The organism is Mesorhizobium sp. B1-1-7 (genome assembly GCF_006442705.1).
GTDB classification, from domain to species: domain Bacteria; phylum Pseudomonadota; class Alphaproteobacteria; order Rhizobiales; family Rhizobiaceae; genus Mesorhizobium; species Mesorhizobium opportunistum.
The window spans coordinates 278311-334922 of record NZ_VFWQ01000007.1 but is presented as its reverse complement, the minus strand read 5'-3'; the positions used below and the strand labels follow the sequence as shown (position 1 = coordinate 334922).

The 56612-nt window shown below is 61.6% G+C and carries 52 protein-coding genes and 1 pseudogene (2 of these 53 only partly in view); 26 read left to right on the top strand and 27 right to left on the bottom strand.

Annotated features, from left to right (window positions below):
- The 3 genes from FJ978_RS14665 to FJ978_RS14655 all read left to right on the top strand — a co-directional run.
- On the top strand, window positions 1-1172 hold the 3' portion of the coding sequence (locus FJ978_RS14665; RefSeq protein ID WP_140572672.1) for a DHA2 family efflux MFS transporter permease subunit. Its footprint begins 415 nt before the window's first position; only the last 1172 of its 1587 coding nucleotides appear in the window; its start codon lies off the left edge, out of view; it ends in the stop codon at window positions 1170-1172.
- 128 nt (window positions 1173-1300) lie between these two features.
- Complete coding sequence (locus tag FJ978_RS14660; protein ID WP_140572671.1) at window positions 1301-1696, top strand: hypothetical protein; 396 nt, start codon at window positions 1301-1303, stop codon at window positions 1694-1696.
- Window positions 1697-1767: 71 nt separating this feature from the next.
- On the top strand, window positions 1768-2958 hold the full coding sequence (locus FJ978_RS14655) for an NADH-quinone oxidoreductase subunit D (RefSeq protein ID WP_140572670.1): 1191 nt from the start codon (window positions 1768-1770) through the stop codon (window positions 2956-2958).
- Between the two features lie 26 nt (window positions 2959-2984).
- Here the strand turns inward: FJ978_RS14655 and FJ978_RS14650 are convergent, their stop codons facing one another.
- Genes FJ978_RS14650 through ehuB form a run of 5 tightly spaced genes read right to left on the bottom strand, consistent with a single transcriptional unit; the run spans window position 2985 to window position 6786 of the window.
- Window positions 2985-3707: a GntR family transcriptional regulator gene (locus FJ978_RS14650; RefSeq protein WP_140572669.1), complete on the bottom strand. Its 723-nt coding sequence runs from the start codon at window positions 3705-3707 to the stop codon at window positions 2985-2987.
- Window positions 3704-4483 (bottom strand): ectoine/hydroxyectoine ABC transporter ATP-binding protein EhuA, encoded by a 780-nt coding sequence (ehuA, locus tag FJ978_RS14645; RefSeq protein WP_013893773.1) that lies wholly within the window; start codon window positions 4481-4483, stop codon window positions 3704-3706. Before ehuA ends, FJ978_RS14650 begins: the two co-directional genes overlap by 4 nt.
- Window positions 4480-5139 (bottom strand): ectoine/hydroxyectoine ABC transporter permease subunit EhuD, encoded by a 660-nt coding sequence (ehuD, locus tag FJ978_RS14640; protein WP_013893772.1) that lies wholly within the window; start codon window positions 5137-5139, stop codon window positions 4480-4482. Before ehuD ends, ehuA begins: the two co-directional genes overlap by 4 nt.
- Window positions 5136-5864: an ectoine/hydroxyectoine ABC transporter permease subunit EhuC gene (gene ehuC / locus FJ978_RS14635; RefSeq protein WP_140572668.1), complete on the bottom strand. Its 729-nt coding sequence runs from the start codon at window positions 5862-5864 to the stop codon at window positions 5136-5138. The genes ehuD and ehuC overlap by 4 nt, the downstream gene beginning before the upstream one ends.
- A gap of 52 nt (window positions 5865-5916) precedes the next feature.
- On the bottom strand, window positions 5917-6786 hold the full coding sequence (ehuB, locus tag FJ978_RS14630) for an ectoine/hydroxyectoine ABC transporter substrate-binding protein EhuB (protein ID WP_013893770.1): 870 nt from the start codon (window positions 6784-6786) through the stop codon (window positions 5917-5919).
- 345 nt (window positions 6787-7131) lie between these two features.
- Here ehuB and FJ978_RS14625 point away from each other — a divergent pair, with 345 nt between their 5' ends.
- From FJ978_RS14625 to FJ978_RS14605, 5 genes are read left to right on the top strand one after another with little or no spacing between them, the layout of a single operon-like run.
- Window positions 7132-8280, top strand: coding sequence for a Xaa-Pro peptidase family protein (locus FJ978_RS14625; RefSeq protein ID WP_013893769.1), 1149 nt, complete (start codon window positions 7132-7134; stop codon window positions 8278-8280).
- A gap of 11 nt (window positions 8281-8291) precedes the next feature.
- The gene (locus FJ978_RS14620) at window positions 8292-9548 is read left to right on the top strand and encodes a sarcosine oxidase subunit beta family protein (RefSeq protein WP_140572667.1); all 1257 of its coding nucleotides are present in this window, start codon (window positions 8292-8294) and stop codon (window positions 9546-9548) included.
- A gap of 15 nt (window positions 9549-9563) precedes the next feature.
- Complete coding sequence (locus tag FJ978_RS14615) at window positions 9564-9830, top strand: sarcosine oxidase subunit delta (protein WP_140572666.1); 267 nt, start codon at window positions 9564-9566, stop codon at window positions 9828-9830.
- Window positions 9827-12775 (top strand): sarcosine oxidase subunit alpha family protein, encoded by a 2949-nt coding sequence (locus FJ978_RS14610; RefSeq protein WP_140572665.1) that lies wholly within the window; start codon window positions 9827-9829, stop codon window positions 12773-12775. Before FJ978_RS14615 ends, FJ978_RS14610 begins: the two co-directional genes overlap by 4 nt.
- Window positions 12768-13304 carry a sarcosine oxidase subunit gamma family protein gene (locus tag FJ978_RS14605; RefSeq protein WP_140572664.1) on the top strand — a complete coding sequence of 179 codons (537 nt, stop codon included), beginning with the start codon at window positions 12768-12770 and terminating at the stop codon, window positions 13302-13304. The genes FJ978_RS14610 and FJ978_RS14605 overlap by 8 nt, the downstream gene beginning before the upstream one ends.
- Here the strand turns inward: FJ978_RS14605 and FJ978_RS14600 are convergent.
- The 10 genes from FJ978_RS14600 to FJ978_RS14555 form a co-directional block, all read right to left on the bottom strand.
- The gene (locus tag FJ978_RS14600; protein ID WP_013893764.1) at window positions 13270-13734 is read right to left on the bottom strand and encodes a cupin domain-containing protein; all 465 of its coding nucleotides are present in this window, start codon (window positions 13732-13734) and stop codon (window positions 13270-13272) included. The genes FJ978_RS14605 and FJ978_RS14600 overlap by 35 nt on opposite strands.
- Window positions 13735-13822: 88 nt before the next feature.
- Complete coding sequence (locus FJ978_RS14595) at window positions 13823-16063, bottom strand: molybdopterin cofactor-binding domain-containing protein (RefSeq protein ID WP_140572663.1); 2241 nt, start codon at window positions 16061-16063, stop codon at window positions 13823-13825.
- Entirely contained in the window at window positions 16060-16557 is a 498-nt protein-coding gene (locus FJ978_RS14590; RefSeq protein ID WP_013893762.1) for a (2Fe-2S)-binding protein, read from the bottom strand. Before FJ978_RS14590 ends, FJ978_RS14595 begins: the two co-directional genes overlap by 4 nt.
- A complete protein-coding gene (locus tag FJ978_RS14585; protein WP_140572662.1) occupies window positions 16554-17930 on the bottom strand; it encodes a cytochrome c in 1377 nt (458 codons plus the stop codon). The genes FJ978_RS14590 and FJ978_RS14585 overlap by 4 nt, the downstream gene beginning before the upstream one ends.
- A gap of 246 nt (window positions 17931-18176) precedes the next feature.
- Complete coding sequence (locus tag FJ978_RS14580) at window positions 18177-18920, bottom strand: ribonuclease activity regulator RraA (RefSeq protein WP_013893761.1); 744 nt, start codon at window positions 18918-18920, stop codon at window positions 18177-18179.
- A gap of 23 nt (window positions 18921-18943) precedes the next feature.
- A complete protein-coding gene (locus FJ978_RS14575; RefSeq protein ID WP_140572661.1) occupies window positions 18944-20107 on the bottom strand; it encodes a mandelate racemase/muconate lactonizing enzyme family protein in 1164 nt (387 codons plus the stop codon).
- Window positions 20108-20151: 44 nt separating this feature from the next.
- Complete coding sequence (locus FJ978_RS14570) at window positions 20152-21249, bottom strand: ABC transporter ATP-binding protein (protein WP_140572660.1); 1098 nt, start codon at window positions 21247-21249, stop codon at window positions 20152-20154.
- Between the two features lie 10 nt (window positions 21250-21259).
- The gene (locus FJ978_RS14565) at window positions 21260-22150 is read right to left on the bottom strand and encodes a carbohydrate ABC transporter permease (protein WP_140572659.1); all 891 of its coding nucleotides are present in this window, start codon (window positions 22148-22150) and stop codon (window positions 21260-21262) included.
- Complete coding sequence (locus tag FJ978_RS14560) at window positions 22147-23094, bottom strand: sugar ABC transporter permease (RefSeq protein ID WP_140572658.1); 948 nt, start codon at window positions 23092-23094, stop codon at window positions 22147-22149. The genes FJ978_RS14565 and FJ978_RS14560 overlap by 4 nt, the downstream gene beginning before the upstream one ends.
- A 76-nt stretch (window positions 23095-23170) precedes the next feature.
- Window positions 23171-24652, bottom strand: a complete 1482-nt coding sequence (locus tag FJ978_RS14555) for a sugar ABC transporter substrate-binding protein (protein ID WP_013893756.1) — start codon at window positions 24650-24652, stop codon at window positions 23171-23173.
- 185 nt (window positions 24653-24837) lie between these two features.
- On the opposite strand from FJ978_RS14555, the gene FJ978_RS14550 reads away from it, so the two are divergent.
- The 6 genes from FJ978_RS14550 to FJ978_RS14525 all read left to right on the top strand — a co-directional run bounded on the left by FJ978_RS14550 (window position 24838) and on the right by FJ978_RS14525 (window position 30778).
- Window positions 24838-25548: a GntR family transcriptional regulator gene (locus tag FJ978_RS14550; protein ID WP_013893755.1), complete on the top strand. Its 711-nt coding sequence runs from the start codon at window positions 24838-24840 to the stop codon at window positions 25546-25548.
- A gap of 57 nt (window positions 25549-25605) precedes the next feature.
- Window positions 25606-26772: a mandelate racemase/muconate lactonizing enzyme family protein gene (locus FJ978_RS14545; protein WP_140572657.1), complete on the top strand. Its 1167-nt coding sequence runs from the start codon at window positions 25606-25608 to the stop codon at window positions 26770-26772.
- 60 nt (window positions 26773-26832) lie between these two features.
- Complete coding sequence (locus FJ978_RS14540) at window positions 26833-28191, top strand: mandelate racemase/muconate lactonizing enzyme family protein (RefSeq protein WP_140572656.1); 1359 nt, start codon at window positions 26833-26835, stop codon at window positions 28189-28191.
- 45 nt (window positions 28192-28236) lie between these two features.
- Window positions 28237-28563 carry an NIPSNAP family protein gene (locus FJ978_RS14535; RefSeq protein WP_023767759.1) on the top strand — a complete coding sequence of 109 codons (327 nt, stop codon included), beginning with the start codon at window positions 28237-28239 and terminating at the stop codon, window positions 28561-28563.
- An 8-nt stretch (window positions 28564-28571) separates the two neighbouring features.
- Complete coding sequence (locus FJ978_RS14530; protein ID WP_140572655.1) at window positions 28572-29768, top strand: mandelate racemase/muconate lactonizing enzyme family protein; 1197 nt, start codon at window positions 28572-28574, stop codon at window positions 29766-29768.
- Between the two features lie 335 nt (window positions 29769-30103).
- On the top strand, window positions 30104-30778 hold the full coding sequence (locus tag FJ978_RS14525; protein ID WP_140572654.1) for a GntR family transcriptional regulator: 675 nt from the start codon (window positions 30104-30106) through the stop codon (window positions 30776-30778).
- Window positions 30779-30979: 201 nt separating this feature from the next.
- On the opposite strand, the gene FJ978_RS14520 is transcribed toward FJ978_RS14525, so the two are convergent.
- On the bottom strand, window positions 30980-31726 hold the full coding sequence (locus FJ978_RS14520) for a hypothetical protein (RefSeq protein ID WP_140572653.1): 747 nt from the start codon (window positions 31724-31726) through the stop codon (window positions 30980-30982).
- A 196-nt stretch (window positions 31727-31922) separates the two neighbouring features.
- Here FJ978_RS14520 and FJ978_RS14515 point away from each other — a divergent pair, with 196 nt between their 5' ends.
- Window positions 31923-34094, top strand: a complete 2172-nt coding sequence (locus FJ978_RS14515; RefSeq protein ID WP_140572652.1) for a hypothetical protein — start codon at window positions 31923-31925, stop codon at window positions 34092-34094.
- A 21-nt stretch (window positions 34095-34115) separates the two neighbouring features.
- Here FJ978_RS14515 and FJ978_RS14510 read toward each other — a convergent pair.
- Window positions 34116-34307 (bottom strand): annotated as a pseudogene (locus FJ978_RS14510) (TIGR02391 family protein); the annotation flags it as partial.
- A 116-nt stretch (window positions 34308-34423) separates the two neighbouring features.
- On the opposite strand from FJ978_RS14510, the gene FJ978_RS14505 reads away from it, so the two are divergent.
- The 3 genes from FJ978_RS14505 (at window position 34424) to FJ978_RS14500 (ending at window position 36430) form a co-directional block, all read left to right on the top strand.
- Window positions 34424-35206 (top strand): hypothetical protein, encoded by a 783-nt coding sequence (locus tag FJ978_RS14505; protein WP_140572651.1) that lies wholly within the window; start codon window positions 34424-34426, stop codon window positions 35204-35206.
- A gap of 208 nt (window positions 35207-35414) precedes the next feature.
- On the top strand, window positions 35415-35579 hold the full coding sequence (locus tag FJ978_RS32815) for a hypothetical protein (RefSeq protein WP_181180401.1): 165 nt from the start codon (window positions 35415-35417) through the stop codon (window positions 35577-35579).
- A gap of 239 nt (window positions 35580-35818) precedes the next feature.
- Entirely contained in the window at window positions 35819-36430 is a 612-nt protein-coding gene (locus tag FJ978_RS14500) for a YitT family protein (RefSeq protein ID WP_140572650.1), read from the top strand.
- A gap of 174 nt (window positions 36431-36604) precedes the next feature.
- On the opposite strand, the gene FJ978_RS14495 is transcribed toward FJ978_RS14500, so the two are convergent.
- From FJ978_RS14495 to FJ978_RS14455, 9 genes are read right to left on the bottom strand one after another with little or no spacing between them, the layout of a single operon-like run.
- Window positions 36605-37174 carry a DUF2478 domain-containing protein gene (locus FJ978_RS14495; protein ID WP_140572649.1) on the bottom strand — a complete coding sequence of 190 codons (570 nt, stop codon included), beginning with the start codon at window positions 37172-37174 and terminating at the stop codon, window positions 36605-36607.
- A gap of 30 nt (window positions 37175-37204) precedes the next feature.
- Complete coding sequence (gene glp / locus FJ978_RS14490) at window positions 37205-38410, bottom strand: gephyrin-like molybdotransferase Glp (RefSeq protein ID WP_181180400.1); 1206 nt, start codon at window positions 38408-38410, stop codon at window positions 37205-37207.
- Between the two features lie 47 nt (window positions 38411-38457).
- Window positions 38458-38742 (bottom strand): hypothetical protein, encoded by a 285-nt coding sequence (locus FJ978_RS14485; protein WP_140572647.1) that lies wholly within the window; start codon window positions 38740-38742, stop codon window positions 38458-38460.
- Window positions 38743-38752: 10 nt separating this feature from the next.
- Window positions 38753-39655 (bottom strand): peptidylprolyl isomerase, encoded by a 903-nt coding sequence (locus FJ978_RS14480; protein WP_140572646.1) that lies wholly within the window; start codon window positions 39653-39655, stop codon window positions 38753-38755.
- Window positions 39656-39658: 3 nt separating this feature from the next.
- Window positions 39659-40435: a respiratory nitrate reductase subunit gamma gene (narI, locus tag FJ978_RS14475; protein WP_140572645.1), complete on the bottom strand. Its 777-nt coding sequence runs from the start codon at window positions 40433-40435 to the stop codon at window positions 39659-39661.
- Between the two features lie 14 nt (window positions 40436-40449).
- A complete protein-coding gene (narJ, locus tag FJ978_RS14470) occupies window positions 40450-41157 on the bottom strand; it encodes a nitrate reductase molybdenum cofactor assembly chaperone (protein WP_246678127.1) in 708 nt (235 codons plus the stop codon).
- Entirely contained in the window at window positions 41154-42680 is a 1527-nt protein-coding gene (narH, locus tag FJ978_RS14465) for a nitrate reductase subunit beta (protein WP_140572644.1), read from the bottom strand. The genes narJ and narH overlap by 4 nt, the downstream gene beginning before the upstream one ends.
- The gene (locus tag FJ978_RS14460) at window positions 42677-46420 is read right to left on the bottom strand and encodes a nitrate reductase subunit alpha (RefSeq protein WP_140572643.1); all 3744 of its coding nucleotides are present in this window, start codon (window positions 46418-46420) and stop codon (window positions 42677-42679) included. The genes narH and FJ978_RS14460 overlap by 4 nt, the downstream gene beginning before the upstream one ends.
- 15 nt (window positions 46421-46435) lie before the next feature.
- Window positions 46436-49174, bottom strand: a complete 2739-nt coding sequence (locus tag FJ978_RS14455; protein WP_140572642.1) for an MFS transporter — start codon at window positions 49172-49174, stop codon at window positions 46436-46438.
- Window positions 49175-49351: 177 nt separating this feature from the next.
- Here FJ978_RS14455 and FJ978_RS14450 point away from each other — a divergent pair, with 177 nt between their 5' ends.
- The 7 genes from FJ978_RS14450 (at window position 49352) to FJ978_RS14425 (ending at window position 54835) form a co-directional block, all read left to right on the top strand.
- Window positions 49352-50065, top strand: a complete 714-nt coding sequence (locus tag FJ978_RS14450) for a cyclic nucleotide-binding domain-containing protein (protein WP_140572702.1) — start codon at window positions 49352-49354, stop codon at window positions 50063-50065.
- Between the two features lie 100 nt (window positions 50066-50165).
- Window positions 50166-50342: a hypothetical protein gene (locus tag FJ978_RS32810; RefSeq protein WP_181176927.1), complete on the top strand. Its 177-nt coding sequence runs from the start codon at window positions 50166-50168 to the stop codon at window positions 50340-50342.
- A 418-nt stretch (window positions 50343-50760) separates the two neighbouring features.
- Window positions 50761-51288, top strand: a complete 528-nt coding sequence (locus tag FJ978_RS14445; RefSeq protein ID WP_140572641.1) for a GNAT family N-acetyltransferase — start codon at window positions 50761-50763, stop codon at window positions 51286-51288.
- Between the two features lie 279 nt (window positions 51289-51567).
- Window positions 51568-52113 (top strand): iron transporter, encoded by a 546-nt coding sequence (locus tag FJ978_RS14440; protein ID WP_140572640.1) that lies wholly within the window; start codon window positions 51568-51570, stop codon window positions 52111-52113.
- Window positions 52114-52218: 105 nt separating this feature from the next.
- The gene (locus FJ978_RS14435) at window positions 52219-52578 is read left to right on the top strand and encodes a cupredoxin domain-containing protein (RefSeq protein ID WP_140572639.1); all 360 of its coding nucleotides are present in this window, start codon (window positions 52219-52221) and stop codon (window positions 52576-52578) included.
- Window positions 52575-53423, top strand: a complete 849-nt coding sequence (locus FJ978_RS14430) for an FTR1 family protein (protein ID WP_140572638.1) — start codon at window positions 52575-52577, stop codon at window positions 53421-53423. Before FJ978_RS14435 ends, FJ978_RS14430 begins: the two co-directional genes overlap by 4 nt.
- Window positions 53420-54835: a 4Fe-4S binding protein gene (locus FJ978_RS14425; protein ID WP_140572637.1), complete on the top strand. Its 1416-nt coding sequence runs from the start codon at window positions 53420-53422 to the stop codon at window positions 54833-54835. The genes FJ978_RS14430 and FJ978_RS14425 overlap by 4 nt, the downstream gene beginning before the upstream one ends.
- Window positions 54836-54847: 12 nt before the next feature.
- Here FJ978_RS14425 and FJ978_RS14420 read toward each other — a convergent pair whose 3' ends face one another.
- Entirely contained in the window at window positions 54848-56011 is a 1164-nt protein-coding gene (locus FJ978_RS14420) for an NnrS family protein (protein ID WP_140572636.1), read from the bottom strand.
- A 261-nt stretch (window positions 56012-56272) separates the two neighbouring features.
- Between FJ978_RS14420 and FJ978_RS14415 the strand changes: the two genes are divergently transcribed.
- Window positions 56273-56612: the 5' portion of a hypothetical protein gene (locus FJ978_RS14415; RefSeq protein ID WP_140572635.1), read on the top strand. Its footprint extends 53 nt past the window's final position; 340 of the gene's 393 nt are visible here — the first part of the coding sequence; its start codon is at window positions 56273-56275; the stop codon falls past the right edge of the window.

Here is a 56612-nt window from a genome sequence, read left to right as displayed (position 1 = left end):
AAAAACGCTCTCAGGCGTTCGCGCTCTACGGCATCGCCGTCATCGTCGCGCCGACGGTGGGGCCGACCATCGGCGGCTGGCTGACCGATCATTTCTCCTGGCATTGGATCTTCTTCATCAACGTCCCGTTCGGCATCATGTCATTGGCCTTGGTGCAGTGGCTGGTCGTGGAACCGGATGTGCTTGAACGCGAACGCCTGGAGCGGCTAAAGGGCGGCCTCAGAATAGACTGGGTCGGGTTCGTTCTGGTCGCCACCGCGCTTGGCTGCCTCGAAATCTTTCTCGACGAGGGCCAACGCAACGATTGGTTCGCGTCGGCCTTCATCACGACCTTCGCGGTGATTTCGGCGATCTCGTTCCTGCTGCTGATCCCCTGGGAGTTCAACCACCGCGATCCGGTCGTCGACATCCGCTTGCTGTTCAGCCGCCAGTTCGGTACGTCGTTCCTGGTGATGATGGCCGTGGGCGCGGTGCTGTTCAGCACCACGCAGCTGATGCCGCAGCTGCAGCAGACCGCCTTCGACTATACGGCGACACTATCGGGCCTCTCGATGATGCCGGGTGGCATCGCCATGCTGATACTCATGCCGATTTCCGGATTTGCCGGCAGCATCGTCCAACCCAAATACCTGATCATGGCGGGGATGTCCGCTGTCGCCATCGCCCTGTGGCATATGACGGCGCTGACCCCGGACGCCAGCTTCCGCTTCTTTGCCTTTGCGCGCGTTTTCCTGATGATCGGCCTGCCGTTCCTGTTCATCCCCATTTCGACCGCGGCCTATGTCGGGCTGGCGCCGCAGCAGACCAACCAGGCATCGGCGCTGATCAATGTCGCCCGCAATATCGGCGGCAGCATCGGCGTATCCTTGTCCAACACGGTGATCGCCCAGAACGCGCAACTCCACCAGGCACACCTCGTCGGCCACACGGCACAGTCGTCGCCGGCCTACCAGCAGGTGCTGCGTCAGGCGACCGAGCACTTCGTGGCTCAAGGCTCGCCTATGGTCGAGGCAAAACAGCAGGCGATCGGCTGGATCGGGCAGCTGATAGCGCGCCAGGCCTCACTGCTCGCCTATGTCGATGTCTTTCGGTATTGCGCGGTAGCAACGGCGATCCTCGTGCCGCTCGCTCTGCTGCTGCGGTCTCCAACACCGAAGGCCGGAAAGCGCTAGCCGCATTCCTCCCAAATCCCATCAGACGTTTGCCGGGCAAAAACGTCCCGATGTGGTCAGAGTTGCGGAACCATCCCCCCGGCATAGGGGTTTCTTTCGATGTCTCTCGAAAGGATGAAGGAGCGACCATGCGGATTTTGACGATAGCCATCGCACTTTCCGGGGCGGTCATCACTCAGCCCATCCATGGGCAAACCATCGCGCCGCAGCTCCCCCAGATGACGTCACCGCAGGGGGAAGTCCAACCGGAGCAGACGCTGCCCGATCAAGGCTCTCCTGATTTGAATTTCACCGGCGTCGCCGTTGTCGCGGTCGAGGATTTGCCTGCAGAAATCAAGGCACAGGCGGATGCCGTGATCAATCAGACCAGCGCGAAGGACTTGCTTCGGCTGCAAAACTCCATCGATGCTTCGCCTCAGGCAAGCTCGGTATTGAGGGCGAACGGGCTCAACTCCTCGCAGGTCGTCGCGGCAAACATCGATGGTGATGGCACTTTGACGCTGATCATCCAGACGACGACTTGAGCGGCGCGGCCGAATCACGCTGCGAAACCAATAAACGCACTTGCCAATAAACGCACTTGCAGAGAGCCGTCATGGCCGAAGCCGCCGTTCGCAACTTCACCATCAATTTCGGACCGCAGCATCCTTCCGCGCACGGCGTTCTTCGGCTGGTGCTCGAACTGGATGGCGAGATCGTCGACCGCGCCGATCCGCATATCGGGCTGCTTCACCGCGGCACCGAGAAACTGATCGAGTACAAGAACTATCTGCAGGCCCTGCCCTATTTCGATCGGCTCGACTATGTCGCGCCGATGAACCAGGAGCATGCCTTCTGCCTCGCCGCCGAGAAATTGCTCGAAATATCGGTGCCCAAGCGCGGACAGCTCATCCGCGTCCTGTTTTGCGAAATCGGCCGGCTTCTGTCGCATCTCCTCAATGTCACGACACAGGCCATGGATATTGGCGCGCTGACACCGCCGCTATGGGGATTTGCGGAGCGCGAGAAGCTGATGGTCTTCTACGAGCGTGCCTCCGGCGCCCGCATGCATGCGAACTATTTCAGGATCGGCGGCGTGCATCAGGACCTGCCTCCGAAGCTTCTCGACGACATCTGGGCCTTCTGCGACCCGTTCCTCAAGGTCTGCGAAAATCTCGACGATCTGCTCACCGGCAGTCGTATTTTCAAGCAACGCAATGTCGATGTCGGCGCCATCTCCCTGGATGATGCCTGGGCCTGGGGTTTTTCCGGCGTCATGGTGCGTGGATCGGGGGCGTCATGGGACCTGCGCAAGGCACAGCCGTACGAATGTTACCCCGAAATGGATTTCGACATACCGGTCGGCAAGAATGGAGACTGCTATGATCGCTACCTCGTTCGCATGGAGGAAATGCGCCAATCGGTCCGGATCATGAAGCAATGCCTGGACAAGCTGCGGTTGCCGGAAGGCCAGGGGCCCGTGGCCATCCCGAACCAGAAGATCACGCCGCCGCCGCGTGCCCGGATGAAACGGTCAATGGAAGCGACCATCCAGCATTTCAAACTTTACACGGAAGGGCATCGTGTGCCGGCCGGAGAGGTCTACGCCGCGGTCGAGGCTCCGAAAGGCGAGTTCGGCGTCTACCTGGTTTCGAACGGCAGCAATGTTCCCTACCGGTGCAAGATCCGCGCGCCGTCCTTTGCGCATCTGCAGGCGATGGATTTCCTGTCCCGCGGGCACATGATCGCCGATGTTGCAGCGATCATCGGATCGCTCGATATCGTGTTTGGGGAGATCGATCGCTGACCGGTGCGCCGATCACGAACCGCCGATCACGCATTTTTGTCGAAATCGGTGATCTCGCCCGCGTGGCGCATCATGCGGCGAAAGCTCATCGAGATATGGGCGCGCCTTATATGGCCGATCGACTCCCAATCTCCGATTTCCGCAGCGGCCAGGACCTCCTCCATTTCCCGACGAAAGGCAGTGAATTCTTCGACAAGGCCGAGCTGCGGCATCATCTTCAGGACGACCCGCGCGACCTGAAAATACAGGCGCTCGCTGATCTCGCGCAGCGGCTGGTTGCCGGTCATCGCGGTGAGTTCGTAGAAGAAATCCATATTGAGGCGAAGAAAGGCGCGCTGATCGGGGTTGAGAATATCGGAGTCGCAGCGCGCGATAAGCGCCCTAATCCGATCGAGATCCTCCGCTGTGCACGGGATCGGCGAAAGCTTGCCGACGAGCAGCGCCAATTCCAGCCTCAGATGGTAGACCTGCTGCAATTCCTCGATATCGACATCGGTGACGATCGTGCCGACGCCATGGACGGATTGAACGAGACCCTCGGATTCCAGCCGCGCCAGCACACGTCGAACCGGTGTCCGGCTGATCTCGAATTCCTGGGCCAGTTCTTCCTCGGAGAGATGGCTTCCCGGAGCATAGTCCAGCAGGCAGATGCGGTCGCGCAAGATCCGGTAGATGCGCTCGAACCGCTCGCGCGCCGAGAGCGGGCGCAGGGGCACGGCTAGGAGCGTGGCATCTGTCTCAAGCGTCATCCAGCCTCCAGGACAGCATGCAGGAATTGCCGTGTCCGCTCGTTCTTGGGTGCCCCGAACAGTTCGCTAGGCGGCCCCTGTTCGCAAATCTTGCCTTGGTAGAAGAAGCAGACGCGATCGGAAAACTCCTTGGCGAAACCCATCTGGTGGGTGACCATCAGCATCGTCAGATCGTGCTCGCGACCGATCTGCCTTATCACCTGCAGCACTTCGCCGACAAGCTCCGGGTCGAGGGCCGACGTGACCTCGTCGAACAGCATGATCTTGGGCCGCATGGCCAGCGCCCTGGCGATGGCGACGCGCTGCTGCTGGCCACCGGACAACTGGGACGGGTAGTGATCCTTCTTCTGGGCCAGCCCCACCAGTTCCAGCAGCTCGGCCGCGCGCGCCTCGGCATCCGACCGCTTCATGCCAAGCACCGTCATCGGCGCCTCGATGCAGTTGGCCATCGCCGTCATATGCGGGAACAGATTGAAGGACTGGAACACCATGCCGATCTTCGCCCTGATACGGCGAATATGGGCAAGGTCGGCAGGCACGAGCTTGCCGTTCTTCTTCATGTGGGTCAGCGGTTCGCCCTCGACCCAGATGACGCCGTCATTGATCGTCTCCAGCGTCATCAGCATGCGCAGCACCGTCGTCTTGCCGGAGCCGGACGGGCCGATGACCGAGACTTTTTCGCCACGCGCGATTTCAAGATTGAGCCCGTCGAGAACGGTGAGCGAGCCGTAGCGTTTCGAAACATTTTCGAAACGGACCATCGGTTGTTCCGTCATCGCGTGGACCTCCGGTTGAGCAGGCGTTCGAGAGCGCGGATGAGCGCGGCCGAGACCAGGCTCATGGCAAGGAAGAACAGGCCGACCAGCGTGATCGGCTCGGTGTAGCGGAACGTGTCGGAACCGATGATCTTGGCGGTCTGCATCAGCTCCATCACGGCGATAGCCGAAAGCAGCGGCGTCTCCTTGAACAGGGCGACGAGGTAGTTGCCGAGCGCCGGAACGATCGGAGGGATCGCCTGCGGGATGATGATGTCGCGGAACGTCGTCCAGGCCGACAGATTGAGCGCGATCGAGGCTTCCCACTGGCCGCGATGGATGTTGTCGAAACCGGCGCGATAGACCTCGGAGCAATAGGCGGCGTAGTGGATGCCGATGGCAAGCACCCCGGCGGTGAAGGCATCGAGCACCAGGCCGAATTTCGGGAAGACGAAGTAGATGAAGAATATCTGGATGAGCAGCGGTGTCGAACGGATCAGCTCGACCAGCACCGAAATCGTCCAGCCGGTCCATGGCACCGCAATGCGCACGACGGCCAGCACCAGGCCGAGGGTGGCTGCGAGCACGAAGCCGATCAGCGTCGCCTCCACCGAAACGATGGCTGCCTGCGCCAGCACCGGCAGGATTTCGAGGGTGAAGCTCCAGTCCCAGATCATGCTGCTTTCCCCCGCGCCAGACCGGCCGATGCGCGCCGTTCGAGCAGCCGCATGCCGATGGTGAGGACCAGCGACATCACGAGATACATCAGCAGGACGAGCGTGAAGATCGGGATGGTCTTGAACGTGTTCTGGTTCATCTGCTGCGCCTTGAAGGCAAGGTCGGAGAGCGTGATCAGCGAGACCAACGAAGTCGATTTGAGAAGCTCGATGAACAGGTTGCCCCAAGGCGGGATCATGGCGACGAAGGCCTGCGGGAGGATAACCCGCCGCAGCATCTGGGCACGGCTCATGTTCAATGCCGTGCATCCCTCCCACTGGCCGCGACCGACCGACAGGATCGCGCCGCGCACCACCTCCGATCCGTAGGCGCCGACGTTCAGGCCAAGCGCCACCACCGCCACCAGAAACGCGTCGAGGGTGACGCCGAATTGCGGCAGCACGAAAAACAGCCAGAACAGTTGCACCAGCGCCGAGGTGCCGCGAAAGATCTCGACATAGACTGTTGCCAGCCATCTGAGCGGCGCCGGGCCGTAAAGCCGGGCGAGCGCGGCAAGCACGCCCATGACGACGGCGAGCAGGCTGCCAAGGATGGCGATCTCGATCGTCAAGACCGCGCCCTGCAGCAGACCAGGCAGAAACAGGCTGTAGGCCTGCTGTGTCGCCAGGACACCGATGACGGCGAGTGCAACCGCCAGCATCGCTACAAGCGTGCGGATTCCCATCTGCGTCTCCGAAAAAGGGGCGGCGCCTTGGCGCCGCCCAGCAGTTGGGACCCTATTTGCCGGCGCAGAGCTCGGCGGTGGTCTTGTTCGGCAGGTAGTCCTTGCCGAAGCCAAGCGGCTCGACCAGGGCGATATGCTCAGGCGAGCCGAGGAATTTCTTCAGCTCGGCGTTGAAGGCCTCTTGCAGATCGGTGTCTTCCTTGCGGAAGCCGAAGCCGCCATGGCCCTTCACCGACTTCCCGTTAACCTCGCCAAATGGTTTCGTCGATTCCACGCCGTCGGCCTTCTTGGCCATGTCGGCGATCGAAAGCGCGGTCAGTGCGGCGGCGTCGGCGCGGCCGGCCTGGACAGCCGCGACCAGACTGGACTGGTCGGGCAACGAGACGATCTGCCCCGCGGCAACACCCGCGTCCTTGGCGTAGCCGCCTTCGACAGCGCCGGCCATGACAGCGAGCTTGAGGTCCGGATTGTCCTTGATGCTGGAGTAGTCCTTCACGCCCTTGGGATTGCCCTTGACCACCAGCATGGCCTGGCCGATGCCGTAGGACGGTTCGGAGAAATTGATCTCGGCGCAACGCTTCGGATTGATGAACATGCCGGCTGCGATGATGTCGAAGCGGCCGGCCTTGAGACCCGGGATGAGCGAGCCGAATTCGGTCAGCACGCCGTCGACCTGCGGAATGCCCATCTTGGCGAGCACCGCCTTGGCGACTTCCGGCGCCTCGCCGGTCAGCTTGCCGTCGGGCGTGGCGAAGCCGAACGGTGCCTCATTGGCGAAGCCGACTCGGATGTAGCCGTCCTTCTTGGCCCGTTCGAGTGTGGTCTCCGCATGAGCGGGCAGCGACGCGAGCGACGTGGCGGCAAGCGCAAGACAGGCGGCCGCCTTCATGACGATGCGGCGCGAGATCGATGATTTCAGCATACTTTTCTCCCGTTGAACAACCGATGATGGTTCCCAGCGCAACGACCTTCTTCGAGGCTCAAACGCGCTTGACCAGACGTATACAACTGCCCTAGAGATTGTGCAAGCCAAGACACAGAAACCTTTGAAAATTCGACATTGACGTGATGATTCATTGCCAAGTTGTGCACAATTTAGGCAATTTGGCCGCTGCGAGGGGTGGACAGCGTAGGTGACGGGCGCGAACCATCCGGGGGCACTCACGAACGCCCCGGCGACGTGGCGCGCGAACTCATCGTTGTCGATTGGCCTGTCGAGGGACCATGCCGGCGACGAAGCCGGCAACAGCAAGCACGAGGACGCCTGATGGACCGCAATCCCTTTTCCGAAGCCGAAATCGCCGGCCGTCTCGCCAGGATCCGCAAGGCTCTGGCAGAACGCGAACTCGATGCCGCGGTCTTCGCTTCGCCGGAGAACGTCTTCTATCTCACCGGGCTCGATCATTGGGGGTATTTTGCCCCTCACCTGCTGATCGTCCCGATCGAGGGCAAGCCCGTGCTGGTCACCCGTTCGATGGAAAGGGTAACCATCGAGAAACAGGTGACGGCGGCGGAATTCCGCGGCCATTCCGATAGCGAAACGGCAGCGGATCTTGCCGCGCGGGTGCTGGCGGAACTCAGCCTTCCCGGCAAGCGGATCGGCCTCGAATACTGGACGGCAGGCTTGAGCCATGGGCTTGCCGTATCCCTGGAGGCGCAGGTCGATGCCAAATGGAGCGACGTCTCCGGGCTGGTCGACAGGATGCGGCGGGTAAAGAGCACCGAGGAACAGGTTTTGATGCGGCGGGCCGCCGCGGTGACCGACGCAGCCGCCCAAGCCGCTATCGCGGCGATCGCGGATGGCGCCGCCGAACAGGAAGTCGCCGCCCAATGTGTCGCGGCGATGATCCGTGCCGGCGGCCATGCGCCGGGCTTCGGCCCGTTCATCCGCCCGGCCGCGCGGCTTGGCGAGGAGCATACGACATGGGGCGACGGCATCTATCGCAAGGGCGAGCCGGTTTTCGTCGAACTGTCCGGCTGCATCTCGCGCTACCACGCGCCGCTCGGCCGGCTCGTTCGCATCGGTCACATCAGCGACGAGGACGCCGCGATGGCAGAAGTGACCGCCAGGGCGTTCGACGCGGTCGTCAAGGCCCTGCGTCCAGGGGCCAAGGCGCGCGATGTCTACGCCGCCTGGCAGGCCGTCGCCGACGAGGCGGGCCTTTCCCACTATCGCCGCCATCATTGCGGCTATCTTGTCGGCGCCGGCCAGCCGCCATCGTGGACCGGCGGCAATTCGGTGACCGGGCTGCGGCACGATTCCGATCTCGAGATCGAGACGGGGATGAGCTTCCACATCCTGTCCTGGCTGATGGGCACCGGCCGTGGCGACGACTTCGTCTCCAACACCGTGCTTTTGACCGATGCGGGCGCCGAAGTGCTGACCCGCACGCCGGCCGGCCCGATCGTTCGATAGGCCTGCACGTCATGGCGCGCTATTCGGCATTCTCAATTTTCCGCAATGCGCTGTCGGGCCAGAAGAACTGGCAGCGCGCCTGGCGGCCGGCGGAGCCCAAACCGTCCTACGACGTGATCGTCATCGGCGGTGGCGGACACGGTCTCGCCACCGCTTTCTACCTTGCCGAGAACCATGGCATCCGCAATGTCGCCGTGCTCGAAAAAGGCTATATCGGCGGCGGCAATGTCGGCCGCAACACCACCGTCATCCGCTCCAACTACCTGCTCGACGGCAACACCCAGTTCTACGAATTCTCGATGAAGCTCTGGGAGGGCATGTCGCGGGCGCTGAACTTCAACGTCATGTTCTCGCAGCGCGGCCAGCTCGTCACTGCCCATTCAGCCGACCAGCTCGACGGCTTCAGCCACCGCGCCAACGTCATGCGGCTGAACGGCATCGACGCCGATATCCTCGACCGTGACGAGGTGCGCCGGCTGGTGCCCTATCTAGACTTCTCCGACACCGCACGCTTTCCGATCCATGGCGCCATCTTCCAGGGCCGCGCAGGCACGGCGCGGCATGACGCCGTCGCCTGGGGCTATGCGCGCGCGGCCGATGGCCATGGCATCGACATCATCCAGAACTGCGAGGTTACGGGCTTTGTCCGCGACGGCGAGCGGATCGTCGGCGTCGAGACAACGAAAGGCCGGATCGGTGCCGGCAAGATCGGCCTCGCGGTCGCCGGCCACACATCCATCCTCGGCGCCAAGGCCGGCCTTGAACTGCCGATCGAAAGCCATGTCCTGCAGGCCTTCGTCACCGAACCGCTGAAGCCGCTGGTGGACCATGTCGTCGCCTATGGTGCCGATCATTTCTATGTCAGCCAGTCGGACAAGGGCGGGCTGGTCTTCGGCGGCAATCTCGACGGCTACAATTCCTATGCCCAGCGCGGCAATCTCGGCGTCGTGCGCGAGGTGGCCGAGGCGGCGATCGCCTTGATGCCGTGCATCTCGCGCATTCGTCTGCTGCGGCATTGGGGCGGCGTCATGGACATGACCCCGGATGCCAGCCCGATCATCTGCCCGACGCCGATCGACGGTCTCTATCTCAATGGCGGCTGGTGCTATGGCGGCTTCAAGGCAACGCCGGCTTCCGGCTGGTGCTTTGCCCACACAATCGCCACCGGCAAACCGCATCCGTTGATCGCCGCCTACGGGCTCGACCGTTTCCGGACCGGCCGCACCCTGGATGAGGCCGGCGCTGGCCCTTCCGCCTGGCTGCAATAGGAGGCGATGAGGAAAATGCTGCGCATCGAATGCCCCTGCTGCGGTCCGCGCGACCATGACGAGTTCCGCTATGGCGGCGACGCCTCCGTCAGGCGCCCGGCCCATGACGATCCAGATCCGGAGGCGTGGTACGCCTATGTCTATGTCCGGAAAAACCCGGCGGGGCTCCACCGTGAGTTCTGGCAGCATGTGACCGGCTGCCGCCAGTGGCTGGTGGTCGAGCGCGACACGCACAACCACGTCGTTTCCTCGGTCGCCTTCGCCAGGATACCACAAGCATGAACGCCCACAACAAGCGACTGCCCGCCGGCGGCCGCATCGACCGCTCCCGCCCCATCGAATTCAGCTTCGACGGCCGAAAGCTGGCCGGATATCGCGGCGACACGCTGGCCTCCGCGCTGCTTGCCAACGGCGTCATGCTGGTTGGGCGCAGCTTCAAATACCATCGGCCGCGCGGCATTTTTTCCGCCGGGCCGGAGGAGCCGAACGCACTGGTCACGCTCGGGACTGGCGGGAGGCGCGAGCCGAACCTGCCGGCCACGATGCTGGAGCTTGGCGACGGCATGGCCGCGGAAAGCCAGAACCGCTGGCCGTCACTCGCCTTCGACGTGCAAAGCATCAATGGCCTGTTCGCGCCATTCCTTTCGGCTGGCTTCTATTACAAGACCTTCATGGGTCCGACACGGCGCGCCTGGATGGTCTACGAGCATTTCATCCGCAGAGCCGCCGGCTTGGGCCGGGCCGGCACCGAGCCGGACCCGGACCGCTACGAGGTTCGCCATGCCTTTGCCGATGTCGCGGTCATCGGCGGCGGTCCGGCCGGCTTGTCGGCGGCGCGCGCCGCCGCCGCGGCCGGCGCGCGGGTCGCACTCATCGAGCAGGATTTCCTGCTCGGCGGCCAACTGCTGGCGGAACGGACCGACGGCAAGGCGGCCGCATGGCTGAGCCAGGTCCAGGCCGAACTGGAGAGCTTCGAGACCGTCACCTTGATGAAGCGGACCAGCGCTTTCGGCCTCTATGACGGCAATGTCATTGGCCTGGTCGAGCAACGCGACCAGGCCAGCCCGGCCGGCGAAGCCCGGCAGACCGTCACCATGCTGCGTGCCCGCTCGATCGTTTTCGCCACCGGTGCCATCGAGCGCCCAATGGTGTTCCCGAACAACGACCGGCCCGGCGTCATGCTTGCCTCGGCCGCCCGGGCCTATCTCAACCGCTTCGCCGTTCTGCCGGGCAGGAAGATCATCGTCGCCGCCACCAATGACGGCGCCTGGCGCACCGCCTTCGACTTCGCAGGTGCCGGTGCCGGGGTGACGGTGGTGGACATGCGGCCCGCCACGCCCGCAGCGCTTGCCGCGGAAGCCGCCCGCCTCGGTGTCGTCGTGCGGACCGGGAGCCGCATTGCCGGTTTGCATGGCGGCCATGCCGTCAAGCGTGCAACGCTCAGCGGACCGGATGGCCGGTTCGAGACCGCTTGTGATCTGGTCTGCATGTCCGGCGGCTGGTCGCCGACCGTGCATCTCACCTCGCATCTCGGCATCAAGCCCCGATATCGCGATGACATCGACGGCTTCGTGCCGGGCAGCTTTCCAGCCGACCGGTTCGGCGCCGGCGCTATGATGGGAATCTACGCTACCGCCGATGCCATCGAGGACGGCCATCGCGCCGGCATCGAATCGGCATCCTTCTGCGGCAAGTCGACGCCGGTGCCGGGTCCCAGGGGGCTCGATCTGGGCGAGACCATCACGGCCGTGCCTCGCGACGTCTCTCCGGCCCACCGCGTAAAAGCCTTCGTCGATTTCCAGATGGATGTCACCACGAAGGACATCGAGCTCGCCCATCGCGAAGGCTATGAAGCGGTCGAGCACCTGAAGCGCTACACGACGCTCGGCATGGGCACCGACCAGGGCAAGACCAGCAATTTCGCCGCACTGTCCGCGATGGCCGCGCTGCGCGCCGCAACGGTTCCCGAGACCGGCACCACGACCTTTCGTCCGCCCTTCACGCCGGTTGCCATCGGTGCGCTTGCCGGACGCGCCACCGGCCATCATTTCAAGCCGTTTCGCCGCACGCCGATGCACGATTGGCATCAGGCCAACGGCGCCGACATGCTGGAGGTCGGTCTGTGGATGCGGCCCTGGTTCTACCGGCAATCCGGGGCCGATGTGAACGAAGCCTATGTCGCCGAAATGCGGCAGGTGCGCCAGGCGGCAGGCCTGATGGACATCTCCACCCTGGGCAAGATCGACGTCCAGGGTCCCGATGCGGCGATTTTCCTCGACCGCGTCTATGCCAACGGCTTTGCCAAACTGCCGGTCGGACGCGCCCGCTATGGCGTCATGCTGCGCGATGACGGCATCGTCCTCGATGACGGCACAACGACGCGGCTGGCCGAAAACCGGTTCTTCATGACCACCTCGACGGCCAAGGCCGCCGATGTTCTGTCGCGGCTCGAATTCCTGCTCGATGCGGCCTGGCAGGACCTGCGCGTCGCCGTTACCTCGGTGAGCGACGAATGGGCAGCGATGTCGGTCGCTGGACCGAACAGCCGTGCCATCCTGGCGGCTGCGTTTCCGGCGCTCGACGTTTCCAACGCAGCGCTGCCGCATATGGGGTTGCTCGAAAGCGAATGGGAAGGCCGCGCGCTGCGCATCCTGCGCCTCAGCTACTCCGGCGAGCGCGCCTATGAAATCTATGTTGGCGCGACTGCCGGCGCGCAACTCTGGAGCCATTTGCTCGAAACGGGCGGGGCGTTCGACCTGAAGCCTTACGGCGTCGAGGCCCTCGGTGCGTTGCGCGTCGAGAAAGGCCATGTCGCCGGACCTGAAATCGACGGGCGCACGACGCCCGACGATCTCGGCCTCGGCCGCATGGTCGGCAAGCGCAACGGCTTCGTCGGCGATGTGCTGCGGCGACGCCCTGCCTTCACGGCGCCTGACCGGCAACGCCTGGTCGGCCTTGAATGCATCGAGGATGGAAAGCGGCTGCGCGGCGGCGCCATCCTGTTCCTGCCGGGCGAGAAGGCTCAAGGCCATGGTCGCGGGCGTGTCACGTCCGTCACCTTCAGCCCCGAACGCGGCCACTATGTCGGGCTGGCCCTGCTTGCCGGCGATGTCGCGGCGGAAGGGAGCGAGGTCTTGGCCGTCTATCCGATGAAGGCTGAAACGGTGCGTGCCCGCATCGTCTCGCCAGTGTTCCTCGATCCGCAGGGAGAACGGCTGCATGGCTAGCCCGGATTTCAGCCTGTCCGTTGCCGACTGCCGACTCATCCAGATCGAGGGCTGGGACGGGACGCTCGGGCAATTCGAAACGAGCCTGTCCGCGTCACTCGGCGTGGACCTTCCCGCCTCGGTCGGCGAGACGGTGCGTCACAACGGGCTTCTCATCATCCGCATCGCACCCCGCCGTCTCTGGCTTGCTCTCGACGACAGCGCGCCGGAGCCGTCCCTTGCGATCGATCCGGATCTCGGCTGTTCGGTTGCCCTTGGCGAAGGCCGCGTGCGTTTCAGCCTGGCCGGGGTCGACATCGCGAGCGTGCTCTCGACCTGCATCGCCGTCGACTGGCACGCGCCGACGACCGCTCCGGGTCGCGCTGTGCAGACGTCCTTCCATCATGTGCCGGTGCTCTTGCTGCGCACCGGCGAGACCGCATGTGAACTCATCGTGCCGCGAAGCTTCGCCCGCAGCCTTCATGACTGGCTTGTCGACAGCCAATCCGAGGCCGCTAATTTCTCGCCGGCCAGTCGCGCAGAAGCGTGATCCCAAACCTCGGCGCGGCCGCTTTGAGCCGCTCGATATCGGCGGGAGTCGGCGGCCTGGCCGCCTCTCCCTTCCGAAGCTCACGGCCGCCTTCGGCGAGAAACCGGTCGAATCCACTGGGCGTGCCTATCAGGATGTAACGGACGGGCTGACTGCCAGGATTCATGAGCTGGTGCGGGATGCCTCGTTTTAGAAACATGCCCTCGCCCGGCGAGAGCGTTTGGACCTCGCCATCCACAATCGCAGTCAATTGCCCCTCGATGACGTAGACCGTCTCGTCGTCGTTTGCATGGACATGGATCGGCGTCTTCGTCTGCCCGTCACTTCTGTTTTCGAGGAGACAAAGCACGCCTTCCGTCTGTTCGCCGCCAACCAGCCGCTTCATGACGACGCCTGCGAGCGAAAACGCCTTCGGTTCGAGATCCGTCATCGATCCAGTCCTTCCTGACCCAGTCCTTCTTGACATTGAAGCGTCCTGCCTCAGCGCACGAGCCCATCGGTTGCCTTCGTTCGGCCTCCTAAACCCCCAACACAGCCTTCACCCGTTCACGCGTATAGGGAAGGTCGTGGATGCGCTTTCCCGTTGCATGCCGGAACGCATTGGCGATCGCACCTGCCGTCGGCCCCTGCGCTGCTTCCGCGACGCCGAGATAGGCCGAGCCCGGATTGTCGACGACGTGCACCTCGACGCTGTCGGGCACGGCGCTGAAGCGCAGGATCGGATAGGCCGACCAGTCGGCGCTGAGGATGCGGGTGTCGTTGAAATGGACGGCCTCGTAAAGCGTCCAGCTCAACGATTGCAATATGCCGCCCTCGGTCTGGTTGACGATGGAATCCGGGGCCACCGCCTCGCCGCAGTCGACCGCGCACACGACATGCGAGATGGCGATGGCGCCACTGTCGCGGTCCACGTCCGCTTCCAGCGCGATGGCGAGATAGGCGGCATGGTTCTTGTACTTGGCGAAGGCAAATCCCCTGCCCCGGCCTTCCGGCATCGGGTCGTCGCTCCAGCCGAATTTCTCGGCCGCCACCTCGATCACCTTCCTGGCGCGCGGATCCTTCAGGTGCCGCAGCCGGTACTCGATCCGGTCCGCCTTGGCTACCAGCGCCAGTTCGTCCATGAAGCTTTCGATGGAGAAGACGTTGCAATAGGCGCCGAGGCCGCGCAACGCAGAGACGCGCACCGGCATGTCGGCCACGAAATGCCAGTTCACGCGCGGGTTCGGCACATCGTAGAGCGGGATGGCGTTGCGGTCGCCATTGCCGAGCGGCGATATCTGCAGCTTGGCGGGATCGGGCGGAAAATGCTTTGCCATCAGCCGCCCGGCAATCAGCGAACCGGCCGAACCCGGCCTTGTGCCGTGGTTGTTGCTCCACAGGTCATAGTGCCAGCTGACGATGCTGCCCTTCTCGTCGAGCGTGGCGCTGGCCTTGGTCAGCATGGCCGGACCATAGGGCTCCCACAGATGTTCCTGGTCGCGCATCCATTGCACGCGCACCGGCGTGCGGGGCAGCGCCTGTGCGATCAGCGCGGCATCGGCGGCCGCGTCGTCGGCGCCATTGTGGCCGTAGCAGCCTGAGCCCTCGGTGTGGATGCAGCGTACCTTTTCCGGCGGCACCCCAAGCATCTGCGCAATCGCCTTGCGATCGGGATAGACGCCTTGCGTATGCGTCCACACCGTCGTCAGACCGTTGTCGACCATGGCGACGGCACTGGAGGGGCCGATCGAACCGTGCATCTGGTAGGCACGGGTAAACTGCGCTTCAACAGTCCTTGCACCCGGCGCCGCCTCAGCGCCGACCGAGGTTACGGTGCCGACTTCGGCAACCGATTTATCGAGGAAAGCCGCAAGCTGATCCTGGTCCGGCAGCGCGGCCCCTTCCTGCCAGGTCGCCGTGGCCGCCATGGCGCGCATGGCCTTCACCGCCTGGAACTCTTCCTTGGCGACCACCGCCAGGAAATCGCCGTCATGCACCACCGCGACCACGCCCGGCATCGCCTTGACGGCCGCCTCCTTGAAACCGGTGAGCTTTGCCGAATAGCTCGGCGGCCGCACGACACGGGCATGCACCATGCCGGGCAGCCGCATGTCCTGGACGAACGCCTCGCCGCCGGTCACCTTGGTCGGAATGTCGACCCGGGCGAAGGGCTTGCCGATCGCATGATAGGTCTCCGGCGCCTTCAGCTTGGTGTCGGCGGCGGCATCGACATGCAGGAAATCGGTCACGACAAGTTCGCCATAACCGAGCGCGGCGCCATTCGGCCCGACCACCTTGCCGGCTTGCGCCGTCAACTGATCGGCGGGCACGCCGAGCTTCTCGCTGGCCTTGGCCACAAGGATCTGGCGCACCTGCGCCGAAGCATGGCGGATAGCCGTGCCGCTGTTCTGGATCGTCTGGCTGCCGGCGGTGTAGCCCTCATCGGGCGTCAGCGCGGTGTCGGCGGTGATCAGCCTGATCGCCACCGGCTCAACCTCCAGCTCCTCTGCCGCGATCTGGCGCAGCGAGGTCTTGGTGCCCTGGCCAAGCTCGGCCTTGCCGGTGAAGACGGTGATCGAACCGTCGGCATCGATGCGGATCCAGGCATCCAGCGACGGCGTGTCGGCAAGGCTGCCCGGCAGGGTCGACGGCTTTGCGGGCGCGGGCGCCGGCGTCGCGGCCTCCTGTGCATGGACCGGAATGGCAAAGGATACGACCAGCGCGCCGGCGCCTGCCAGGAAGCCTCGCCGCGTCAGATCGGGAAAATGCGGAGCGTTCATGATGCCCTCCCCGTAGTAGCCGCCGAGGCTGCCGATCCTGGCTTCATCTTTTCGCGGGCGCGGGCGACGGCGCGCAGGATGCGCATGTGAGTGCCGCAACGGCAAAGGTTCGGCTCCAGCGCCTGCCTTATCTCGGCATCGCCGGCATCCGGCTTGGCCTCGAGCAGGGCTTGTGCCCGCATCATCATGCCCGCGATGCAGTAGCCGCACTGCGCCGCCTGCTCCTCGATGAAGGCGGCCTGCATCGGCCCCGGCTCGTCTATCGTGCCCAGCCCCTCCACCGTCTTGACCTGGCGCCCCTCCACCAGCATCGCCGGCGTCAGGCACGAAAAGACCGCCTTGCCGTCGACCATCACGGTGCAGGCACCGCACTGGCCGAGCCCGCAGCCGAACTTGGCGCCATTGAGCTTGAGCTCGTTGCGCAGCACGTAGAGCAGTGGCGTCGCGGGGTCGGCTTCGACGTCGTGCGGGACGCCGTTGACATTGAGCTTCATCTGTCTTGTGCTCCTACATTGTCCGGGCCGCGCTCGATGCCGTCGGAGGGGCGCACGCTGACCTGGTATTTGCCGTTCCTGGTGGCGGCCAGTCGCTCAGAGGCATCGGGCCATGCCGGCTGGCCGGCGAAGGCCTCGCGCAGATAGGCGAGCAGGTCCGTCACCTGGTCGTCGCTCAGCGTGGCCGCGAAACCCGGCATGATGGCGCTCTGGCGCCCGCTTGCCGCCGGCAGGCCGAACAGCACGGTATTGATGACGTTCTGCGGGCCGGGCGCATTGACCGCGCTCGACAGATGGAAATCCATGCCGCCGAACGGCTGCGGGCGGCTGCCGTCATGGCAGGTCGCGCAGGCCGCCTGGTAGATCACCGCGCCGCGTCCGGAGGGTGTTGCCGCCGTTGCCGACACCGGGATCGGTATCGCGCCGGCATCCGTGGAGAGCTTTTTGCGGATCTCCTGTGCTTTCGTGACGCGCCGCGGCGACGGTTCGCCCATCTGCGACGCGATATAGGTGGCCATGGCGCTGATGTCGGCGTCGGGAAGCCTGCCGAGATTGCCGGTCACCTCGCCCATCGGGCCGTTGGCGACGCCATGCTCGGCATGCCAGCCCCGGCGCAGGTAAGCAAACAGGCTGTCATGTGTCCACGGCACCGGCGCCGTCGTGCTGGCATCGAGCGCAAAGGCCGTCCAGCCCTCGGCCTCGCCACCGGCGAGATGCGATCCCGCCTTCTCGGCGCCGAGCATGTTGCGCGGCGTGTGGCAGGCACCGCAATGCCCAAGCCCGTTGACGAGATAGGCGCCACGATTCCACTCCGCACTTTGCGAGGCGACAGTTTGATAGGACCCCTTGTCGAAGAACAGCAGCTTCCAGCCGGCCAGCACCAGGCGCACATTGAGCGGGAACGGCAATTCATTGGCGGGCGGGCGCTTGTTCACCGGCCGGCGTGTCATCAGATAGGCATAGAGCGCGCTGTTGTCCTCGTCCGAGACCAGCGTGAAATGGTCGTAGGGGAAAGCCGGATACAGGTGGTTGCCGGCACGGTCGACCCCTTCGCGCATGGCGCGTGTGAAGGCGGCCTGTGACCAGCGGCCGATGCCTGTCTCGGGGTCGGGCGTGATGTTGGTGGAATAGATCGTGCCGAACGGCGTCGGCACGGCAAGCCCGCCGGCAAAGGACTTGTCGCCCGGCTTGGTGTGGCAGGATGTGCAATTGCCGACGGAGGCCAGCACCGCGCCCTTCTCGATCAGTGCCTGGTCGAAGGCGGATCGTTGCGGCGGTTCGACCGGATCGATCGCCGGCTTCCAGGCGTAAGCGAACAGTCCGGCGGCGCCAGCAATGACGACGACGAAAACGCCTATCCAGAAGCGTTTCAAGACTGCGCCTCCTTTTTGGCAGGCCAGCCAGCCAGCGAGACGCGACTATGCCCGCGTTGCTATTGCAGCCGACGCAGGAAAAGCTAGGCGCGATATGAGTGTCGTCAATTGTCCGATTGCTTCAACTTGCGATCACCCGCCTGCGATCACATGTCGATCCAGTGGCACGGACCGGGCCTCGTCGTTCTCGTCGGGATTGGAGTGGTGCGGCCCGATAGCTGCCGCCCATGTCGGGTAATTCCAAGGTCAATCCGCCGGGCGATTGGTTTTGCGCCACTCCTCATATTCGCCTCGAGCATCGTCATGCAGCGGGTAGTAGCGCTGCAGCGGAGCACCCTGCATCAGCTTCATTCGTGAGAACTCCTCCCAGTCGTGATGCTTCTGTGATTCTTCGATCACTTTTGCGGCCATTGCGACAGGAAGCACCACCGCCCCGTCATCGTCGGCGATGATGATGTCGCCGGGGAGCACCGTGACGCCGCCGCAGGCAATCGGAACATTGACGGCATTAGGATAGATGCTGGTCTGCACATGATAGTTGGGCGTCCAACCGCGCAGCCATAGGGGCAGATCGAGCTTCTCGACATTGGGGCGGTCGCGCATGCATCCGTCGATGACGATACCCGCGCCGCCCCTGCCCTTGAAATAGGTCGACATCATATCGCCGAAGACGCCCGAGCTCATGTCGCCGCGCGCATCGACCACCACCACGTCGCCTTCCTGCGCGTGGTAAAGCACGTGCCGGTGCAATTGCGTCTCCGGATCGGCATATTCTCCCTCGTTGAAAAGGTCCGGCCGCTGCGGCAGGAATTGCAGCGTCAGCGCCGGCCCGACGATCGACTTCCCGTGGTTCTGCGCCACCGGACCGACCATGTGCGGATTGCGGAAGCCCATGTGGCCAAGCGTGCCGGCAACCGTCGCGGCGCCGATCTCCCTTAGCGCGTCGATCAGATCCTTGGGCGGCCGCGTGATATCGGGGATATGCGTCATTGTCGGACTCCGTTTGCAGGGAATTACCAGTTCGTAACAGAACCGTCGCGGCGCTTGAGGTGAGGCGCTTCCCAGAAGCGCAGGCTCTGCGCCTGGACCGCCGCTTCGTTGACTTCGATGCCGAGCCCCGGCAGATCGCCGACCGGATAATCCGGGCCGTCGAGCCGTGGTTGCACGGGGAAGAAATCGGAATTGTCGAAACCCAGCTTTCTTTCGGGCGCCCTGGTCTCGAGCCATGCGAAGTTAGGCACGGCGGCAGCAAGATGCACGGTCGCGGCGGTGCACACCGGACCAAGCGGATTGTGCGGCATCAGGTCCACATAATGCGCCTCGCTCCAGCCAGCTACTTTCATCGCCTCTGTGAGCCCGCCGACATTGCAGACATCGATCCGGTTGAACTGGTGGATGCCGCGCTCGATGTAAGGCAGGAAATCCCATTTGCTGGCAAATTCCTCGCCGATGGCAAAGGGGATGTCGGTCATGGTGCGCAGGGATTCGTAGGCCTCCGGCGTCTCGGCCCGTATCGGCTCCTCGAGGAAATCAAGCACACCGCGGCCGAGCTTGTTGCAGAAGCTCGCCGCCTCCGCCACCGACAGCCGATGGTGATAGTCGATGCCGAGGACGACATCGCCGCCCAGCGCCTCGCGCGCTCTGTTCAGCATATGCGCGGTAGCGCCGATCGACTCGCGCGGCTCGAAGATATCCTTGCTGCTCTGCCCTACGGGGAAGAAGCGGATCGCCTGCCAACCCTGTGCGCACAGTTCGTGGGCCCGCTCGATGGCAACATCGCCCTCCGCCTCGTCGCCAGTCGAGGCGAAGGTGGGGATGCGGTCGCGCTGCTTGCCGCCCAGCAACTCGTAGACCGGCACCCCCAGCGCCTTGCCCTTGATGTCATGAAGGGCGATGTCGATCGCGGAAATCGCTGCCTGCAGAACGCGGCCGCCTTCGAAGTACTGGCTGCGATAAACCTCCTGCCAGATCCGCCCGACCTGCATCGGATCGCGGCCGATGAGAAACTCGCGATAGTGCTCGATCGCGCCGGCCACTGCCTTCTCGCGACCGCTCAAGCCGCTCTCACCCCAGCCGAAGATGCCCTGGTCGGTCTCGACCTTGACCAGCATCTGGTTGCGGGTCCCCACCCACACTGGATAGGGCTTGATCGCGGTGATCTTAAACTTCTCGGTCATCCAGCCCACCCCCAATGCAGCCCACCCAGTGAACCCGCCCTCTCTCAGTTGCCCTCGAGGGCCATCTCCGTTTCGCCATCGAACAGGTGAATGCGCTCCTGATCGAACTCGAGCCAGATCTGCTCGTCGGGTGTGACGGCGATGTTGGGCGACACGCTGATGTTGACGATGGCACCGGAGAGAAACGCCTGCACGAAGGTGATGTCTCCGGTTGGTTCCACCGTATAGGCCTTGGCCGGGATGGCTCCGTGGACCGCGCTCTTGTGCAGCTTGATGGTCGAGTGTCGCGCACCGAGAACGACCTTCCTGCTAGTCGCTCCCTGGACCTTGCGCGCGTTGGGTTGCGACAGCTCAAGGCTCCAGCCTTCAGCGCTCGAAAGGACGGTGTCGCCATTGGCCGTCGATGCCTGTAGTGGAATAAGGCTCATCGCAGGGCTGCCAACGAAGCTCGCGACGAACATATTGGCTGGATGTGCGAAAACCTGCGCCGGTGAATCGTATTGTTGCAGGTATCCGCCGTTCATCACCGCCATCCTGTCTGCCATGGTCACGGCCTCGAGCTGGTCGTGCGTCACATAGACGATCGTCGCCTTGAGATCCTGGTGGAAGCGCTTGATCTCCGACCGCATCTGCACGCGCAGCTTGGCGTCGAGGTTGGAGAGCGGTTCGTCCATCAGGAACACCGCCGGATCTCGAACGAGGGCGCGGCCCAAAGCCACGCGCTGCTGTTGCCCGCCTGAAAGTTCGCGCGGCTTGCGCTCGAGTAGCTGCGTCATGTCGAGCACGCGTGCCGCTTCCTTGACCTTCTTGTCGATCTCGTCCTTGGGCAGCCTGCGCATCTGCAGCGGGAACGCCAGGTTCTTGTAGACCGATTTCTGCGGGTAGAGCGCGTAGTTCTGGAACACCATCGCGATGTCCCGGTCCTTGGGGTCGAGATCGTTGACCACCCGGTCCCCGATGATGATGTCGCCGGATGTGATCGGGATCAGCCCGGCGACGAGATTGAGCGTGGTCGTCTTGCCGCAGCCTGAGGGGCCGACGAGTGCAACGAACTCGCCGTCATTCACCGTCAGCGAAACATCGTTGACGGCTTTGAAGCTGCCATAGGTCTTGACGAGATCTTTGAGGACCACATGGGCCATCGGCAACTCCCTAGTGCTTGACGGCGCCTTCTGTGAGGGCGCGTACGAAGTATCGTTGCAGGACGAGGAACAGCACCACGACGGGCACACTCATCATGAAGCTGGCCGCCATCAGACCCGGAAAGTCGGTCGTGTTCTCCGAGAAGAAGCGCTGGATGCCGACCGGCAGGGTCAACTGCTCGTTCTTGGAGAGGAAGGTATAGGCGTAGATGTACTCGTTCCACGCGCCGATGAAGGAATAGATCGCCGTGGCGATGATCCCTGGTGCCGAGAGTGGCATCACGATCAGGATGAAGGCCTGTAACCGCGTCGCTCCGTCAATACGCGCCGCCTGCTCGAGCTGCACCGGGATGTTGTCGTAGAAGCCCTTGAGCAGCCAGATCGCCAGCGGCAGTCCGAATGTGAGGTAGGTGAGGATGAGCGAGCCATGCGTGTTCACCAGCCCGATCGCGCGCATCAGGATGAAGAGCGGCACCAGAAAGATCACCGCGGGGAACATGTTGCGAAGCAAGACGGCGAAGAACAGGAAGTTCCGGCCCGGGAAGGTGAAGCGCGAAAAGGCGTAGGCCGCGGGAACCGCCACGATCACCGAAAGGACGGTCGTGGCAGTGGAGACGTAAAGGCTGTTCCAGAAGAAGCGGAGGAAGTCCTGGCCGACACTGTTCTGCGGATCGAGCAGCTTCTGGTAGCTGGCGAGAGTAGGCTCGTCCGGCCACCATTGCGGCGGGAATTGCATCGCGGCAAAGCCGGATTTGATCGAGGTGATCAGCATCCAGATCATCGGCAATGCGGTGTAGAGCAGCATGAACACGAGGAAGATGCGCCCGCTCCACCGCCATCCGTCAACGCGTATGCGGCGACGGGTCTGGCCTCGAGCGGCTGTCTCGGCAATCGTGCTCATGCGCTCTCATCCTTCCGGTCGTTTCCGCTTAGCGCGCGAACGTAAAAGTAGCCGAGCGTCATCAGAATGAAGAACAGAAGCACCGAGTAGGCCGATGCGACGCCCCAGCGCTGCCGGCCGAAGGCAAGCTCATAAATGTGCGTGATCCAGATGTGCGACGCGTTCGACGGCCCGCCGCCAGTCATGATCCAGGGGATGATGAAGGAATTGAAGTTGGCGACTGCCAGCAGAAGGATCGTCACCGTCGAGACGTTTCTAAGGTGCGGGAAGGTGACGTGCCAGAAGCGCTGCCATGCGTTGGCTCCGTCGACCTTTGCAGCGCGCAGCAACTGGTCCGGGACGGTCTGCAGACCGGCCATCATCATGATCATGGCGAACGGGAACTCCCGCCAGATATTGACGACGATCAGGGAGGGCAGCACCGTGCTGACGCTGTCGATGAAATTCGGCGGCCGGTCGGCCCATCCGAGGCCGACCAGCACCGCGCCGATGATCCCAAAGTCCGAATGGTAGATCCACTTCCAGATGTAGGATGCGGCGACGGCGCTGATGACCCAGGGAATGATCAGGATGGCGCGCAGCACCCCCCGGCCGATGAAGTCGCGATGGAGGGCCAGCGCGCAGCCAAATCCCAGGACAAAGGAGAGGAAGGTGGATGCCAGTGTCCAGATAAGGGTGTTCGAGGTGACCTTCCAGAACACCGAGCTGGTGAGGATGGCGGTGTAGTTGTCGACGCCGATGAAGATCTTGTCGCGGAGCTGCAGGCCAGGCGGCGTGTTGAAGAACGAAAGCTCGATCGTGTAGTAGATCGGATAGGCGATGACGATCAGCATGACGGCAATCGCGGGAAGCACGTACGCGTAGTCAGCGCGATGCTCCCAAATCTTGCGCAGCAGGGGTCGCAATCTCCCGCGAGTCCCGGTCTTGCCGGTCACGATCGTCACTTTGGCGGGCCCTTGTTTTCGGAAAGAACCGGTTGCGCTCTAAGCGCAACCGGTAAGATCGCAGGTCAGGCTTCGGCTAGAGTCCGCCGCCCATCAGGTCTTTCACCTTCTTGGCCGCGTCGTCGGCTGCCTGGTCGACGGTCATTGCTCCGGTGAGGGCATTTTGGAGCATGTCCGGGACGATGATGTTCATGATCTCGGGAGATTGCGGCAGCGCCGGGAATGGGATGCCGTATGGCAGCATGGAGGTCGTGACGTCGAGGAACTTGATGCTGTCCAGACGCTCCTTCATCCATTTGGTCTTGAAGCCGTTAAGGTTGCCCGGGTTCGAACCCGCATAGGCCATTTTCAGTGACCATTCGGGACTGGTCCACATGCAGATGATGGCCTTCGCGGCCGGTTCGTCGACCTTGCCGCCCTCGACATATTCGGGCTTCAGGATGTGGATGTTCGAGCCGCCGAACACGACGGCGCGCTTGCCGTCGGGGCCGGTCGGGATCAGCCCGTAGCGCATGTTGTCGATGACGGTCTGCGCCTTGTCCTTGTCGGCGCCTGTCGCCTTCGCCTGCAGATCGAGCATGACATTGTAATCGGACGGGTGCGAGATCATCATGCCAAGCTGGCCGGCGAGGAACAGCGGCTGGTTGTCGGCCTGCTGGTTGGTGAGCGCCGAAACCGGAACCGACTTGTCGCGGACATACATGTCGTAAGAGGCTTGCAGCGCGGCCTTGCTCTGCGGGCTGTCGAGTTCGATCTGCTTATAGGTCGGGTTCGGCGAGGTTTCGTCGAATACGCCGCCGCCATAGGCCCACAACTGAGGCATGAAGCGGTACGGGGTATTGCCGGCATTCTTGCGCGCCACGAGGCCGTAACCGGCGATGCCGAGCTTGTCGTGGATCTGCTTGGAGTACTTCACGACGTCGTCCCAGGTTGCCGGAGCCTTGTCCGGATCGAGACCCGCGCGCTTGAAAATGTCGGCATTCCAGATGAACGCCATGGTTTCATTGTTGGTTGGGATGCCGTAGGTCACGCCGTCCCAGGTCACGGCTTTCATGGCGCCGGGCCAGAAATCCTCGGTCGAATATCCGACATCCTCGGGCTTGAGCGGCTGCAGATAGCCCTTCGAGGCGAACTCGGTGCCACCCAGGATCTGCAAGCGGACCGCCATTGGCGCTGCATTGCCAAGGAGCGCCGTGCGGAACTTGTCCAGGAGATCGTTATAGGTGAGCGCCTGATCCTCAAGCTGGATGTTCGGATAGGTCTTGCGGAAGGTGGCGAAGAAATCCTTGTAGTACTGGCGCAGGAGATCGGGGTCGCCCTCGAAGACGCCCTGATACCAGAACGTCAGTCGTCCCTTGTAGTCGAGCGGAGTGACCTTGCCGCAATCGGCGGCGGTGTCGAACTCCTGTGTGCCTGCAATCGAGCGCACATACTCCGGCGACCACTTGCTCAGGTCGACCGGCGGCGCACCAAGCGCCGATGTAGACATCAGCGATGCCGTCAAAACACCGACGACAGTGCCGCGCAGAACCGCACTGCCGAGCGTAATCCTCGTCATAGGTATCCTCCCTGGTTCTCCGCCCTGCGATCGCGAGGACGCCCTTTTTCGGAACGGGTGTACCCTCTCGACCATTTAGTACGTTTTCAGATCGTTGATTGTCTGTCAACGCACAGGATCGTACATTGTTTGTGAAAGCCGTGTGTGATATCGGGCAAAGTGTGTATTGACCTGAGGAGCCGGCCTTGGCCGAAATAGATGATTTCAAAGCCATGCCACCCGATGGGATCGATCCCATCGGGGCTTCCAGCGAGGGCGCCTCGCTTTACGAGCGGATCAGGGAAGACATCATCGAGGGACGGCTCGCCGCCAACGAGCGGCTAGTGGTGACCGATCTCGCCCGGCGCCACGGGACCTCGACCAATCCCGTGCGCGAGGCGTTGCAGCTGTTGCGTGGGGAGGGCTTTGTCACCTTTGTCGCCAACCGCGGGGCGCGTGTGCGACCCATAGATCAGGATTTCGTCCGCGATATCTACGAGATCGGTGTCTTGATCGAGCCGGCTCTGACGCGATGGTTCGTGAATATGGCCACCGGTGAGGACATCGCCGAACTCGAACGTCTCCAGGGCTTGATCGAAGAGAACAACTTCGCCGACACGTTCAGGCACAGCGAGTTGGATACCGCCTTCCACACCGTGATGTACCAACGGCATTACAACCGCCATGCCGCCGAGCTTTGGTGGAAGCATCGCGAAGTGCTGCGAGCCGTGAGCAGGCGTTTCAATTTCACGCTCGCGCGGCGGGCCGCAATCATGCGCGAGCACCGCGAACTCATTGCGCTGGTGAAAGCGGGAGAAGCCGACAAGGCGGCCGAACTCGTCTCCCGCCATGTCGAGGGTTCCGGCCGGCATGTTCTCGAACAGATGCGTGCGCGCAACGCCGCTCGGGCCGGCTAGGACGAGAGGTCAAGTCCAGAACGCCGTGCCCCGACATTTCAGACAAAGGGAGTTGAGATGAAAATCACCAGCGTTCGGCCGTGGCTGGTCAAGTCCGATGCTTCCTATTGGGGAGAGTACCTGTTCGTCGAGGTGACTACCGACGAAGGGGTAAGCGGCTGGGGAGAAATCACCACCACGACTAGGCTCGCCAACCGCGCTCTTTGCACGATCCTGCGGCAGATCGGTGTCGCCATGACAGGTGAGGATCCAGCGCGTATCGAGCATCTCTGGCACAAGATTTTCCGCAGCTTCACTTACATGGGAAGCCGCGGCGCCGCCGTCGAATGCGTGAGCGCCATCGACATAGCGCTATGGGACATCCGGGGCAAAGTCTTGGGCAAACCGATCTACGAGTTGCTGGGCGGGCCGGTGCGTGATGAAATCGCGCTTTATACCCATCCCAACCAGGCCAAGTTCACGAGCAAGGAGACTGTGGTCCGCGAAATCTTGGACATCGTCGAATCCGGACATACCGGGCTCAAGTTCGATCCTTTCCCCCACCAAGGTCGCACCGCCGATGGCTTGGCGCGTGAACAGCGGGACGGCTATCTCGACGGCAGCATGACCCGCAAGGACGAGCGCGAAGCGGCCGAACTTACGGCGCTCATCCGCGAAACGGCAGGCCCTGACGTCGACATCCTCATCGATGCGCATGGCCGCTTCGATGTCCCCACCGCCATTCGCCTCTGCCGGAGCCTCGAGGAAGCCGGCCAGATCGACTGGTTCGAGGAGCCTTGTCCGCCCGAGAGCCTGAACGCCCTCAAGCAGGTGCGTGAGAAGGTCAGTGCGGCTATCTCGTGGGGCGAGCGCGGCCACACGAAATGGGATTTCGTGCCGGTTCTCGAGAACAGGCTCGCCGACTACATCATGCCGGACGTCACCTGGACCGGCGGTATTACCGAGCTCAAGAAGATTTCAGCCCTCTGCGAGGCCTACTACATCCCGGTCTCGCCACATGACGCCGCGGGCCCGATCAACGTGGTTGCGGGAGCGCAGGTGATGATGACCGTTCCCAATTTCTACAAGCTCGAAACGTCGGAGTGGAACCTGGGCAAATACGATCATCTCATCGACAGACCGCTCGACGTTTCGAACGGCAGCCTCAAGCTGACGGCGAAGCCTGGTCTCGGTGTCGAGATGAACCGCGACTATCTGCAGGCCCATGAGATTGAGCTGAGCTAGCAAGGCTCCATGCCTGCCAGCGTTTGGGGCGACAAGCCCCGACCAGAACGAGGACAAGTCATGCCAAAGACGGACGGAGCCGGCGAGGCTCTCAATCGGGTCAACACGAACTCCAAACCCTCCGACCTGCGCATCACCGACCTGCGCGTCGCCGAGATCGTCGGCGCGCCGTTCACTTCCGCGCTCATCAAGATCTACACCAATCAGGGCATTGTCGGCCTGGGCGAAGTGCGCGACGGCGCCAGCGCGACCTATGCGCTGATGCTCAAGAGCCGGCTGCTGGGCGAGAACCCCTGCGACATCGACCGTTTGTTCCGCCGCATCAAGCAATTTGGCGGCCACGGGCGGCAGGGTGGCGGTGTCTCGGCGGTCGAGATCGCGCTTTGGGACCTTGCCGGCAAGGCCTATGGCGTGCCGATCTACCAGATGCTCGGGGGACGGTTCCGCGACAAGGTGCGTGTCTATTGCGATACAGACGCGGAGAAGCCCAGTGGCACCGAGACCGGCAAGCGGCTCAAGGCGCGGATGGATCTCGGTTTCACCTTCCTCAAGATGGACCTCGGGCTGACGCAGATCTCCCACATCCCAGGCGCGGTAGTCGCGCCGGCCGGCGTGCTCGAGGGTTTCCGCGGGCATGCCGCTCGCGGCCGGGCACGCACGCTGGACGAGCGCCGGGCGCGCAACGCCGCCTATGACGCGCAGAACGTGCCGCATCCCTTCACCGGCCTCCATTTCACCGAAAAGGGCATCGACTTGCTCGACCGATATATCCACGAGGTCCGCGAGGTGATCGGCTACGAAATCCCGCTCGCCATCGACCATGTCGGCCACATCTCGCTGCAGGACGGCATCCGTCTCGCCCGGCGGATCGAGAAATACGCCCCAGCCTGGCTCGAGGACGTGATCCCCTGGCAGTACACCGAGCAGTATCGGCAGCTGCAGCAGGCGACTTCGGTGCCGATCTGCACGGGCGAGGATATCTACCTCAAGGAAGGCTTCGAGCCGCTGCTCAAGGCGGGCATCTCGGTCATCCATCCGGACCTGCTGACCTCGGGCGGCATCCTCGAGACCAAGAAGATCGGCGACGCGGCGCAGGACCATGGCGTCGCGATGGCCATCCACATGGCGGAAAGCCCGATCGCCGCGATGGCCGCCGCGCATGTCGCGGTGGCGACGGAAAACTTCATGGCGCTCGAATATCACAGCGTCGAAGTGGACTGGTGGGACGATATCGTCACGGGCTTGCCCAAGCCGCTGGTCAAGGACGGGTTCATCGCCGTGCCGGACAAACCGGGGCTGGGCATCGACGACGTGGTCGACGAAGTCATCAGCCAGCACCTGCAGGAAGGCGTCAAAGGCATCTGGCAGCCGACCGATCACTGGGATGACGAATATTCCTGGGATCGGACCTGGAGCTGACTCTACACCTCTTCCAGGAGGGAGAGGTGAACACAAGGATCGACCATGATCTACGAACTTCGCATTTACGACTGCCTGCCGGGCCAGCTGCCGGCGCTGCTCAAGCGTTTCAACGACCATACCTTGGCGCTGTGGGATAAGCACGGCATCCGCCAGGCCGGCTTCTTCACCACGGTGGTCGGCGAAAGCAGCAATCGACTGACCTATTTCGTCGCCTGGGAATCCCTTGCCGAGCGCGAAGTGAAATGGAAGGCCTTCACCACCGATCCGGCATGGCTCAAGGTCCGCGACGAGTCCGAGCGCGATGGCCCGATCCTGGCCAATATTTCCAGCCAGTTTCTCGCGCCAACCGCCTTCTCGTCGGTGAAATAGAGGACGTCATGAAGATCACCGATCTCCGGTGCGCCGTCATCGGCAAACATCCCATCGTCCGCATCGTGACCGATGAAGGCCTCTATGGCCTGGGCGAGGCAGAGTACACCAAGCCCTATCTCAAACCCTGGGTCCTGCATTTTCGTGAGGCGCTGATTGGTGAAGACCCGACCGATGTCGAACGCTGCATGCTGAAGATCCGCCAGCGCGGTTCGTTCAAGCCCTACGGCGCCGCCGTCAGCGCCATCGAGCACGCGCTCTGGGACATCGCCGGCAAGGCGGCAGGCGTTCCGGTCTACAAGCTGCTCGGCGGTAAGGTGCGCGACAAGGTGCGGGTCTACAATGGTTCGATCCGCAAGAAGCGAACGGGCGACCGACCCGAAGACTACGCGGCCGACGTCAAATGGATGATGGAGCGGCCGGAAAACTTCTTCATGGTCAAGCAAGGCATCTCCTTCCACTCCAACATGAAGACCAGCGTGCCCGACTTCCACTATGGCGTGCGCCAACCGCCGACCTATCACGGCGCAATGGACCAGGGGCAGATCAGCGAGCGCGGCATGGCGCACATGGTCGAATGCGTCATCGCCATGAAGGAGGTGCTCGGCGACAAGGTCTCGCTGGCGCTGGATTGCGGCCCCGGCTGGTTCCTGCCGGACGCAATCCGCTTCGCGCAGGCGGTGGAGAAATACAATCTGATGTGGCTCGAGGACATGCTGACGGGCGACTACGTGCCATGGGTCAATCCGCAGGCCTATCGCGAACTCACGACATCCACTTCCACCCCCATCCACACGGGAGAGCAGATCTACCTGCGTCATAATTTCAAGGAACTGATTGAAACACAGGCGGTCCGCGTCATCGGCCCGGACCCCGCCGATATCGGCGGCATTGCCGAGCTCAAATGGGTGGCCGAGCATGCTTACATGCATTCGATCATGATGGCGCCGCATGGCACGGCAAACGGTCTGCTGGGCCTCGGCGCGCTGATCAACGTCTGCGCCACACTGCCCGCCAACTACATCGCCTTCGAATATCCCAGCGCCTCCGACCCCTGGTGGGAGGATATCGTTGTTGGCCTGCCGACGCAGATCGTGAAGGACTCGATGATCGACCTGCTCGAGGCCCCCGGATTGGGCCTCGACATCGATGCCGCGGGCGCGAAGAAATACCTCAAGGAAGAGGACGCCGGGTTCTTTGATTGAATGCCCGCAGCGCGGACCTCGCGGATGCGATCCTCGTCGGCAGCATCCTGGATCCGCCAGACCCGGCTAAGCAGCCAAATCACGCAAGTCGCCGCGGAAGACGGAGAAGGCCGGCCCGGCTGAGCGCGCTCCGCCTTCGGCCGGAGTGCTCGCCTATCGGCATGCGGCTCGGTGCAAGCCTTCCCTTGCGGGTCGAATTCCTCACTGCGGATAGCGACTATTGCGACTGCGCAACCCCTTCCATCGTCGACGAACCACGGCTCGCATTGGATGCAGCGCGATTTACATTCTAGTATAATCTGATCATTTCCGGTGAACGAAGCCACGGATTTGCCATGGACCTGGATCCTTCGACCCTCAATCGGGCTCTCCCGCTCCGCGATCAGATCTATCAGAAGATCCGCAACCTGATCGTCGTCGGGCAGATGAAGCCGGGGGAAGTGATCAACGAGGTGGCGATCGCCGAAGCCCTCGGCGTCTCACGCACTCCGGTGCGGGAAGCCGTCAAGCGCATCAGCGACGAGGGTCTCGTCAAGATCCTGGCGCAGACCGGCACCTATGTCGCGCCGATCAGCCGCGCCGACCTGGAAGAAGCCTATGTCATCCGTCGGGCGCTGGAGATGGAGAGCGCGCGGCGCGCGGCCGTCAAGCTGACATCGGCATCGGCCGAACTGCTTGAAGACAATATGGCGGCGCATCGGCTTGCCATATCGCGCGGCCGATATGCCACCGCGATACAACTCGACGATGTCTTCCACCGCACCATCGCCGAGATCTGCGGCCTGCCGATGATCTGGCGCGCCGTCGACATCTCCAAGGCGCAGATGGATCGCGGCCGTTACCTCGCCATTCCCAAGCCCGGCTATGGCGAACAGACGATCGAGCAGCACGAGGCCATCCTCGACGCGCTCAAGCGCCATGACGCCGAGGGGGCAGCGCAAGCGATGGAACACCATATCGAGACGTCGTTCCGCAACACGCTCGAAGTCGCGGCCGACCTACTCGGTTGAGGCGGCCCGCCCGGCGGGTGCACCAAGTCGGAAGCGCTCGGTTATCGGAGCGTTCGACCTGATGGACATATTTGAGATAGGTCTCAATCTTCGAACTTCCGCGTACCTCACCATAGCATCCGCCCATGCGTTAAAATCCCGGTTTCGACCCCGATATAAATGGGACCGAACTGCCTGAGGCACAAGGATTCGCGGACCGGCCTAACGCGGCGACTTCAACACACCAGATGCGAGGCAAGGCACGCCAAAAGGCTTCATCTCTCGTTTGATGTTCGCCGTTTCAGCGGAGCTTGCGTGAGGTGTAATCATCACTTGATTGATGAACGTCTTCGCCTCGATGTCGACATAGACACCCTCTCTCGGTGCCTGCTTGTCCAGCCAAAGGAGTCTCACCTCGTCTTCGAACTTGAAGGCACGCCGCTTTTGCAACAGCATGGTCGCGGCCATCCGGGTAACTTCTTTCTTCGATCCTTCTGCGACCGACTGAGCCAGACGAACAAGAGTTCTCTCGCCACGATACTGGACGCGGCCCAGAAAAGCGGAACCGGCGCTGTTCTCGATGAGGCTTTTGGCCGCGTTCACCATCACGTCCACCCGACAGCGGATTCGGACAATAGGAGTTTCCTTGTCGGGACCAAAGCCTGCCATCCGCCAACGCGGTTCGTCATGTGCACCTGTGGTCCAACATGAGCCGTACGGTTGAAATCCGTCCAAGGGACCGGGGCGATTGAACAGACGATCGCACCACCACCGCTCATAGGGGTCCCGCCAACTTCGAACGGGCGAGAGCCGCAGTTTGTTAGTTTCGAAAATCAGCTTGGCGTAACGCCATTCCAGCATGTGATAGAGGAATGGTTTTGTGATTGCGGGATCCGTCATCACTTTCCGGCCGTGGGCGCCGCGCTCGACGAGGGACCAAGAGATGGGATGCTTCTGGTCGATGATCATGACAGTTTCCCAAGAGCCCGCTGGGCACTCTAATCGGCTCATTCAGTAGCTAAACGAATAATTTTCACGGTGAGCCGTGTAGAGTTCTCAACTGAATGTCGCACGTGCCCTTGCGAAAACACCAGATCTGCGCTCAGAGATTGCAGCCCATTTGGTTGAAAAGGACTCCGGCGCATTCAAGCCGCAGATAAGTCACATGGAAAAGCAACTTAGCGAAGGCGAGATCAAAGACGCCCTCGACGACTTGTCGTGGCAAAAGCTTAAGACTCACCTGGACGCGATCGAGTTCGATAAAGCGCTCGCCGGTGAACTGCTGGGCCACGTAAGGCGATGCGGGCGGTTAGTTCTCAGATATCCAGACCCGAAACGCGAGAAGCTACGAGACCAGCTGCTCGACGGACTGGCCGCATATCTCAAGGAACGCTTGGGAGACGACGCGCTGTCTTGCTTTGAGAGCGTCCGCGCGACGTTTCGGACGATCGAGGATGGCTATCGTGGCATTCTCACATTGCTCGCTCGCGCTGAGGTATCGAAGTTGCTGCCAGACGTTAGGGTAGCCGCCTACCTACAGCGCGCAAACGCTCAGTATAAGGACGTAAATAAGCGCGCCGCTGCAGCCATACGCCAGGGAGAAACCCTTGAGGCCATGGCAGGCGTTCTCCTGAAGGACGACGATGGCAACGACTTTTCGCCTGATGCAGCCTCCGACGCGATCGTCAAGACTCTGACCAGCACCCTGTTGATGGAAGGGTATACCAACGATTGGTTCGACAAGAATGGCCTGCTCGTCGTGCCAGATTTCGAACCTGCGGATGAGGAAACCATCTACAAGGCGGGCTCCACCGAAGTCCTTGGTATCTGCTGGGGTCGGTGGGAACGCACGGAGGAACACCGCAGATTTCTAGAGACGGAGTGGACCGAACTGACGGGCGAGGCCCGTCCAAAGGGGCTGCCCGACAATATTCAGCGCGTAATCGACACAGGCCCGACGGAAACGTGGCTGTGGGATTTCATCGCCAACGAACGGCTGCAGGACCGTCTGGTGCAGACATTCCTGGAGATGTCCTTTGAAACGCGAATGCGTCAGGGATTACGCGGCATCGCCGGCCCTGCTCCTCTGCTTCCAGATGCTTACGTGTCGGCCGAGGAGGCTCATTCGGCCGTATCGTTGTCCGCAATATTAGGCTACGCGGTGGTCGAGGATCTTGCTCGGCCGGGCAAACTCCGCTTGGTCGAATGGCTGCGTGGCTACGCATTCCTGAAAGGCCTGGCGGAGGAGCGCTTCGACAGTAGCCCTGCTGGCGTAATCCTTATCGAAGAGGCCGAGCTGTCCGCCAGATTGCAGCAGGTGGGGCTCTCTGCGGAGGCGACACGGATCTTTCTCGGGCATGTGTCCTTGGGACGGACCAGCCGTGACATGTATGACTGTCCGCTGGTAACGACCTCCAGCGGCAAGCTTATTCTCTTCGCTCCGGCCGTTCTCGCCACCCATATTGTCAGCGTTGTCCTCTCAAACCTCTCCAGACTGCGCGAGCAGCTGTCACGCAAGGGAGCCGCTTTCGAGACCAGCGTACGCAAGTTTTTCACTGATCGCGGAATGGATTGCCGGGGCTTTAAGGTCAAACGCCAGGGAGAGGTATATGAATTCGATGCCGTCCTTGTCTGGGGCGACCGTGTTTTTCTGTTTGAGTGTAAGAATCGCAGCCTCTCGGGCCGAAACCCCGTACAGGCATATTACTTCGCACTCGAAAACCGCTCCAACGCGCGCCAGCTCCGGCGCCTCGCAGGTGCCCTTCGGCAATATCCGGATATCCTAACCGAGGAATTTGGCCCTGAGGTTGCGAACAAGGAGGTCACCCCTTGCATACTGAATTCGCTGCCTTTTTCGTTGCCAGGGATGCAGGATGGCGTCTACTTCACAGACTGGTCTGCTGTTACTAGATTCTTCCAAGAAAGGTATGTGCACGCAAAGACGGCACACCACGTTGGCGATGATGTGACTTTGCTGCATCGATCCGCTCTCTACGATTTATGGCACGGGGATCAGCCTACGCCGGTTCATTTCATCCGGGCTCTGGACAATCCATTCCAATTGGAAATCGTGGGTAACCACATCGATATCCACCGCAGCATATTTCCCGTTGGACCCGAGATGGCGGTGGTTTCTCGCGAATTCATGCGGGAAAACACCACGGCGGAATCCATAGCTGAGACTTTGGGCGCTTCCCCAGATCGGCTGCGGGCCGATATCGCCAAGGTCGGACGCGCGGTTAAGAACGTGCGTGCAAGGCATAAACAGTCACTCCTACGAAGAGAAGATCGCGCGTGGCGCGAACGTCGAAAGCGACGCCCGGACTCAGGCGAATAGGGAGAGGCCAACCGCCTTCAATCAGCTCCGCGGAGGCATGCTGGCAGCGTCCAGGCGACGGTGAATCAACGAAACAAGCGACAGCAAGTCTTCGGCGTCTTCCTTCGACATCGTCCAGTTTATCCGTGCCTCGTGTGCCGTGGGATTGCGGAACATGCCGAACGTCCCTTTCAGCAGGTTGCCGAAGCCCTTCTGCTCGTCCTGCTCGCTCTTGGTCGCGAGGGCGTAAGACCGCCTCGCACCAGAAAGCCCGAGATCACTTCGTCGATGTCCGGGACCGCCTCAAGCGCAGCGGATGGGATTCCCATCGCATCGCCGGCGAGCTCGGCGTGGCTCGGCAGACCAGCTATCAATACGGTTTCAATGCAGAAGCCAGGGGCGCTCGCCAGATCCCAGCCGAGAAGTTGGACAGGCTGCGCACCGCTGCCGTCCGGGCAATCCACGACCATTGGGACCGTGGGAAGTTCCCGTGGCTAACGCGGGAGCAGCGGACATGGATCGTGCTGGGAGCGGGCCTCGAACTGCTGTTGGAGACGACGCAGCCAGCCTTCGGCGCCTCCCATGCGGCCAGGCACTGCGGCTCGTGCATGCCGGGGAAAGAGAACGTCAACCCAGGGTTCAGGCTGCCGCCGGACGAGGCGTTATGCGTCGAGTGGCTGGAATGGCGTCATGGCGGGCTCGTGACGAAAGCCGACGCCATGGCCGTAACCGCCGTCGATGAATATCTCGTCGAGCGTGTCGGGCTCGAGATGCTCCCGTCATGGTCCATACAGCCGACGGCCGAGCAGGTCGCGGCTCTCAAGGACATTCACGAAAGGAGATTCTCAATGCTGCGCAAGCCAGCTCCGCCTAAACACGGTGGCCTCATGCCACGTCCTCGCGCGCAAAAGGCACCGATCCCGCTGACCGGTGAGGGGCCGAAACCGAAGAAGTGGCCGGACGTGGTCCGGTGGTCCATCGGGCCGGACGGCAAACCGCAGCGGCAATGGGTGCCCGGCTTCACGGTGCGCGGCGACAAGCCCGCGGCGGGCTGGGTCACCGAGGGAACGCCGGAGGAAACTGAGATGAAAAGAGGTCTAGAGGGGTATGACCAGGTTCGGCCGGGACAATAACGGCAGCTACTGCCTTGTGCATCAAGACGAGGTGTTCAGGCGCTGGGAGAGCCTCTTAAAAACCCCTCGAGCGCTGACCCGAATGGTAACACGCCGCGAAGCGCGCGCTAGACGACGCGCCTCCGGCCCCGCCGCCCACGAGCTTTCCGGCGTACGAACCGGGACCGGGGGATGGCAGGTGGCTCATCCCCGCGGCAAGCAGTATTAGATGCGGGACAGTAGTGAGGATTTCGCGACGGCGGCCGAGATCGCGGCGCTCTATGCCAAGCGTAAGCTCAAGGCCGACGCCAAGAACGCCACCAGGAGGCCAAGCGCGTCCTTTCTGTCGGGAAGTTCGGTCTATTGCCGGTTGAACTGCCGTGTCCACGCATAGGTTCGCCGGATGTCTCCAAACTGTTGCCGTCATGTGCCCTGGTGTGGCTGCATGTTCCGGTGATGCAAGTTCCTGCGCATAGCTGGGCTCCGCGTGATCTGGTTTGCGCCCGCGCAAAGATCGCACGCCATTTGTCGGTACAGATGGCCACGATCGTTTCGACATGGGCGCAGGAACAGTAGGTCCAATTCTTCAGCACAGATTTGGAAAACCGCTCCTGTCCGCAAGCGAGGCTGGCAATGGAACACCGAGAGCACGATAGACACGGCCTCCATGAGGATGCGTTGGCATTGTTCCTGGGGACGCTCTTCGTCGCACTCGGCACGGTGATCTACGCTAAGGCGACGCTTCTGGTCGGCGGAATGGCCGGAATGGCCCTTCTACTGCAATACGCCACCGGCATGCAGTTCTGGGTAGCATTTTCTCTTATCAACCTGCCCTTCTACTATCTCGCGATAAAGCGAATGGGCTGGCGTTTCACAGTCCGGACGTTTGTCGCCATCAGCCTCGTTTCCTTGCTGTCACGATTATCGGCGCGCTGGGTCGAGTTTTCCCTACTAGACCCCACCTACGCAGCCGTGGTGGGCGGTGGCCTGTGCGGGACGGGCCTTTTGATTCTCTTTCGCCACCGTACTGGTCTTGGCGGCATCAATATCCTGGCCATCTTTCTCCAGGAGACCTTGGGGATTAGGGCTGGCTACTTCCAGCTTGCCGTTGATCTCGGAATCCTCGGCGCCGCCTTGTTCGTCCTGACGCCCGATCATCTGGTGCTGTCGATCCTTGGCGCAGCGATCGTCAACATGATCATTGCCATCAATCACAAGCCTGATCGCTATCTGGGCGTCACATAAGGCTTGGAGGGGCAGACCGCGAACTAGCGAACGACTCGGCCAAACCGACGTCATGGAGTTCGTGTTTGGCACAAGCCAGCGTGAGGCCCTCGCTTGGCGTCAAGTCCCGACCGAAGCACCGCATTCCCGTCGGACGGAAGCGGTAGGCAATGGGACTATCCGATGACGCGGAATTCACGCAACCTCTGTCATCGTTTCGCTGACGGGCGACCAATACGACAGCAGACGATCCCCTGCCGTAAGCGGATTGGATACGATCTCGGACAGGTCCATTTCTCGTGCGAGCCCCTCTGAGAATTCGCGGAACGGCAATAAGTTGATGAGGGGAACACCGATCAGGACGGGAACGGATAGCTCGAGCGCCCTGGCGATCAGCGATCTAAAACCGCCGCCTTCGACCTCGGTCTTTCCGAATTTGCAGAGGACCAGCAAGGCGGTTTGGCTTGACAACTGCGCTTCGGCCGCCGTGCAGGCGCGGAGCAGCCGATCGGTATTCAAAACGCAGCCCCGTGCTTGAGGACCTCGATCATCTGATATCGCGTGAAGCTCACCTGTGGCGAGGTTCCGAAGATACATATCGCATTTCAGGCGACCTGGCTTGGGCTCACTACGCTGGATGAGGCCGGCCAATCGCATGCCTTGCTTAGCCCTGGCAGCGGTGAATTCCTGCAAGAAAGCTTCGAACTTGGGACCGTCTGAATAAACGATCGCTGTGATTGGATAACCAAGGCGGCCGGTCTGCATGCGAGAGTTTCCTTCCCGTAACAATTTGCGTCAGTTAACGTCGAACCACAGCTGGTCAAACGGAAGCACTTCGAGGGGTGTGCCAACTTCGACAGGCGTTGATGCTCCAGGCACAACGGCAACGGCATCCGCGAATATCAACGGCATCATTCTGTGCGAGCCATCCGGCCCGCTGCGGTGTGCGGTCAAGCGACCCTGCTCGACGTTCAAGCGGACCGGCAGCAGTTCCGTGCGATCCGGCCTGCGGGGATGCGTGAAGTTTGTTTCGGCCGTGACGCGGTTCGCTGGAGCTTGACCGAGAAGGGCTTTTATCATCGGGCGCACGAAGGCGAGCGCGCCGAACGCTGCGGCTTGCGGGTTGCCGGGCAGGCCTATGAAATACGCGCCTGCAAGCGTGCCGAACGCCAGCGGCTTGCCGGGCTTCATCGCCACCTTGACAATGTCGAGGCCGCCCCCGGCACGTACCACGGCATCGCGCACATGATCTTCTTCGCCGACCGACATACCGGCGGTGACGATGATAAGGTCGGCCGTTCCCGCGATGCTTTCGAGCGCGTGTGTAATGGCAGCCAGGTCGTCACGAACGGTTAGGGACGTGACATGCGTGTTCGGCGCCGACAACAGCGCGCCAAGCATGGGGCCGTTGCTGTCGTAAATGGCGCCAGGTGGAAGCGGTTCGCCTGCATCGCAGAGCTCGCTACCGGTCGCGAGCACCACGATCCGCAGGGGACGGGCAACCGAAACCGTCGCAATGCCGAGCGCGCTTAGCAGCGCAACTTCTGTCCAGCCGATTACGCGGCCTGGCCGAAGGATAGTCGTGCCCTTCTTTACGTCCTCGCCAACCCGTCGAATGTGGGCACCGGCTTCGATGTCGAGCCCGATTTGCACGATATCGCCCCTGCGGGTTGCATGCTCCTGCATAACGACTGTGTCCGCGCCGCCTGGCAATGCCGCACCAGTCATAACACGATGGGCTGTCCCCGGTGCCAGCACGTTCGGTTTGTCGCCAGCGCACGTGCGCCCAGCAACAGGCAGAACCAAAGACACGCCCTTCTTGCCCGACAGGCGACAGGCATATCCATCCATCGCCGCCTGATCGAATGGCGGAAGGGCACACGGAGCTTTGATCGTCGCTGCCAGGATGCGTCCGACCGCATGCGCCAACGGCACGTCTTCCCGCCTGTTGAGCGGTTCAGCAAGTGCGACGGCGACGGCTCGAGCCGTTTCAAACGACATTATCTGCGCGCCTGAGCGGAAGCAGTTGTTGCGTAGTGCACCCATCGTCAGACAGCCTTCGCCGCTGGCAGGGACTTTTCGAGAATTGCGCGCATCGCCGCGAGGCCAGGATCCTTCGCGCGATTCATGAGACCGATGAGTTGCGTCCAATGATCGTCCGATGCGGTGTCCAGGAAATTGCGAACGGCCGAGCCGACGATCTCGGCCGGCAAACGACCGGACGCCTCAGCAGCGGCAGCCAGACGGGTCAACAAGACGGGCTCGTCGAACGCTTCGACAAGACCCATGGCAACTCTAGGATCTTCCAGCGAGGCTATGAGGTTTCCGAGCATCGCGTCATCCTCACTGCACTAACGGCGAAGATGAACCGTCGATGTCGATTCCGCTGATATCCGCCTGACCAACAAGCAGAGAGACGTATTGCGCCGTGGCTTGCCGATAGACATGCTCGGTCAAATAGGCGGCGATGCGCTCCCGCACCACATCGAACGGGAGCTGGCGGCCGTCGATGCGCCGCGTCAGGCGAATAAGGTGGACGCCGTAGCGGGTCTCCACCGGAGAGGAGATCTCACCGGGGACGAGATCAATCAGGGCGGCTTCGAATTCCGGCGTCGTGTCGCCCGGCCCGATCTGACCAAGGCTGCCGCCGATTGCGCCCGACGGACAATCCGAGCAGTCCCGGGCCAGTGCCGCGAAACGCTCCGGTGCGGTTGCCAGAGCCGATCTGAGCGACAGCATCTTTTCTCGCGCAGCGGCGAAGGCTTCGCCTTCATCGCGGCGGGCACCGATGAGAATGTGATCGGCCTCGTAGAGCGACGGCGTCACGAAACGGCGAAGGTTGTTTTCATAAAAGCGACGCAGCATCTCCTCGTTCGCCTCTGGCACACGGACTTCGCGCTCTATGAGGCCACGCACCTGCGCGTCTTCCACTGTCTCTCGACGACCGTCCTCGTCTGTCTTCTGCTCAACGTCGACATCGAGACGCCGTGCTTCCTGCAGGAGCAATTCGCGAATGACCAGCGCGCGCGTGGCTGCTTTCCACCCCTCGCCGGGATTGCGAGCGGGAAAGTTCTGCACTTCGCCGGCAATCGCCTTGCGCGATACCGTCACCCCGTTGACAGTCACGGGTGGCATAGCAACGCGTTCGCGCGATGGAGCCGTGTCGCGTGCCGCAGGACCATGCTCGTGCGGATGTTCGGAGGACGGTGCCCGGCTGGCCGCGTGATCGATGATAAGAGCGGTCATGATTTACTCCACAGGCTGGGGGACGGGAACAGCAACGGCCCGCACCGGTTCGGACGACCGGACCGTGGGCATGGGCGCGGGTGCCCGCCGCCCTGCAAAGCGCGTGCGCACCACCTGGTAGCCGGGGCGCCCGAGATACCAGATCGGCGCACTCCATACGTGAACCAGCCTCGTGAACGGGAAGACGAGGAAGATGGTCATACCCAACAGGAGATGCGCCTTGAAGATCGGGTTGACGTCGGCGACATACCCTGCGGCCGCTGGTTGCAAGGTGAGAATGCCCTGAGCCCAATTCATGAATTTCACCATCTCGTGGCCATCCATGTGACCGAGCGAGACGAAGATGGTGGAAAGGCCAAGGGTGAGTTGCAGCCAGAGCAACAACAGAATGGCGATGTCGCCGGGAGCGGACGTGTTGCGGATGCGGGCATCGAACAGCCGACGATGAGCGAGAAGCGCGATGCCGATAAAACAGGCGACGCCGGCGATGCCGCCGACCGTGATAGCGAGACCCTGCTTGAAGCTGTGGGAGATGCCGAGCGTGTCAAATACCCAGATCGGCGTTAACAGGCCAACGAAATGCCCGCCGAAGATCGCCAGGATACCCATATGGAAGAGATTGGAACCCCAGCGGAGCTGCCGCCGTCGCAGAAGCTGGGAGGAACCTGTCTTCCAGGTATACTGCTCGCGGTCGAAACGGATCAGGCTCCCAAGCAGGAAGACGGTCAGGCAGAAATAGGGATACCAGCCAAAAAGCGCGTCGTTAATTGTGTTGGACATCGCTTGCCTCCCGGTCAGGCCACGTTGTGCCGCGCGTCGCGGTTCGCGGCGCGCATCTGGATTTTCAACCTGTCGACGGAACAACCGTCGGTCGCATTTCCAGGGCCGAAAGTGACGGCGGTTTCTTCCCAGGCAGCATCGATAGCCGCCAAGTCGTCGGGCTCGTCGTCGATTTCGACAGCACCCACAATCACTGCGGTCTCGCTGACGATCGAGCGTATGGCTGCGAACACGCCAGCATAGCCTCCGTTTCGCTTCGCCAGCCTTTCCTCAAGCAGCGAGAAGATATGAGCGGTTTCATTGAGCAGGCCCCGCGCCTCATCGAGCGGACGAGCGGACAGAAACTCCAGCAAAAGCGGGATGAAATCGGGCAGTTCGTTTGCCGCGATCAGAAGCCCGCCCCGCCTATAATGTTCGACTAGATCGACCATCGCCTGGCCGCGGTCGCGGCTTTCGCCGTGTATGTGCTCGAAGAGATGCAGAGAGTGACGACGCGTCTTGTCGAACAGCTCGACGTAACGCTCTTGGAGATCGTACAGATCGAGGGTGTCTAGATCGACGAGCAGAGGACGCAATTGCTCTCTTGCTTCGTCCGACACCAGGCCCTCGGCCTCGATCGCCGCAGTGATTTCAGGGATCGCCGAGGAAAGGTCCTCCGTTGGATAGGCAAGGAGCGCAGAGAGCGCCCTGAAGGTCCTGTTCGAGACCGGGTTGATCATCATGCGATCTCCATCGGATTGGTTGGTCGCTTGGTCTGCTTGGTGCCAAAGAGGTTCGTCTCGGTGGAGCCGCTCGAGCAGCCGTTTCCAAAGGAGAAGCCGCAGGAGCCGCGCATGCCCTGAGCGTCCTCGCTCCACTCACGGTGTGCCGTCGGGATGACGAAACGATCCTCGTAATTCGCGATTGCCATCACCTTGTACATTTCGTCGATGGCCGTTCCCGTCAGGCCGACCCGCGCCGCGATCGACTCGTCGAGGCGACCGTCAATCGTCTTTGCCCGCATGTAGCTGCGCATCGCCAGCATGCGCTCGAGCGCGAGAGCGACAGGCTCCTCCTTGCCCGCCGTCAGCAGATTGGCGAGATATCGGAGCGGGATGCGCAGGCTGCGCACGTCAGGCATGTCGCCATCGATGCCCATTTTGCCTGCGGCCGCCGCTGACTGGATGGGTGAGAGTGGCGGCACATACCAGACCATCGGCAGGGTGCGGTATTCCGGATGAAGCGGGAAGGCAATTTTCCATTCCATCGCCATTTTCCAGACGGGCGACAATTTGGCTGCTTCCAGCCAGTTGTCGGGAATCCCGTCGGCGCGAGCTTGGGCGATGACGGCCGGGTCGTTCGGATTGAGGAAAACGTCGAGCTGCGCCTGATAGAGGTCCTTCTCATCGGGAGTGCTGGCAGCCGCCTCGATACGGTCCGCGTCGTAGAGGATTACGCCGAGATAGCGAATGCGCCCAACGCAGGTTTCGGAACAAACCGTCGGCTGCCCCGCCTCGATGCGGGGATAGCAGAAGATGCACTTCTCCGATTTGCCGGACGACCAGTTGTAGTAGATCTTCTTGTATGGGCAGCCGGAGACACACATGCGCCATCCCCGGCATTTGTCCTGGTCGATCAGGACGATGCCGTCTTCCTCGCGTTTGTAGATGGCGCCCGAGGGGCAGACTGCCGCGCAGGTCGGATTGAGGCAGTGCTCGCACAACCGAGGCAGATACATCATGAAGGTGTTCTCGAACTGGCCGTAGATGTCCTTCTGGACGCCCTCGAAGTTCACATCCTTTGAACGCTTCTCGAACTCGCCGCCGAGGATCTCCTCCCAGTTCGGACCCCACTCGATCTTCTCCATGCGCTCGCCGGTGATCGCCGACCGCGGGCGGGCCGTGGGGAAAGCCTTCGATTCTTTCGCCGTGTGCAGGTGCTGATAGTCAAAAGTGAATGGCTCGTAGTAGTCGTCGATCTCCGGCAGATCGGGGTTTGCGAAGATGTTGGCAAGGATACGCCATTTGGCGCCCATCTTCGGCTCGATGCGGCCGTTGTTCTTGCGCCGCCATCCACCATTCCATTTCTTCTGGTTTTCCCATTCCTTGGGATAGCCGACACCGGGCTTGGTCTCGACATTGTTGAACCAGGCATACTCGACGCCTTCCCGGTTGGTCCAAACGTTCTTGCAAGTGACGGAGCAAGTGTGACACCCGATGCATTTATCGAGGTTCAGCACCATCGCAATCTGAGCGCGGATTTTCATTCTGCAGCCTCCTTCGGCGCGTCGGATTCGAGCGGCCCTTCGAGCCAATCGACATTGGCCATCTTGCGGACGACGATGAACTCATCGCGGTTGGAACCTACGGTGCCGTAATAGTTGAACCCGTAGGACTGCTGCGCGTAGCCGCCGATCATGTGGGTGGGTTTCAGCACCGTTCGGGTGACCGAGTTGTGGATGCCGCCGCGGTGGCCGGTCATCTCCGATCCCGGTGTGTTCACGATCTTTTCCTGGGCGTGATACATCATCATCATGCCCGGCTTGACCCGTTGGGAGACGACGGCACGTGCGGTGAGTGCGCCGTTGATGTTGAAGACCTCGACCCAGTCGTTGTCGACCAGGCCGGCGGCCTTTGCGTCGGTCTCGGAGATCCACACCACCGGGCCGCCGCGGTTGAGCGTCAGCATCAGAAGATTGTCAGAATAGGTGGAATGGATGCCCCATTTCTGGTGGGGCGTGATGAAGTTGAGGACAATTTCCTTGTGCCCGTTGGGACGGACATCCTTGATACCCGGGATCGTCTTGAGATCGACTGGCGGCTTCCAGGTGACGAGCCCCTCACCGAAAGCCCGCATCCAGAGGTGATCCTGGTAGAGCTGCTGGCGGCCGGTCAATGTCCGCCACGGGATCAATTCGTGGACGTTGGTATAGCCTGCGTTGTAGCAAACTTTCTCGCTTTCGATGCCGGACCATGTCGGCGAAGAGATGATCTTGCGCGGCTGTGCCTGGATATCGCGAAAGCGGATCTTCTCGTCTTCCTTCGGCAAAGCAAGGTGTGCATGCTCACGGCCGGTGATCTCCGACAAGGCTTCCCACGCCTTGATCGCCACCTCGCCATTCGTCTCCGGCGCCAGCATGAGAATGACCTCGGCTGCGTCAATGTCGGTCTCGATCTTCGGCAAGCCTTTGGTCGAACCCTCGATATGCACGCCGTTAAGCGCTCCGAGCGCCTCGACTTCGTGCTCGGTGTTCCAGGCGATACCTTTGCCCCCGTTCCCAATTTTCGTCATCAGCGGTCCCAGCGCTGTGAACTGAGCATAGAGATTGGGGTAATCGCGGGTGACGAGCGCCACTGACGGCATCGTCTTGCCCGGGATTGGCTCGACTTCGCCAAGCTTCCAGTCCTTCACGTCGAGGGCCTGGGCCATTTCGGCAGGGCTGTCATGCTGGATCGGAGTGAGAACCACATCCTGCTCGACGCCCAGCACCTCTGGGGACACTTCCGAGAAAGCTTTGGCGAGGCCCTTGTAAATCTCCCAGTCGGAACGCGACTCCCAGGCAGGATCGACCGCGGCTGACAGCGGATGGATGAAGGGATGCATGTCGGACGTATTGAGGTCGTTCTTCTCGTACCAGGTGGCTGTCGGCAGTACGATGTCGGAGTAGACGCAGGTAGTCGACATGCGGAAGTCGAGCGTGACCAGAAGGTCGAGCTTTCCCTGCGGCGCCGTTTCATGCCAGACGACTTCGGTGTTGCGGACCGCCCCTTCCGGGCCGAGGTCCTTACCCATCACACCGTGTGTTGTTCCGAGCAGGTGCTTGAGGAAATATTCATGTCCCTTGCCGGATGAACCGAGCAGGTTCGAACGCCAGACGAACATGTTGCGCGGCCAATTGGCGGGATCGTCGGGGTCATGGCAGGAGAGTTCCAGTTCGCCGGATTTCAGCGCCTTGGCGACATAGTCCTTCGGCTCGAGGCCCGCGGCCTTGGCTTTGGCCGCGATTGTCAGCGGATTCTGCTTCAGCTGGGGCGCCGAGGGCAACCAGCCCATACGCTCAGCGCGGACATTGTAGTCGATGAAGCTCTTGTTCCAGTCACCCTCGGGCGCGGTCGGCGAAAGTATTTCGGCAGCCGTCAGGGTCTCGTAGCGCCACTGGTCGGTCTGCGCATAGAAGAACGACGTCGAGTTCATGTGCCGGGGTGGCCGGCTCCAATCGAGCGCGAACGCAAGCGGTGTCCAGCCTGTCTGCGGTCGCAGCTTCTCCTGCCCGACATAATGCGACCAGCCACCGCCTGACTGGCCGATGGCGCCACAAAAGACCAGGAGATTGATGATCCCCCGGTAAGTCATGTCCATGTGGTACCAGTGGTTGACACCGGCGCCGAGGATCACCATCGAGCGCCCATTGGTCTTCTCAGCGTTGGTGGCAAATTCACGGGCAACCGTGATGATCGCATCGCGCTTAACCCCGGTAATGCGCTCGGCCCAGGCGGGCGTGAACGGCACGTCCTCGTCATAACTCTTGGCCGCGTGTTCGCCGCCAAAGCCACGATCGACACCATAATTGGCCATCATCAGATCGTGCACGGTGGCAACTGCCACCTTGGAGCCATCGCTCAGCTTGATCCGCCGGATCGGAAGATTGCGCGTGAGGATCTCACCGTGATCGGTCGAGACAAAATGCTCGGTCGCGCGACCGCCGAAGTAGGGGAAATCGACAGCTGCAATCTCGGTTTTCTTGCCAGCAAGCGTCAGCCTGAGCCGAACGCTCCGGCCTTCGCCGTCCTTCTCCTCAAGATTCCATTTGGCGCCCTCGCCCCAGCGATAGCCGATCGACCCACGCGGCGAGACGAGTTTGTCCGTAGTCTCGTCGATCGCGACTGTCTTCCATTCCGGATTGTTGCTCTCGCCCAGACCACCAGCGATCTCAGAAGCCCGCAAGAGCCGTTCCGGAACGAACCGACCATCGCGTTCCGTGAGGCGAACCAGGAACGGCAAGTCGGTGTATTTGCGGGCATAGTCGTCGAAATACGGAACCGTGCGATCCAGGTAATATTCGCGAAGAATGACGTGGCCCATGGCCAGTGCCAGTGCAGCGTCAGTCCCCTGCTTCGGGTTGAGCCAGATATCGGCAAATTTGGTCGCCTCGGCGTAGTCCGGGCTGACGACCGCACTTTTCGTGCCCTTGTAACGCACTTCGGTATAGAAGTGCGCATCGGGGGTCCGTGTTTGCGGGACGTTGGAGCCCCAGACGATGATGAAGCCGGCATTGTACCAGTCGGCGCTTTCAGGAACGTCGGTCTGCTCGCCCCAGGTCTGGGGGCTCGCCGGCGGCAGATCACAATACCAGTCGTAGAATGACATGCATACGCCACCCATCAGCGACAGGTAGCGGGAGCCTGCTGCATATGAGACCATCGACATGGCCGGGATCGGCGAGAAGCCGATGACACGGTCGGGACCGTGAGCCTTTACTGTATAGGCATTGGCCGCTGCGATGAGTTCGTTCACCTCGTCCCAGGTGGCACGTACGAAGCCGCCGTGGCCGCGGATCGAGATGTAGGATTGCCGCCGAGCGTCATCCTTGACGATCGAGGCCCATGCGGCAACGGGCGGCATCGTGGCGCGCGCAGCCCGCCAAAGCTTCAGCAATCGCCCGCGGATCATCGGATATTTCACCCGCGCGCCGGAATAAAGATACCAGCTATATGAGGCACCGCGCGCGCAGCCGCGCGGTTCATGGTTGGGCAGATCGGGCCGCGTGCGCGGATAGTCGGTCTGTTGCGTCTCCCAGGTGACGATGCCGCCCTTGACGTAGATCTTCCAGGAACAGGAGCCGGTGCAATTCACACCATGGGTGGAGCGCACGATCTTGTCGTGCTGCCAGCGCTTGCGGTAGCCGTCTTCCCATGCGCGATCCTCGTTGGTGACGATGCCGTGGCCGTCGGAGAAACTGTCGACGGTCTTGCGGAAGAAGGTTAGCCGGTCGAGAAAATGCGACATTGCTTTTGCCTTTGATTATTCGGCTGCGGCCGGTTGGACGGATGCGCCACGCTTGGCACGCTCGATGTCGTGAAGAAGGCCGCCCTTGCGAGTGTAGACGGCCCAAGTGATGACGAGGCAGCTGACGTAGAAGATCAAGAACCCCCAGAGCGCGGCACTCGGCCCGCCCGTCAAGGCGATCGAACTGCCATAGCTCTTCGGGATGAAGAAGGCGCCGAAGGCTGCGATCGCTGACGTAAAGCCGGTGATGGCAGCGGACTCCTTCTCCGCCTGCCGACGGCGCGTCTCTGCATCTGCCATGGGCATCAAACGGCCCATCTCCTTGGCCATGATCACCGGGATCATCTGGAACGTGGAGGCATTGCCGACACCGGTGGCGAAGAACAGCAGCAGGAACGCGGCAAAGAAGCCAAGGAATGCACCAGGTTGATCCTTGATGCCGATGAACCACAAAACCCCTGCTGCACCCGCAATCATTAGGACGAAGACCCAGAAGGTGACACGCGCGCCTCCGTACTTGTCCGCAAGCCACCCGGTGCCCGAGCGCGACAGGGCTCCGACAAGCGGGCCGAGAAAGGCGAACTGAAGTGCGTTGACGTCTGGGAACAACATTTTCGTGAGCAGCGGGAACCCGGCCGAATAGCCGATGAAAGACCCAAATGTTCCTGTGTAGAGCCAGCACATGATCCAATTGTGCCGGCGCTGGAAGATCACAGCCTGCTCAGTGAAGGATGCTTTGGCCGAAGCGATGTCGTTCATGCCGAACCAGGCTGCGAAAGCCGAAATCGCAATAAACGGCACGAATACGAAGCCGGCATTCTGCAGCCATAAGGGCGCCTCGCCCGTCGGTCCCTTGACCATGGCCGGATCGCCACCGAACCAGCCGAATATCCCGGCGGTGATAGCGAGCGGCACGACGAACTGGACGACGCTGACGCCGAGATTGCCAAGGCCAGCATTGAGCGCAAGTGCATTGCCCTTTTCCGCCTTCGGGAAGAAGAAGGAGATATTGGACATGGACGAGGCGAAGTTGCCGCCGCCAAGGCCGCAAAGCAACGCCAGCATCAACAGCACGACATAGGGCGTGTCGGGATTCTGCACTGCATAACCGATCCCGACCGCCGGGATGAGGAGCGACCAGGTCGTTAGGGTCGTCCAGAGCCTGCCGCCGAAAATCGGCACCATGAAGGAATAGAAGATGCGCAGCGTCGCGCCCGAGATTCCGGGCAGAGCTGCAAGCCAGAAGAGCTGGTCGGTGGTGAAGGTGAAGCCCACAAGCGGAAGCTTGGCGACGACGACGGACCATACCTGCCAGATGGCAAAAGAAAGGAGAAGCGCCGGGATCGAAAGCCATAGGTTGCGGCGTGCGATGCGGTGGCCGCTTTCAGCCCAGAATACCTTGTCCTCCGGACGCCAGTCCGTGAGAGCATCACCCGATCGGGCTCCTGTCACGGGCTTGGGCATGCCCTGCATTTCGGGGAACGGCGGGAGCTTGGCGAGGGCTTCACCGACGACTCCACGTTCCATCTGGCGGATGGCCACGTGCATCCACAGGAGTGCACCAGTAACCAGCACAAAGAGCGCCATGAAGCAGCTCGTCCACAGGCCGGTGAGGTCAAGCAGCAAACCGAACAGGATCGGCAGCAGGAAGCCGCCCAGGCCGCCGATCATCCCGACGAGGCCGCCGACCGAGCCCACATGCTTGGGATAGTAGACCGGGATGTGCTTGTAGACCGCAGCCTTGCCGAGGGCCATGAAGAAGCCCAGCACAAAAATCGTAATGACGAAGCCGACGAGGCTCATCTCCAGGTGAAAGGACGTCGCACCCTTGAGCCCGTGGACCACGTAGTCGGTCGGCGGATAGGACAGGACGAAGGTCGCCACGACTGAGACCAGGAAGGTCCAGTAGAGCACGCGCCGCGCGCCAAAGCTGTCGGACAGGTGTCCGCCATAGGCCCGAAAGAGGCTCGCCGGCACCGAGAAGAAGGCTGCAATCATGCCCGCCGTCTTGATGTCGAGGCCGTAGACGTTGATGAGATATTGCGGCAGCCAGAGCGCGAGCGCGACGAAGGCGCCGAAGACGAAGAAATAATAGAGTGCAAAGCGCCAGATCTGCACATTCTTCAGGGGTTCAAGTTCGAGCCAGGCGCTTTTCGGCCTGATGCCGGACCGCCGACGTTCGACGATAATGGGATCGTCCTCCGTCGTGAGCCAGAAGATGACGGCCATGACGACGAGAGCTACTGCCCAGACTTGTGCGACGACCTGCCATCCAAAGGCGACGAGCACGAAGGGAGCGAGGAACTTGGTGACCGCGGCACCGACATTGCCGGCGCCAAAGATGCCAAGTGCTGTCCCTTGCCTTTCCGGCGGGAACCAGCGGGACACATACGCAACACCAACTGCAAAAGAGCCGCCAGCTATACCAACGCCGAGGGCGGCCACCAGCATTTGCGGATAGGTGTGAGCATAGGACAGCAGAAAGGTCGCAACTGCGGCGGCGAGCATGTTCGCCGTGAAGACGATCCGGCCGCCATAGCGGTCCGTCCAGATACCCAGCACGACCCTAATGAGAGAGCCCGTAAGAATTGGCGTGCCGACAAGCAAGCCGAATTGCGTTTCGCTGAGGCCAAGTTCCTGGCGCATGCGAATGCCGATGATGGAGAAGATGGTCCAGACGGCGAAGCAGACCGTGAATGCTGCCGTGCTCGCACCCAGGATTTGACCGGACTTCGGATACACAGTCGTTTGCATCGTCGACGGCCCCTTTGACAGTTGGTCCATGGGAGCGGAAACATGTCCGCCCAAAGCCAAAATGGCCAAACTGGCGCCCTGCGACATTGATCTAGGTCAAGGACCGCTGTGACTTCTGTCACGAATGATGCGGCAGTGTGGGAGAGCCGCGATCGGGGGGACAATCTGTTGCATGGAATGACGGATGAGGAAGTGGCACCGGAAGCGCTGCAGCTGTTTCGGGCGCTGTCCGTAGCCATGCGCACCGACCTGCTACGAAACGCCGTGGTGCACAGTGTAGCCTCAGGCACCGTTTTGTTCGAGCAAGGCGATGTGCCTACCTTCCAGCTGATCGTGCTGGCAGGATCCGTGCAATTGTTTGGACGATCAGCCGACGGTCGAGAAGTGCTGATCGAGGCCGTTCGGTCCCAGGACCTCGTTATCCCTGCCGCTGTCTTGACCGGGGCGCCCTACCTCATGCAAGCTCGGGTGCCTGAGCCTTCGCGCCTTCTGTTGATTCATGCGGCGGCGTTTCGGGCGGCCGTGGAGACGAACCCCCTGCTGGCACAGGCGGTGATCGGAAGCCTCGCACAACAGTTTCGACGTATGGTTCGGCAGATCAAAAGTCTCAAGTTGAGGACCGCGATACAGCGTGTCGGGTGTTACCTCTTGGCCCTGTCACAGAGGCAGCGTACTCCAGACAAAGCGGTCCTGCCGTTTGAGAAGATGCTGATTGCCTCCGAACTTGGCATAACTCGAGAATCCTTTTCGCGTGCATTGTCCAGCCTGAGCAACTCAGGCATTCAAGTCCATGGCCAAATTGTCGTAATTCATGACGCTTCTCGGCTGGCTGCCGAATGCGGATACGACCCCGTTACCGACGGGCCAGATACCGATGACTTCGTCGTCTGATTGACCAAAGTCGCGGCAATCACTGCTTTCGGTTGATCCAAGTCAACGCCTGTCCGTCACTCTTGCCGTCACCTCAACCAGTTGAGGAAGGAGAACAGGTGTGCCAACGGACAGCTCGACGATCACCATCTTGGTGTTGGATGTCTTTGCCTTCCTCGCGGTGCTGGCGTACGCCTCTTTCGAATCGCGTCATAAGTCACGCAAACAGCGCCGTGCGACGATCAAAACGGATTTGGACAAAGAACCTCGCCAGAATTCAATCAAGCCGAAAGTCTGAAGCGCCAAAGATGAGATGGCGACCTGTTGTCAGGGGAACCTTGAGGATAGGTCCTTGCTCATCCCACTCCTGCACCGGTGGCCCTGCAACGTACGGATGCATCTTCAACACGGTCTGCCAGATGGTGGGAAAGTCCGCACCTTTGCTGCGCGTAAAGTTGCACTCCCTGACTAGCCTGGAAACGACATCGGCCATTGGGCGCGACCTCTTCGATAAACTGCTGAATCTTCGAAGACACTTTGATCTCGGTCACCCGCATTGATCTCGATCAAAATGAGCCGACATTTCTCGCCCGAGCGGCCTAACTTCACTCGCGTCTTTGATGCGCATCAAAGACGCGACTGCCGTCGGCTGCCACTGTTTCGGCGATGAAGCGGAGCTCCATCCTATCGAAAGAACTCGAGATTGCAGGCGACACATGACTACGAACAGCAACGGCACTCTTTCCACACGCACTGGATTTCGCTTCGAGATGCGCCGCGCACGGCCCGAAGACGAGCCTACTTTGGCAGAGTTCTTTACCCATGTGACGCCGGAAGATTTGCGGTTTCGCTTTCTCGGCGGGTTGAAGGTGGTCTCGCATGAGCGGCTCGTCGCGATGACGCGTTCGGACGATGCAGATATACACAACTTCCTCGCCTTTTCGGTGAACGGCTTGCTGATCGCAGTTGCGATGTTGGCATGCGATCAGCCTCGTCGGCACGGAGAAGTCGCGATCTGCACTCGCGAAGATCACAAACACCTGGGCGTCAGCTGGGAGTTGCTCTTATACATCGCGAAATATGCTGAGGGGCTAGGCCTCGACACTATCGAGTCGATCGAGAGCCGCGAAAACCGCGCCGCGATCGAACTCGAGCGCGATATGGGCTTTACTGTGACGGCCTACCCCGATGATCCGACGCTTGTTCTGGTTCGGCGACAGCTGGGTTGCACAGCACCTTCTTGAAGCAGCGATCAGCAGAACACCCGTCAAGTTGTGGATGAACAAGGGACCATTCACAACCGGCGCGATCGGCGGACATCAGAGGCGGCCTCCCGTTTCAACAAAACGTTGTGTTCTTTGCGCAGGCGCAAAGAAGCGGCTGATCTCCTCAATAAGTAGACAATGGTGATCATGTTTGTCGGTTCACCTGATCCGGTTCCGGGATGTGTCGGAACCGGTTTCGTTGCTCCGGAAATATCAGCCGAAGGCAAAGAGCGTCGCCGTCGATAGCAAGGAGCAGTCATGTCTCGTCAGTTGATCTTATTTTCATCCGTCGCAGCTCTTCTGGTAACCGCTTCAGGAGCTTGCGCACTGGAATACCCCATTGGCGAACCTAAACTCATGAACGGCATGGAGGTTGCCGCCGTCTATCTGCAGCCGATCGAGATGGAGCCAGCTCACATCATGAGGCCCGCAGCCGATTCCGATATGCATCTGGAAGCCGATATCCATGCCACGCGTGACAATGCCAATGGCTTTGCCGAAGGCGATTGGATCCCCAATCTTAGAATCGAATATGTCCTGACCAAGCTCGATGGCAATCACAAGGTGGGCGGCGTTTTCATGCCCATGGTGGCCAGCGACGGTCCGCATTATGGCGACAACGTGAAGCTGATGGGACCGGGTAAATACAGCCTTCAGCTTAGCGTTGCCTCTGAAGGGTCCGACGCGTCCTCGCATTTCGGAAGACATGTCGACAAGGAGACAGGTGTCGGAGCGTGGCCCGAGACCTTTCACGTCGAATACGAATTCACCTATGCCGGCGTCGGCAAGAAGGGCGGTTATTAGACCTAGGTCAGCTGCCCGCTTCGAAATTTGTAGCTCATTCTGCGTTGCCAACCTTCCGGCTCCTTGAGCGCAACGCAGAGCGACAAAACAGGACAGACAGCCGAAATGACCGCCTTCCTCCATTCGACACAGGTCGCCATCGCGATCTGCCTTCTGGCAACCGCGCACCCCGCATCCGCTGATGAATATCCGAGCTTCGTCGTCGAACTCAGCGATGGCGCGATCACGCCGCGATCAATCGAGGTGCCGGCCAACGCGCGCTTCAAACTGGAGCTTCGCAATACCGGCTCCAGCCCTGTCGAGTTCGAAAGCGTTGAGCTGCGCAAGGAGAAGGTGCTGGGACCCGGCGTGACATCCTTCGTCGTCATCCAGCGTCTCAGTCCCGGCGAGTATCGCTTCTTCGACGATTTTCATCCCGGCATGCCGCCCGCCATGCTCATCGCCAAGGAGCCTGCGATCCAATGACCGCTCTCTTCGGACAGGTCGCCTTCGTGGTTTGGCGCGAGAGCATGGAGGCACTTCTGGTCGTCGGCATCCTGCAGGGATGGCTGACGCATCACGCTGGCGCGAGAGCCACAACCGGACGATATTTCCTTTGGGCCGGCGTCGCCGCAGGCATCGCCGGGGCCGCAGTTCTGGCTTTGGTCATCCTGTCATTGGCGAGCCTGCTCGAAGGAGACCGAGAAGACTATTTTCAGATAGCCATGGCTGGACTGGCCGCCTTGCTCATACTGCAGATGGTCGTCTGGATGCACAGGCAAGGCAGGAGGCTGAAGCAGGAACTTGAACGCGGCGCAGAGCGCGCGCTGACTGGCCGCAACTGGTTGGGTCTTTTCTTCCTGGCTGCCATCGCCGTGATGCGGGAAGGCAGTGAAACGGTTGTTTTCCTCTACGGCCTTTTGGCTTCGGCGAGCGAAACGACACTGCCCGGAACACTTGCGGCCGTCGTCGCGGGGTTTGCATTCGCCGCCGCGTTCTACTGGCTGATTCAGGTGGCCGCCAGGCGCTTCCCCTGGTCTATATTCTTCCGCGTCACGGAAATCCTTCTGTTGGCGCTGGCCGCATCGTTAATGATGGCTGCTCTTGACCGCGCCATGGGGCTGGAACTCATCCCGCCGCTATCCGGATCTCTGTGGGACACGTCCTGGCTTCTGGATGATACGGGCAGGCTTGGCGGCATTGTTGCCGCCATGACAGGCTATCGCGCCCGCCCCGAACTGATGGCGGTCCTGGTTTACGCGCTTTACTGGATCGCCGCCGTCGCACTGCTGCGATCAGCGCGGCCTCATCCCGCAGAACGCGCGCCATGACGATACGGGTCGCGCCACAACGACACGTCCAGCCCGTCCCGCCGAGCGACGCCTGGCAGAGGCTCGGGGATTGGCTGCAGCGCAATCAACGGTCGATCCGGATCGCACAATGGTCCGTCGTGCTGATCTACGCCATTCTGCTCGTCGTTCCCGTCTTCCTGCCTCTTCCGGATGACATGGCCTATTTGTGGAGCGATTTCACCCGCTTTGCCCAGTTTGCCTTCTGGGGTGTCTGGTGGCCGCTCGTGCTCTTGAGCACCGCGCTGGTCGGACGGATGTGGTGTGGTATTCTCTGTCCGGAAGGAGCGATAACCGAATTCGTCAGCGGACGTGGACTTGGGAGAGCGATCCCGCGCTGGATGATGTGGCCCGGCTGGCCCACGATCGCCTTCGCCTGCACAACATTGTACGGCCAGATGACGAGCGTCTACCAGTACCCCCGTCCAACGCTCCTGATTCTCGGAGGCTCGACGTTGGCGGCCGCCGTGATCGGCTATCTCTACGGGCGCAACAAGCGTGTGTGGTGCCGCTATCTCTGTCCGGTCAGCGGTGTCTTTGGCCTACTGGCTAAGCTGGCTCCGCTGCATTTCCGCGTAGATCCGCCGCTCTGGCAACAGTCCCAGCTCTCCAGGATCAAGCCCGGGGCTGTCAACTGCGCGCCGCTGGTGCCGTTCCGGACCATGCGCGGTGCCGCCGACTGTCACATGTGCGGACGGTGCAGCGGTTTTCGCGGGGCAATCCGTCTGGCTCGCCGTTCGCCTAACCATGAGATTGTTCATGTTGCCGGGAAAGCGGCCAAACCCTGGGAGACGGTACTGATCGTCTTCGGCCTTATGGGTCTGGCCGTTGGCGCATTTCAATGGTCTGTCAGTCCTTGGTTCGTCGCCGCCAAGCAGTGGATAGCGGAGCGGTTGGTCGATGGCGGGGTGATCTGGCCGCTTGAAGCCACAGCGCCTTGGTGGATGCTCACCGACTATCCTCAGAGGAGCGATGTGATGACGCTCCTCGACGGGGCGCTGCTGGTCGGCTACGTGCTTGCGACGGCTATCGCCTGCGGCACGTTGACGACGTCGATGCTGGCACTTGCCACACGAAGCCTTGGTCCCTGGCAGCCGGCCCGATTTCATCACCTTGCCCAAGCCCTGATACCCTTGGCCGGCGCTGGGGTCTTTCTCGGCCTGTCCGCGCTAACGATCAGCCAGCTTCGTTCGGACGGCATCGACCTTCCATTCGTCGGCCCCCTGCGCGCCGCGATGATCGCGCTGGCGACTATCTGGTCCGGGGTGCTTTGTTGGCAGGTGACTGGTCTCTACAACCGGGAACATGGCCGACGAGTGCTCGCGACATTCTTCGTCGGGTTGGCCATGATCGTCACCGACCTCGGCTGGTTTCTGCTTTTCTGGCTCTGGTAAGCCGGCATCATCTCACATGTCCGGTATGAGCACTCCGCGAAAGGCCACCAAAAACAGACCGAAGGCGATAACCCAAAAGGTGCTTGAAAGGCTGGTTAAGGCGGCGCCGTAGCTGGGCAGCAAGTCGACCAGAAGGCGCGACAGGCAGCAAATCGTCATCGCCACGAACGCACCGGTCGCCAGGGCCGAAGCCGCGAAGGCGCGGCGGCTGTGCTTGCGGATCATGCTCGCCATAATAGCGAGGGCCATCGTGCCGATGGCACCGATTGTCCATGCATGAACCGCAGCCGCCTGTCCCAGCCATTCCGGTGCCAGAATGTGGATCGCCAGAAGTCCGAAACCCACGATGACCCAGCCATATCCTACGTGAAGGGCAAGAACCGTCGCGGAGGCCGCGCTTCGCCAGCCGTTCCATTGGGCGGCTCGCATGGTCTGACCGCAGGCGGCAAGCGCGCAGGCAACGCCGGTGAGTTGTGTCTGCGGCGCGACAACCCACAAACCAAAGGCGCACGCTGCCACAACCGCCGCCGCGCACTCCAAGATGGCGTACCGATCGATGAGTATCCGACCGCCGGCGCTCTCGACATAGGCCACCGTCAAAGCCGGTACCACCCGTCCTCCGATGATCATGATGAGGCCGATGATCGAAGCCAAGGCCAGCCGCAGCGCGAATTCTACTTGGTAGGACGCTGCTGCGAGCATGTTGCCACCGCAAAAGACAAGCAGCAGAAACAGTATCTTCAGGTTGCGGCGGTCGCGGCTCGCGATCACCCGTCCCGCCGCGATCAAGAAGAGCGTCAGCACCAGAAGCGCAGAGAGGGCAAGCCCGGCCGAATGCGACAGAAACAGGAAAGTCCCCCGGCTGCACAGCCATAGAGCAACCAGCAGACGCGTGGTAAGTGGCGAGACTGCGTGTCGTCCTGTCCATCGGGGCAGCGCCGTCAACAGAAAGCCAGTCAAAATGGCTGGAACCATCCCGAAAAGAAGCACGTCGCGATGCCAATCGCCGGGAGATATCCCGGTCGGGCCGATGGCCTGTATTCCGAACGCTGACGGCAACCAGACCGCCGCGCCTACAATCGCGTCCAGACCAGCGATTAGAAAAAATGGCCGAAACGGCGCCGACGTCCGCTTCTGCTGCGCATTCAAGGTGAGCGCACTCCCTTCTGTAACCATGCAAGAATTCCTCTGCGGGGATGGCTGACACAGCATCCTCGTGCCGCTTCGCAACCCGCATGATCGGCGGTCGAAAAAAACTCAACTCGAAGGCAATACTGTCGGTGATCGGTCTGCGTGTTTGCTCCAGCGCAAACAGGCTGCAAAATGGTCGATTATAGTCAAAGAAATTTTCGAGGCTGCGTCTGCCGACTGGCAAGGCGCGCGGCGTCTGTTCGCGTTGCGACCGGCTGCGAAATGTCTGCCCTAGGAGCGAAGAAGATGAAACAAAACGTTCCATTGAGTAGTATTGACGACGGTTCCCGGCGCTTTGCTGACATGGCCGTTGTCGGCAGGCTGGCAAATTTGATCAAGGACGCCCGGCTCGATTGTGAGTGCCGTTCCAGGCTCGACGAGACGCTGGCGCGATTTACGGCTCTGGAAGTCCGGCGCGCGGCACGCGAGCATCTTGCCAACGCCCGCAGTCAGCGCGAGCGCATCGAAGCCATTCTCTTCTTCTTGCAGGATCTCGATGAAATGGGCGCAGCCGAACGGGACCGCAGCGTCTACATGGATCTCGCTCTCCTGTTTGACGATATCGCGAGCACCGCAAAGGAGGGTG

What these genes read in the sequence shown, in the direction of transcription:
- FJ978_RS14485 (WP_140572647.1), bottom strand. Translation starts at nt 38,742, where the DNA reads ATGCTCGGAAACCTCATAGCCTCGCTGGAAGATCCTAGAGTTGCCATG.
- FJ978_RS32815 (WP_181180401.1), top strand. Translation starts at nt 35,415, where the DNA reads ATGCGGGACAGTAGTGAGGATTTCGCGACGGCGGCCGAGATCGCGGCG.
- FJ978_RS14535 (WP_023767759.1), top strand. Translation starts at nt 28,237, where the DNA reads ATGATCTACGAACTTCGCATTTACGACTGCCTGCCGGGCCAGCTGCCG.
- FJ978_RS14495 (WP_140572649.1), bottom strand. Translation starts at nt 37,174, where the DNA reads ATGCAGACCGGCCGCCTTGGTTATCCAATCACAGCGATCGTTTATTCA.
- ehuA (WP_013893773.1), bottom strand. Translation starts at nt 4,483, where the DNA reads ATGACGGAACAACCGATGGTCCGTTTCGAAAATGTTTCGAAACGCTAC.
- FJ978_RS14525 (WP_140572654.1), top strand. Translation starts at nt 30,104, where the DNA reads ATGGACCTGGATCCTTCGACCCTCAATCGGGCTCTCCCGCTCCGCGAT.
- FJ978_RS14455 (WP_140572642.1), bottom strand. Translation starts at nt 49,174, where the DNA reads ATGCAAACGACTGTGTATCCGAAGTCCGGTCAAATCCTGGGTGCGAGC.
- FJ978_RS14540 (WP_140572656.1), top strand. Translation starts at nt 26,833, where the DNA reads ATGCCAAAGACGGACGGAGCCGGCGAGGCTCTCAATCGGGTCAACACG.
- FJ978_RS14445 (WP_140572641.1), top strand. Translation starts at nt 50,761, where the DNA reads ATGACTACGAACAGCAACGGCACTCTTTCCACACGCACTGGATTTCGC.
- FJ978_RS14570 (WP_140572660.1), bottom strand. Translation starts at nt 21,249, where the DNA reads ATGGCCCATGTGGTCCTCAAAGATCTCGTCAAGACCTATGGCAGCTTC.
- ehuC (WP_140572668.1), bottom strand. Translation starts at nt 5,864, where the DNA reads ATGGGAATCCGCACGCTTGTAGCGATGCTGGCGGTTGCACTCGCCGTC.
- narJ (WP_246678127.1), bottom strand. Translation starts at nt 41,157, where the DNA reads ATGATGATCAACCCGGTCTCGAACAGGACCTTCAGGGCGCTCTCTGCG.
- ehuD (WP_013893772.1), bottom strand. Translation starts at nt 5,139, where the DNA reads ATGATCTGGGACTGGAGCTTCACCCTCGAAATCCTGCCGGTGCTGGCG.
- FJ978_RS14520 (WP_140572653.1), bottom strand. Translation starts at nt 31,726, where the DNA reads ATGATCATCGACCAGAAGCATCCCATCTCTTGGTCCCTCGTCGAGCGC.
- FJ978_RS14435 (WP_140572639.1), top strand. Translation starts at nt 52,219, where the DNA reads ATGACCGCCTTCCTCCATTCGACACAGGTCGCCATCGCGATCTGCCTT.
- FJ978_RS14480 (WP_140572646.1), bottom strand. Translation starts at nt 39,655, where the DNA reads ATGACCGCTCTTATCATCGATCACGCGGCCAGCCGGGCACCGTCCTCC.
- FJ978_RS14625 (WP_013893769.1), top strand. Translation starts at nt 7,132, where the DNA reads ATGGACCGCAATCCCTTTTCCGAAGCCGAAATCGCCGGCCGTCTCGCC.
- narH (WP_140572644.1), bottom strand. Translation starts at nt 42,680, where the DNA reads ATGAAAATCCGCGCTCAGATTGCGATGGTGCTGAACCTCGATAAATGC.
- narI (WP_140572645.1), bottom strand. Translation starts at nt 40,435, where the DNA reads ATGTCCAACACAATTAACGACGCGCTTTTTGGCTGGTATCCCTATTTC.
- FJ978_RS14655 (WP_140572670.1), top strand. Translation starts at nt 1,768, where the DNA reads ATGGCCGAAGCCGCCGTTCGCAACTTCACCATCAATTTCGGACCGCAG.
- FJ978_RS14615 (WP_140572666.1), top strand. Translation starts at nt 9,564, where the DNA reads ATGCTGCGCATCGAATGCCCCTGCTGCGGTCCGCGCGACCATGACGAG.
- FJ978_RS14450 (WP_140572702.1), top strand. Translation starts at nt 49,352, where the DNA reads ATGACGGATGAGGAAGTGGCACCGGAAGCGCTGCAGCTGTTTCGGGCG.
- FJ978_RS14440 (WP_140572640.1), top strand. Translation starts at nt 51,568, where the DNA reads ATGTCTCGTCAGTTGATCTTATTTTCATCCGTCGCAGCTCTTCTGGTA.
- FJ978_RS14605 (WP_140572664.1), top strand. Translation starts at nt 12,768, where the DNA reads ATGGCTAGCCCGGATTTCAGCCTGTCCGTTGCCGACTGCCGACTCATC.
- FJ978_RS14425 (WP_140572637.1), top strand. Translation starts at nt 53,420, where the DNA reads ATGACGATACGGGTCGCGCCACAACGACACGTCCAGCCCGTCCCGCCG.
- FJ978_RS14500 (WP_140572650.1), top strand. Translation starts at nt 35,819, where the DNA reads ATGGAACACCGAGAGCACGATAGACACGGCCTCCATGAGGATGCGTTG.
- FJ978_RS14590 (WP_013893762.1), bottom strand. Translation starts at nt 16,557, where the DNA reads ATGAAGCTCAATGTCAACGGCGTCCCGCACGACGTCGAAGCCGACCCC.
- FJ978_RS14515 (WP_140572652.1), top strand. Translation starts at nt 31,923, where the DNA reads ATGGAAAAGCAACTTAGCGAAGGCGAGATCAAAGACGCCCTCGACGAC.
- FJ978_RS14660 (WP_140572671.1), top strand. Translation starts at nt 1,301, where the DNA reads ATGCGGATTTTGACGATAGCCATCGCACTTTCCGGGGCGGTCATCACT.
- FJ978_RS14545 (WP_140572657.1), top strand. Translation starts at nt 25,606, where the DNA reads ATGAAAATCACCAGCGTTCGGCCGTGGCTGGTCAAGTCCGATGCTTCC.
- FJ978_RS14600 (WP_013893764.1), bottom strand. Translation starts at nt 13,734, where the DNA reads ATGACGGATCTCGAACCGAAGGCGTTTTCGCTCGCAGGCGTCGTCATG.
- FJ978_RS14595 (WP_140572663.1), bottom strand. Translation starts at nt 16,063, where the DNA reads ATGAACGCTCCGCATTTTCCCGATCTGACGCGGCGAGGCTTCCTGGCA.
- FJ978_RS14565 (WP_140572659.1), bottom strand. Translation starts at nt 22,150, where the DNA reads ATGAGCACGATTGCCGAGACAGCCGCTCGAGGCCAGACCCGTCGCCGC.
- FJ978_RS14530 (WP_140572655.1), top strand. Translation starts at nt 28,572, where the DNA reads ATGAAGATCACCGATCTCCGGTGCGCCGTCATCGGCAAACATCCCATC.
- FJ978_RS14575 (WP_140572661.1), bottom strand. Translation starts at nt 20,107, where the DNA reads ATGACCGAGAAGTTTAAGATCACCGCGATCAAGCCCTATCCAGTGTGG.
- FJ978_RS14430 (WP_140572638.1), top strand. Translation starts at nt 52,575, where the DNA reads ATGACCGCTCTCTTCGGACAGGTCGCCTTCGTGGTTTGGCGCGAGAGC.
- FJ978_RS14555 (WP_013893756.1), bottom strand. Translation starts at nt 24,652, where the DNA reads ATGACGAGGATTACGCTCGGCAGTGCGGTTCTGCGCGGCACTGTCGTC.
- FJ978_RS14610 (WP_140572665.1), top strand. Translation starts at nt 9,827, where the DNA reads ATGAACGCCCACAACAAGCGACTGCCCGCCGGCGGCCGCATCGACCGC.
- FJ978_RS14420 (WP_140572636.1), bottom strand. Translation starts at nt 56,011, where the DNA reads ATGGTTACAGAAGGGAGTGCGCTCACCTTGAATGCGCAGCAGAAGCGG.
- FJ978_RS14580 (WP_013893761.1), bottom strand. Translation starts at nt 18,920, where the DNA reads ATGACGCATATCCCCGATATCACGCGGCCGCCCAAGGATCTGATCGAC.
- FJ978_RS14460 (WP_140572643.1), bottom strand. Translation starts at nt 46,420, where the DNA reads ATGTCGCATTTTCTCGACCGGCTAACCTTCTTCCGCAAGACCGTCGAC.
- FJ978_RS14620 (WP_140572667.1), top strand. Translation starts at nt 8,292, where the DNA reads ATGGCGCGCTATTCGGCATTCTCAATTTTCCGCAATGCGCTGTCGGGC.
- glp (WP_181180400.1), bottom strand. Translation starts at nt 38,410, where the DNA reads ATGTCGTTTGAAACGGCTCGAGCCGTCGCCGTCGCACTTGCTGAACCG.
- ehuB (WP_013893770.1), bottom strand. Translation starts at nt 6,786, where the DNA reads ATGCTGAAATCATCGATCTCGCGCCGCATCGTCATGAAGGCGGCCGCC.
- FJ978_RS14650 (WP_140572669.1), bottom strand. Translation starts at nt 3,707, where the DNA reads ATGACGCTTGAGACAGATGCCACGCTCCTAGCCGTGCCCCTGCGCCCG.